At 41.3% G+C, this 54,016-nt stretch carries 43 protein-coding genes and 2 pseudogenes; 30 read left to right on the top strand and 15 right to left on the bottom strand.

Annotated elements, in window-relative coordinates:
- Positions 1-149: 149 nt before the first annotated feature.
- The 6 genes from RMZ41_RS27635 to RMZ41_RS27610 all read right to left on the bottom strand — a co-directional run bounded on the left by RMZ41_RS27635 (position 150) and on the right by RMZ41_RS27610 (position 5,761).
- The gene (locus tag RMZ41_RS27635; protein ID WP_322641750.1) at positions 150-659 is read right to left on the bottom strand and encodes a helix-turn-helix domain-containing protein; all 510 of its coding nucleotides are present in this window, start codon (positions 657-659) and stop codon (positions 150-152) included.
- A 73-nt stretch (positions 660-732) separates the two neighbouring features.
- On the bottom strand, positions 733-1,191 hold the full coding sequence (locus RMZ41_RS27630) for a cupin domain-containing protein (protein ID WP_322641751.1): 459 nt from the start codon (positions 1,189-1,191) through the stop codon (positions 733-735).
- Positions 1,192-1,247: 56 nt separating this feature from the next.
- A complete protein-coding gene (locus tag RMZ41_RS27625) occupies positions 1,248-3,644 on the bottom strand; it encodes a glycoside hydrolase family 15 protein (RefSeq protein ID WP_322641752.1) in 2,397 nt (798 codons plus the stop codon).
- Positions 3,645-3,694: 50 nt separating this feature from the next.
- Positions 3,695-4,633: a cation diffusion facilitator family transporter gene (locus tag RMZ41_RS27620; protein WP_322641753.1), complete on the bottom strand. Its 939-nt coding sequence runs from the start codon at positions 4,631-4,633 to the stop codon at positions 3,695-3,697.
- Between the two features lie 57 nt (positions 4,634-4,690).
- The gene (locus RMZ41_RS27615; protein ID WP_322641754.1) at positions 4,691-4,870 is read right to left on the bottom strand and encodes a hypothetical protein; all 180 of its coding nucleotides are present in this window, start codon (positions 4,868-4,870) and stop codon (positions 4,691-4,693) included.
- Between the two features lie 78 nt (positions 4,871-4,948).
- Complete coding sequence (locus RMZ41_RS27610; RefSeq protein WP_322641755.1) at positions 4,949-5,761, bottom strand: SDR family oxidoreductase; 813 nt, start codon at positions 5,759-5,761, stop codon at positions 4,949-4,951.
- Positions 5,762-6,285: 524 nt separating this feature from the next.
- Between RMZ41_RS27610 and RMZ41_RS27605 the strand changes: the two genes are divergently transcribed.
- From RMZ41_RS27605 to RMZ41_RS27570, 8 genes are all read left to right on the top strand, one after another.
- Positions 6,286-6,780: a DUF2231 domain-containing protein gene (locus tag RMZ41_RS27605; RefSeq protein ID WP_251957213.1), complete on the top strand. Its 495-nt coding sequence runs from the start codon at positions 6,286-6,288 to the stop codon at positions 6,778-6,780.
- A complete protein-coding gene (locus RMZ41_RS27600) occupies positions 6,777-7,370 on the top strand; it encodes a DUF2231 domain-containing protein (protein ID WP_322641756.1) in 594 nt (197 codons plus the stop codon). Before RMZ41_RS27605 ends, RMZ41_RS27600 begins: the two co-directional genes overlap by 4 nt.
- A gap of 24 nt (positions 7,371-7,394) precedes the next feature.
- Positions 7,395-8,378 (top strand): cytochrome c oxidase subunit II, encoded by a 984-nt coding sequence (locus RMZ41_RS27595; protein WP_322641757.1) that lies wholly within the window; start codon positions 7,395-7,397, stop codon positions 8,376-8,378.
- The gene (gene ctaD / locus RMZ41_RS27590; RefSeq protein WP_322641758.1) at positions 8,368-10,035 is read left to right on the top strand and encodes a cytochrome c oxidase subunit I; all 1,668 of its coding nucleotides are present in this window, start codon (positions 8,368-8,370) and stop codon (positions 10,033-10,035) included. The genes RMZ41_RS27595 and ctaD overlap by 11 nt, the downstream gene beginning before the upstream one ends.
- Positions 10,036-10,091: 56 nt before the next feature.
- Entirely contained in the window at positions 10,092-10,754 is a 663-nt protein-coding gene (locus RMZ41_RS27585; protein ID WP_322641759.1) for a heme-copper oxidase subunit III, read from the top strand.
- 38 nt (positions 10,755-10,792) lie between these two features.
- Positions 10,793-11,035, top strand: coding sequence for a hypothetical protein (locus RMZ41_RS27580; RefSeq protein ID WP_322641760.1), 243 nt, complete (start codon positions 10,793-10,795; stop codon positions 11,033-11,035).
- Positions 11,036-11,088: 53 nt separating this feature from the next.
- Positions 11,089-12,456, top strand: coding sequence for an NAD(P)/FAD-dependent oxidoreductase (locus RMZ41_RS27575; RefSeq protein ID WP_322641761.1), 1,368 nt, complete (start codon positions 11,089-11,091; stop codon positions 12,454-12,456).
- A gap of 84 nt (positions 12,457-12,540) precedes the next feature.
- Positions 12,541-13,524, top strand: coding sequence for a VOC family protein (locus RMZ41_RS27570; protein WP_322641762.1), 984 nt, complete (start codon positions 12,541-12,543; stop codon positions 13,522-13,524).
- A 70-nt stretch (positions 13,525-13,594) separates the two neighbouring features.
- Here RMZ41_RS27570 and RMZ41_RS27565 read toward each other — a convergent pair whose 3' ends face one another.
- Complete coding sequence (locus RMZ41_RS27565) at positions 13,595-14,137, bottom strand: DoxX family protein (RefSeq protein ID WP_322641763.1); 543 nt, start codon at positions 14,135-14,137, stop codon at positions 13,595-13,597.
- The gene (locus tag RMZ41_RS27560) at positions 14,134-15,063 is read right to left on the bottom strand and encodes an SMP-30/gluconolactonase/LRE family protein (protein ID WP_322641764.1); all 930 of its coding nucleotides are present in this window, start codon (positions 15,061-15,063) and stop codon (positions 14,134-14,136) included. The genes RMZ41_RS27565 and RMZ41_RS27560 overlap by 4 nt, the downstream gene beginning before the upstream one ends.
- A 605-nt stretch (positions 15,064-15,668) precedes the next feature.
- Between RMZ41_RS27560 and RMZ41_RS27555 the strand changes: the two genes are divergently transcribed.
- The 4 genes from RMZ41_RS27555 to rppB all read left to right on the top strand — a co-directional run bounded on the left by RMZ41_RS27555 (position 15,669) and on the right by rppB (position 20,151).
- Positions 15,669-17,273: a GMC family oxidoreductase gene (locus tag RMZ41_RS27555; RefSeq protein ID WP_322641765.1), complete on the top strand. Its 1,605-nt coding sequence runs from the start codon at positions 15,669-15,671 to the stop codon at positions 17,271-17,273.
- 98 nt (positions 17,274-17,371) lie between these two features.
- Positions 17,372-17,737 (top strand): hypothetical protein, encoded by a 366-nt coding sequence (locus RMZ41_RS27550; protein ID WP_322641766.1) that lies wholly within the window; start codon positions 17,372-17,374, stop codon positions 17,735-17,737.
- A 299-nt stretch (positions 17,738-18,036) separates the two neighbouring features.
- Positions 18,037-18,771 (top strand): two-component system response regulator RppA, encoded by a 735-nt coding sequence (gene rppA / locus RMZ41_RS27545; protein ID WP_322641767.1) that lies wholly within the window; start codon positions 18,037-18,039, stop codon positions 18,769-18,771.
- A gap of 45 nt (positions 18,772-18,816) precedes the next feature.
- Entirely contained in the window at positions 18,817-20,151 is a 1,335-nt protein-coding gene (gene rppB / locus RMZ41_RS27540) for a two-component system sensor histidine kinase RppB (protein WP_322641768.1), read from the top strand.
- Positions 20,152-20,697: 546 nt separating this feature from the next.
- On the opposite strand, the gene RMZ41_RS27535 is transcribed toward rppB, so the two are convergent.
- Positions 20,698-21,687 (bottom strand): adenosine kinase, encoded by a 990-nt coding sequence (locus RMZ41_RS27535; protein ID WP_322641769.1) that lies wholly within the window; start codon positions 21,685-21,687, stop codon positions 20,698-20,700.
- A 1,048-nt stretch (positions 21,688-22,735) separates the two neighbouring features.
- Between RMZ41_RS27535 and RMZ41_RS27530 the strand changes: the two genes are divergently transcribed.
- From RMZ41_RS27530 to RMZ41_RS27475, 12 genes and pseudogenes are all read left to right on the top strand, one after another.
- On the top strand, positions 22,736-24,592 hold the full coding sequence (locus RMZ41_RS27530; protein ID WP_322641770.1) for a glycoside hydrolase family 2 protein: 1,857 nt from the start codon (positions 22,736-22,738) through the stop codon (positions 24,590-24,592).
- Positions 24,571-25,671 carry a galactose-1-phosphate uridylyltransferase gene (galT, locus tag RMZ41_RS27525; RefSeq protein WP_322641771.1) on the top strand — a complete coding sequence of 367 codons (1,101 nt, stop codon included), beginning with the start codon at positions 24,571-24,573 and terminating at the stop codon, positions 25,669-25,671. The genes RMZ41_RS27530 and galT overlap by 22 nt, the downstream gene beginning before the upstream one ends.
- Before the next feature lie 535 nt (positions 25,672-26,206).
- Positions 26,207-29,413 carry a filamentous hemagglutinin N-terminal domain-containing protein gene (locus RMZ41_RS27520; RefSeq protein WP_322641772.1) on the top strand — a complete coding sequence of 1,069 codons (3,207 nt, stop codon included), beginning with the start codon at positions 26,207-26,209 and terminating at the stop codon, positions 29,411-29,413.
- Positions 29,410-31,260 (top strand): ShlB/FhaC/HecB family hemolysin secretion/activation protein, encoded by a 1,851-nt coding sequence (locus RMZ41_RS27515; RefSeq protein WP_322641773.1) that lies wholly within the window; start codon positions 29,410-29,412, stop codon positions 31,258-31,260. Before RMZ41_RS27520 ends, RMZ41_RS27515 begins: the two co-directional genes overlap by 4 nt.
- A gap of 11 nt (positions 31,261-31,271) precedes the next feature.
- On the top strand, positions 31,272-33,875 hold the full coding sequence (locus RMZ41_RS27510) for a CHAT domain-containing protein (protein WP_322641791.1): 2,604 nt from the start codon (positions 31,272-31,274) through the stop codon (positions 33,873-33,875).
- Positions 33,876-34,078: 203 nt separating this feature from the next.
- The gene (locus tag RMZ41_RS27505; protein ID WP_322641774.1) at positions 34,079-37,228 is read left to right on the top strand and encodes a TIR domain-containing protein; all 3,150 of its coding nucleotides are present in this window, start codon (positions 34,079-34,081) and stop codon (positions 37,226-37,228) included.
- Between the two features lie 35 nt (positions 37,229-37,263).
- On the top strand, positions 37,264-38,028 hold the full coding sequence (locus tag RMZ41_RS27500; RefSeq protein ID WP_322641775.1) for a DUF928 domain-containing protein: 765 nt from the start codon (positions 37,264-37,266) through the stop codon (positions 38,026-38,028).
- Between the two features lie 39 nt (positions 38,029-38,067).
- Positions 38,068-38,805 carry a hypothetical protein gene (locus RMZ41_RS27495; RefSeq protein ID WP_322641776.1) on the top strand — a complete coding sequence of 246 codons (738 nt, stop codon included), beginning with the start codon at positions 38,068-38,070 and terminating at the stop codon, positions 38,803-38,805.
- A 109-nt stretch (positions 38,806-38,914) separates the two neighbouring features.
- A pseudogene (locus RMZ41_RS27490) lies at positions 38,915-39,160 on the top strand (IS4 family transposase); the annotation flags it as partial.
- 145 nt (positions 39,161-39,305) lie between these two features.
- Positions 39,306-40,700, top strand: coding sequence for a DUF4231 domain-containing protein (locus RMZ41_RS27485; protein ID WP_322641777.1), 1,395 nt, complete (start codon positions 39,306-39,308; stop codon positions 40,698-40,700).
- Positions 40,701-40,866: 166 nt separating this feature from the next.
- Positions 40,867-41,118 carry a hypothetical protein gene (locus RMZ41_RS27480; protein ID WP_322734343.1) on the top strand — a complete coding sequence of 84 codons (252 nt, stop codon included), beginning with the start codon at positions 40,867-40,869 and terminating at the stop codon, positions 41,116-41,118.
- A gap of 145 nt (positions 41,119-41,263) precedes the next feature.
- Positions 41,264-42,610 carry a hypothetical protein gene (locus RMZ41_RS27475; RefSeq protein ID WP_322641779.1) on the top strand — a complete coding sequence of 449 codons (1,347 nt, stop codon included), beginning with the start codon at positions 41,264-41,266 and terminating at the stop codon, positions 42,608-42,610.
- A 305-nt stretch (positions 42,611-42,915) separates the two neighbouring features.
- On the opposite strand, the gene RMZ41_RS27470 is transcribed toward RMZ41_RS27475, so the two are convergent.
- Complete coding sequence (locus RMZ41_RS27470) at positions 42,916-43,149, bottom strand: EF-hand domain-containing protein (protein ID WP_322641780.1); 234 nt, start codon at positions 43,147-43,149, stop codon at positions 42,916-42,918.
- A gap of 152 nt (positions 43,150-43,301) precedes the next feature.
- Here RMZ41_RS27470 and RMZ41_RS27465 point away from each other — a divergent pair.
- Positions 43,302-43,415, top strand: a pseudogene (locus RMZ41_RS27465) (site-specific integrase); the annotation flags it as partial.
- Positions 43,416-43,603: 188 nt separating this feature from the next.
- Here the strand turns inward: RMZ41_RS27465 and RMZ41_RS27460 are convergent.
- Entirely contained in the window at positions 43,604-45,151 is a 1,548-nt protein-coding gene (locus tag RMZ41_RS27460) for an FAD-binding domain-containing protein (protein WP_322641781.1), read from the bottom strand.
- Positions 45,152-45,288: 137 nt separating this feature from the next.
- Here RMZ41_RS27460 and RMZ41_RS27455 point away from each other — a divergent pair, with 137 nt between their 5' ends.
- A complete protein-coding gene (locus tag RMZ41_RS27455) occupies positions 45,289-46,821 on the top strand; it encodes a cryptochrome/photolyase family protein (RefSeq protein ID WP_322641782.1) in 1,533 nt (510 codons plus the stop codon).
- 535 nt (positions 46,822-47,356) lie between these two features.
- Complete coding sequence (locus tag RMZ41_RS27450) at positions 47,357-48,526, top strand: NDP-sugar synthase (protein ID WP_322641783.1); 1,170 nt, start codon at positions 47,357-47,359, stop codon at positions 48,524-48,526.
- A 91-nt stretch (positions 48,527-48,617) separates the two neighbouring features.
- Here RMZ41_RS27450 and speA read toward each other — a convergent pair whose 3' ends face one another.
- A complete protein-coding gene (gene speA, locus RMZ41_RS27445; RefSeq protein WP_322641784.1) occupies positions 48,618-50,633 on the bottom strand; it encodes a biosynthetic arginine decarboxylase in 2,016 nt (671 codons plus the stop codon).
- Between the two features lie 216 nt (positions 50,634-50,849).
- Between speA and ndk the strand changes: the two genes are divergently transcribed.
- Entirely contained in the window at positions 50,850-51,299 is a 450-nt protein-coding gene (ndk, locus tag RMZ41_RS27440; RefSeq protein WP_322641785.1) for a nucleoside-diphosphate kinase, read from the top strand.
- A gap of 174 nt (positions 51,300-51,473) precedes the next feature.
- Here the strand turns inward: ndk and RMZ41_RS27435 are convergent, their stop codons facing one another.
- Positions 51,474-52,196 (bottom strand): TerC family protein, encoded by a 723-nt coding sequence (locus RMZ41_RS27435; protein ID WP_322641786.1) that lies wholly within the window; start codon positions 52,194-52,196, stop codon positions 51,474-51,476.
- Between the two features lie 272 nt (positions 52,197-52,468).
- Here RMZ41_RS27435 and RMZ41_RS27430 point away from each other — a divergent pair, with 272 nt between their 5' ends.
- Positions 52,469-52,705 (top strand): DUF433 domain-containing protein, encoded by a 237-nt coding sequence (locus RMZ41_RS27430; RefSeq protein WP_322641787.1) that lies wholly within the window; start codon positions 52,469-52,471, stop codon positions 52,703-52,705.
- Positions 52,702-53,055 (top strand): DUF5615 family PIN-like protein, encoded by a 354-nt coding sequence (locus RMZ41_RS27425; protein ID WP_322641788.1) that lies wholly within the window; start codon positions 52,702-52,704, stop codon positions 53,053-53,055. The genes RMZ41_RS27430 and RMZ41_RS27425 overlap by 4 nt, the downstream gene beginning before the upstream one ends.
- Positions 53,056-53,076: 21 nt before the next feature.
- On the opposite strand, the gene RMZ41_RS27420 is transcribed toward RMZ41_RS27425, so the two are convergent.
- Positions 53,077-53,310, bottom strand: a complete 234-nt coding sequence (locus tag RMZ41_RS27420) for a hypothetical protein (protein WP_322641789.1) — start codon at positions 53,308-53,310, stop codon at positions 53,077-53,079.
- 32 nt (positions 53,311-53,342) lie between these two features.
- Entirely contained in the window at positions 53,343-53,993 is a 651-nt protein-coding gene (locus RMZ41_RS27415; protein WP_322641790.1) for a MotA/TolQ/ExbB proton channel family protein, read from the bottom strand.
- Positions 53,994-54,016 lie beyond the last annotated feature (23 nt).

The raw sequence follows: 54,016 nt of genomic DNA, 5'->3' as shown, positions 1-54,016 counted from the left end.
AATCCAAAAGTTATCTCTTGGCCATATCACCTTAACAGTGGGCTTGACTCCGGAAGCTGTAATTACTTTTCCTGTAAGAGTTTTGAGTCCAACCCTCGTTTCATCCTGGCACAGGTAGCGAACACACTTGCCGGGCGCTAGATGTTCTTCTAGACAATTAAGAATGATTCCGAGTTTTTTTTAAATTCAGATACCAATTTCTCGTCTTGCTTATGGCTTTGAGGACGAGGCACTTTTAATTTTGCTCCTAATCGATATCGTACCCATGCATAAACCGTTGCATACTCGATATCTTGCCCATGTTCTTGTTTTAACCAATCAACTATTGCGCCATAGCTACTAAAGCCCTTTCCTGTTTTTAACTCCTCCTCAAGTGCTGCGATCGCAACATCATCGATTTTTCGTTTTGCCCCTGGCGCTTTCTTGATTTCTAATAACCCTGATAGCCCATCAGTTCTGTACTTCTGCAACCATCTCGTGACCGTTGAAGTATCTCTTGCCAAGCGTTTCCCGATTTCTTGCTGTTCCTTTACTTGTTCAGTTTTGATCCACCACAACATCTGTAGCTTTTCTTTCTGATTTCCCAAGTTGGCTGTTTGTAGACGTTTTTTTAGTTCCTCTTCGCTCTCTGTTATTTCAATCTTAAACGGGCGGCTCATGGCTATTTAAACTTAGGAGTTGGCCTCTTACCATTATATGTAGCTTCATATTAAACTGGTATAACTTATTTACTTACCTAAATCGACAAGATTGGTCTACAGTCGAAGTCTCTTCAAATTGCACCATTATTAGAACAGTTGGCGCATCACCTACTGTTCCAGATAAGTGACCTTTATGACCTTGTGCGTCTGTTTTCGTACCCTGATCTTCTCCAAAGGAAATTTCGCCTTCTCCCATCTCAACTCGCTGTCCGTCCATAGTCTCCACAAACCAACGTCCCGACAAAGGTATGATCCACTGGGGTTTCGGGTTCTCATGCCAGTTCCCAATCCACCCCACAGGTAGCACAGTAAAGCTGATTGTAGCACCGGACTGCTTCAAATTAGAAAGCCACTGCGGTGAGGTATCCGGGGCTATACCTTTTTCCATGAAGTCTTCAATTTGACAACGGGATTGGTGACTTATACCGTCGTTATCAGTCCAGACGTGCCAGTATTTAATTGTTGGTTTGGGTGATGAGTTATTCTGCATAATAATGGCTCTTTTTGCTCCGAAATAGTATTGAAAGGCGAATTATAAATTAGAAATTACGCAATTCTAACCGTATAATCGTGTCCTTCCCATTTGCTGCTTTCAATCCAGAAAAAGGTAAAGTTGATTGGTTGTTCTTGATTATCAAAAATAGAAATATCTACAAAATTCACTCCTAACTTTGTATAATTAGAAGGCGTATTTTTTACGGTTTGCCAATTATCATCTGACCAGTGCAATTTAAAAGACGCTAAAGCGTGAATTCGCAATATATAACCTTTTTCAACTTTGTCTATTTGACGGTTAAACTTCCACATTTCAAATGATTTACACTCTTTTCTTTCACCTAAATAGCGATTTGCTATCTGTGGAATTAAATCAAATACCTGACCATCATGATTTGACCGCAACATCTTGATATACTCTGAGTGCGCCCACATCAAAGGCATTGCCGAACCCGTTGGTTTTCCTAAATACAGATGTGTTTCAGGTATATCTGCTTCATCCCAAACCTGTTCGGGTAGTAAACAAGTATCTGAAGCAAATCCTTCCATCGCTTTGATATATGTTTTGACATCGCCGCCAATAGCTAATTCATAATGTCCTCGTTCTCCTGTTAAGAGAGGCCAAGCGCGTCCCTTACCATAACCAGTATAAGGACTGCCGTCTTCTTGCTGGCCGTAACCGTCGTGGTTGTAACGATGCCAACAAGGCCCAGCAGGTGTATCAACTTTTAAAACTGCATCAATTACTTTGACAGAATCAACAATAATCGGGTCATCAGGTTTGCGAATTCCATAGCGCACTAATTGTAAAAACCCACCATCAACAATTTCTTTCGCGGGAAATTCTGACGGTTCACCAGGAGGTTGACTGCTAATAACAAGAGTTCCTTGGTTAGGATTTTCGTTGGGTTGAGGATTATTTATATCTGTAGGAGTAATCCGAATGTAATGGCGTTTTATGCCAGATACTAAAGTTCCTTCAGTAGTAACTGTCCAAGCTTCGATATGAGATTCTAAAAAATCAGCGTATTCTTCTATAAACTTTGCTGTTGTTTCATCCCCACGTTCACGAACAAATTGAGCAGCACAAATTAAGGCGGCAATATTAGATGCTAATGTTGATGGTGAATAACCACTATTTTCTTCCCAGCGTTCTTGTTGGGTAGCTGGGCCGTGACGAATTAAATAACCAGCCGCCCGCAAAATCATCGGATAAATATCAAAGTTTAAACAAGTTTTTTGCTGGTGCAATAGCCATGCTAACAGAATGGGAAATGCCACCTCATCAAGCTGGATACCTGTCCAATAAGGTTTACCATCAACCCAGAAATTTTGGGGAAAACCGCCATCTTCCTGTTGACTCGTAGCAAGATAAATTAGCGATCGCACTGCTGTTTCTGTTTCCCCAGCAGCTACCAAACCTGTTACACTACTCACCAGATCCCGCGTCCAGACAAGGTGATATCCTCCTTGGTCTTGGTCATTTTTGGCTTCACCCCAAGGGATAGCCAGAGATGCAATTAATGCACCTGGATAGCTTTTATCTTCGTGTGCTAACAACAGACTAATGCTGTTGTGATACAACTTACCTTCGTCATAAGAACTATTTTCTAATGGTTTAAGACCCTGGCGCGATCGCTTCCACTGTTCGTTATATTGCTGCTTCTGCTTTTCAAAAGGAATATTGAGTGATTGAAACAGTGTAGAAATTGCATTATGCAGATTTGTCCCAAATGCCAGTCCTAAAGTAAACTCTTTAGTATTATCTAAATTTAGTTCTCCAGTTAATGCTATGTTGCCATCTACAACACTATCAAACTCCCAGTCCATCTGAAAATTATCAGCTAAATCTGTCCAACCATCACTTTCACCAACGTAGCCACAAGAAAGACGAGTAAAGGGAATTGTTGCACCTAGCGCTAACCATGTTCCTTGTTTCTCGGCTGTAAGAATTCTATGTCCAGCAACTTGTACAGCGTAACCATTATTACCTCTACCTTCAACTTCCAGATGTGGCGCACACAAAGCGTATAGCTGGAGTTGGGAAATAAAATCGCTATCTCCTGTTAACTTTGTGCGTTGTAAAATACAGGATAAATGCGGGTCAGCAATTACTTCTTTGATTACAGCATAACGCCCTTGTGGATCGGAATTAGTGATGCGATATCCTAAACCATGAGTCCACATCGGTTCAACTTTTGATTCGAGATGGCGTTTCTCTTCGTGAAAAAAGCTTTTTCCATCAGAAATTAAATACTGTAAATCCCGAACTTGTGGTTTATCTACTGTGGGATGATAGATTTCAGTCACAACACCATTCCAGATAGTAAACCAAATATTACTAGAGGTAGAGTAAGCTGTTCCGACTCCATCTTTATTGGCATGAGTCCATCGAGGTTCGATACCTGGTGAGCCAAAAGCCTGTCCTTGACCAAGAATTTTCACCATAATTTGTTGTGCAGATCAGCGCTGTAGTTGATTTTTATTTGATTAAACAATTATTGAGAACTTTGAGAATATTTGCGAGATGAAGTTAAGGATTTAGCTTCAATAAAAATTTGTTTGATTTCAGGATGCTTTTGACGAATATTTGCTTCTAAACTTTCTACAGTTAAGGCTATTTCTTCACCTGTAAGATTGTGAGAAAATTGAATTTCTAAGTTGAGTAATACTTCTTGGGGAGCAAGTTGCATTGTTAGCACCCGGATAACTTCTTTCACTCCTGGTTCTGTTTTAGACAAAGAACGGATATTGGCTATAGTTTGAGGATCGGCACTTTCACCAACTAATAATCCTTTACTTTCTCTCGCTAGTACTACTGCTACTATAGCTAAGATAATGCCAATAATAATTGAGGCGATACCGTCAAAATAAACATTATTAAATAGATGCCCTAAAAATATTCCGATTAAGGCAACGAATAAACCTAAAATTGCGGCAGTATCCTCAAATAATATTGTAATTACTGTGGGATCTTTACTGCTTTTGATAGCTTGCCAAAAATTTTGTTTACCCTTTGTTGGCAAAAACTCTTTTAAAGCTACAGTCCAAGAATAACCCTCTAATAGTATTGCTATACCTAACACAATATAATTCCACGTTGGGTCTTCTAAAGGGCTAGGGTTAATTAAATGAGTAATTCCCTCATAAATTGACATCCCGCCACCAATGGCAAAGATGAGGATGGCGACAATAAAAGTCCAGAAATAAAGTTCTAGACCGTAACCAAAAGGATGGCTATCATTTGCTGGTTTTTGGCTTCTGCTAATTCCCAGCAAAAGTAATAGTTGATCGCCAGTATCTACAACTGAATGAATACCTTCAGATATCATGGCGGAACTACCAGTAATAGAGGCGGCGATAAATTTAGTAATAGCGATCGCTAAATTAGCCCCCATCGCCGCATATATAGTTTTATTAGACGAATCAGTTGCCATAAAAGTAAATAATAATTATGTCGAAATTTCTAATTCACCATTGAGATGGGTAATTTCCTATTGAGTTTGTTCGCCATCGTGCCAGAATCGCAATCCCACCGTAGCGTCTCCCACGGACAAATTTGTGAGTTCTAGGAGGATGTCTGAAAAGTAGGCGAAAGGTATAATTTGTCCTTCTGAGCGGAATAAAATGGAGCGAAGAATCTCACGATCTCGCGGGTTGATGAGATGCTTCACTGTGCTATCGATCCCAGCATGAAATTTTTGACTACAAATTACGAATTACGAATTACGAATTACGAATTACGAATTACCTTAACCATTGTCTGTAAAACCTGGATACAGAGTCATTCCACCATCTACAAATAGTGTTGTACCGTTGACATAATCAGAGTCATCAGAAGCCAACCAAACTGCTGCTTTAGCGATGTCTTCTACATCTCCCACACGTTTCGCTGGAATTAGTTTTAGTAAATTTGCCTCTGCTTCTGGGGTATCCCAAGCTGATTTGTTAATTGGGGTTTTGATTGCACCAGGAGCAATACTATTAACCCGAATTTTATGAGGAGCGAGTTCTTGGGCAATACTTTTCATCATCATATTAATACCACCCTTGCTAGTAGCATAATTAACATGACCTGCCCAAGGAATTACCTCATGTACAGAACTCATACAAATAATCTTACCTGCCGCACATGAAATATCAGGCTTCACACCTCGACGCAAGAATTCCTTTGCGGCTTCTCTAGCACACAAGAATTGTCCCGTTAGATTTATCCCAATCACTGCATTCCATTGATCGAGGGTCATATCTATAAATGCTGAGTCTTTTTGAATGCCTGCATTACTTACTAAAATATCAATAGTGCCAAATTCTTGAAGTGTCTTGCTGAACATTGCCTTTACTTGGTCTTCTTTGCTGACATCGGCTTGAATCGCAAATGCTTCGCCATTATTAGCTTTGATATCATCAACAATTTTTTGGGCTGATTCACCTTCAGAATGATAGTTAATAGCTACTGCTGCACCTGATGCAGCCAAATAGCGAGCGATCGCTTCACCAATTCCAGAACTAGCACCTGTCACAAGTGCTTTTTGACCTTTAAGTAAGTAAGGGGAGTAGCTCATAATACTGTTTCAGAAATTTTGCTATGTATTTTCATTTTCAAAGTTTGAAGATAGCTGATATTGAAAACTTATGATTGAATCCAAATTGAAGCAAGCTATCCTACGTTGAAATTTTTATACCAATTATAGATTTTGCTTAGGTGTTTAATTTTTGACAGCTATTTTGGTGATTCTGGCATTACTTTAGAGGTTTACAAGAATTAACGCTTCTAGCCATTGGAATAATAAATATCTCTACCGAAAGAACTATAAAAATTTCATCACGATTTCATTATTGGATGAAATCTTTAAAGGATGAAGTCAGTTCCATGTCTTTCTTAAGCAGGAGATAAATTTTATAATAGTTTCAATTTTTTGAGATTAATTTATTTATACAGGAGTTTGATTAATGACGAGTAAGCATTTACTAAAGTTATTTATTAATATTGTAGAGATGCATATTTTCAGGTATGTATGATTATTGATGATAAAATTCAATGGATTTATTTAGTAATCACCGATCCTGATACCCCAAGGAAAAAGCGATGTCTGCTTTACCTCTCAATAGCCAGAATCTACCATACCCTGACCCTTTACACCCAATCGTTGTTCATTTTGTGATTGCGATGGTGTTTTTTTCTTTTTTCTGTGATGTGGTGGGCTATTTCACCCGTAACGTGCGTTTATTTGAGGTGAGTTTTTGGAATATGTTTGTGGCGGCGATCGCAATTTTCATCGCAATTATCTTCGGTCAATTTGAAGCAGGACTAGCCCAAGCCCAGGAAGCAGCCCAGTCAACACTGAATTATCATACCGTCTTGGGTTGGTCATTGGCGGCGATTGTTGCGGCGATCGCAGCTTGGCGTTTTGTGATTCGCAACCGCAGCCCCCGAAGAGTACCGCCCGCTTATTTGGGGGCTGCAACATTGTTAGTCTGCCTAGTATTTGTGCAAGTGTATTTGGGGAGTAAGCTGTTTTGGGTATATGGGTTGCACGTTGAACCTGTAGTTCAAGCCATGAAACAGGGAGTCTCACCATGAACCCACAACTGATTGAGCAGTTGAGATTGCGGTTGGGCGCTAACGGATTACCTTACGAGATTCCTATACATCCGCAGTTAGTACATCTAACCCTTGGTTTATTTATCGTTGCCATTCTTTTTGATATAGCAGGAGTGCTGTTTTCTTTAGAAAAACCAATTTTCAAATTTTTGGGATTGGCCACCATCCGTTCTAGCTTTTTTGATGTCGGCTGGTACAACCTGATAGCAGCAGCAGCTATTACATTTTTCACGGTTGCGGCTGGTTTTTTTGAGCTACTTTTGGCAAATCCACTAGTCGATCAAAAGAGTGCTTGGGGGTTGAGTCCTGGTTGGACGATGCTTTTACATGGTTTGGGTGGCGTTTTGCTGTTGGCGATAATTGTCGCCATGACTGTATGGAGAGGTTTACAACGCTATCGCTGGCGGAAGGATGCTTCTAGACAAGTGCAGTGGAGTTATTTGTTAGCAGGGATTGCGATGCTAGGCATATTATTCGTCCACGGAACATTGGGGGCGCATTTGGGAGAAGAGTTTGGGATTCATGTTACTGCTGCTAATACAATTTCCAAAAATTTTTACAACAAATAATTAAACGAGAATTTATTGAATTTTATGTTTAGTGTTTTTGAATATGTATTGATAGCGGTTTATGTAGCAGTTTTGCTCGTCATCAGTCGATGGATTGGACAGCAGGCGTTTTCTTGGATGCCTCCCCAAGCGACAACAGAAGCACAACGGGTAGATGATTTATTTAGCTTCTTAGTCTCAATTGGAGCATTTATCTTCCTTGGGCTAGTTGGCGTTATGGTGTATGCGATCGCATTCCATCGCGCCCCCCCAGGAGACTATAGTGAGGGACATCCTTCTAGAGGTGATGCAAGGCTAGAAATATTGTGGACAGCAACCCCAACTTTGTTAGTAGTGTGGATTGCTTTCCAAAGCTTCAATATTTATCAGCAGTTAGATATTTTAGGTTTAAAGCAAATCGTGCATTTGCATACACCCCAACAAGAAGCAGGGGGAAAAGGAGCAGGGGGCAGGGAGAATGCTCTTTTTCAGATGCCTCTCTTTGAATCTGCACCCGCCTATGGTACAACCGTTAGCGATGCCCCTAAACCTGCATCTGAAACTATTGATGTTTTCGTTAAGCAGTGGGATTGGTCTTTTCGTTATCCAAATAATGTTACTAGCAATCAACTGCATCTGCCGATCAATCGTAGCACTCGCTTAAATCTGCAAGCGCAAGATGTGATCCACGGTTTCTATGTCCCTGAGTTTCGCTTAAAGCAGGATATTGTTCCAGGGCGCGACATTGATATTGTGTTAACACCCATTCGTGCAGGCAAATATCGGCTGAAAGATTCTCAATTTAGCGGCACTTACTTTGCCTTAATGGAAACGGATGTATACGTTGAATCCCTCGATCAATATAATCAGTGGCTCACGCAAACTGCTAATAGCGAACAAACCCCTGTAAATCAAGCAGTTGCCGAAAATATCCAAGCACCAAAAACATTGTTTAATAGCGGCTGGTACACCGTCACACCTGCTCAACCTGGTATTGCCAATAGAAGGAAGCAAAATAATGACACATGACTTTAGTCAAGAGATTACCGGGGATCGAGAATCGCAGAACCAGCAGGATAATATTTGGCGGGAATACTTCAGCTTCAACACCGATCATAAGGTGATTGGAATTCAGTACATGGTGATGACCTTCATTTTCTTCCTGATTGGTGGGTTATTGGCGATGCTGATTCGGGCTGAGTTGCTCACCCCAGAATCGAATTTGGTCGATCGCCCGCTTTATAACGGTTTGTTCACCATGCACGGGACAATCATGATTTTCCTGTGGATTATTCCCTTTAATGCAGGGCTTTCTAACTACTTAGTGCCGCTAATGATTGGTGCGCGGGATATGGCTTTTCCCTTGCTCAACGCCATTTCCTTTTGGATTTTGCCACCAGCTGGCCTTTTACTACTGTCTAGCTTTTTCCTGCCAAACGGCACTGCACAAGCTGGGTGGTGGTCTTATCCGCCAATTAGTCTGCAAGTTCCAGGCGATCAGTTTATTAACGGTGAATTTATTTGGATAGTCAGCCTAGTTTTGATCGGCATCTCTTCCATCATGGGGGCTGTCAACTTTGTGACAACCATCTTTTGGATGCGCGCCCCAGGGATGACATTTTTTCGGATGCCTGTGTTTGTTTGGTCGGTTTTCAGCGCTCAGTTATTGCAACTGATTAATTTACCTGCCTTGACAGCTGCATTGATCCTGCTGTTGCTTGACCTATCCGTTGGTACACAATTTTTTAAACCGGATGGGAATGGCGATCCGATCATTTACCAGCATCTATTTTGGTTCTACTCTCACCCAGCAGTTTATATCATGGCACTACCAGCCTTCGGTATATTTGCTGAGGTTTTGCCTGCATTTTCTCGCAATCCCCTATTTGGTTATCGGTCAGTTGCGATCGCCACATTAGGTATTGCTGCGATCAGCATCTTCGTTTGGGCACATCACATGTTCACCAGTGCTACCCCCGGTTGGATGCGGATGACCTTCATGGCTACCTCAATGTTAGTTGCAATACCCACTGGGATAAAAGCCTTCGCTTGGACAGCCACCATTTGGAGAAGCAAGCTACATCTAGAGACACCAATGCTGTTTGCAATGGGAGGTGCAGCCATGTTTATTTTTGGCGGTGTTACTGGTGTAATGCTTGCTGCCACGCCCTTTGATATCCACGTTAATAATACTTACTTTGTTGTGGGACACTTCCACTACATCGTTTTTAACACGATCACAATGGCAATTTTCGCGGCAATTTACTACTGGTTTCCCAAAATAACTGGAAGAATGTATGCTGAAGGTTGGGGCAAGTTACATTTTTGGCTGACCTTTATACCTGCCAATATTACCTTCTTCTCCATGCATCCATTAGGTTTACAAGGGATGCTCCGCCGAGTTTCTTCCTACGATCCACAGTATCAGGGATGGAACGTCATCGCTAGCCTAGCATCATTCATATTAGGAGCATCCACCCTGCCTTTTATTGCTAACATCGTAGGCTCTTGGCTCTACGGGCCGAGGGCAGTTGATAATCCCTGGCACGCTACTGGATTGGAATGGACAACCTCTTCACCACCTCCACGAGATAACTTTGAGGAGATTCCAACTGTAACCAGACCCCCTTATGACTACGGCAATCCAAAGTACTCAGTAATCGAAAATTCTAACAACATTGAGTAAGGAGTTAGACAAATTTTAATTACGAATTACGAATTACGAATTACGAATTACGAATTATGCAACGTCGTACTCATATAGATGAAAGTCCAATCCGTTTTGATTTGTGGCGGCGACGCTTGCCCAATTGGTTACAGCGCTTCCTACCAACTGGTGGCGGTACTCATGAAGATCATCATGGTAAAGGAATGTTCGGATTTACCGTGTTCCTACTGTCAGAAAGCATCATTTTTTTGAGTTTTATCTTTACTTATGTTGCTCTACGACTGATTACTAAAAATTGGCTGCCACCCGGTGTATCGGGGCCAGAATTGTCTACAATTGTAGTTATTAATACGGTAGTATTACTCTCTAGTAGCTTTGTCATTCAACCAGCAGAAAATGCCCTCAAGCGTAATGAACTCACGAAATTTCGTTGGCTATGGTTAATAACGATCGCAATGGGAAGTTACTTCTTAATTGGTCTGTTAATTGAGTGGAAAAATCTCGATTTCAAGATTACTACAGGGTTAGTTGGTTCGACATTTTACTTACTAACAGGTTTTCACGGTCTACACGTCCTGGCTGGTGTCGTACTTCAGATAATTATGCTGATTCGCTCATTCATTCCAGGCAATTATAATAAGACTCACTTCGGGACAAGTGCGACTACTTTATTTTGGCACTTTGTTGATGTAATTTGGGTCTTTCTTTTCTCGCTTCTCTACCTCTGGCGGGCATAAAAACATTTAGAAACCACAGTTCTTTAAGGAGTAATTTGATGAATTTATACTTGCAAGATATACCAGCTTCAGAACTCGCACCAAAAGCAATTCAAGAAACTCCAGCACCAGGTCAAGACCTACTAATTGCACGCGGATTACAAAAAGAGCAATACGCTGGCATTATTGGGTTAGCGATCGCTCTAATCGCCGCTGTAGGATTTTTTAGCCGGAGAGTTGAATATGCTATTGCATTGGCTGTATTTCTCAGCGCTATTGTGATAGCTTTGTTTTTCATCTAGCAAAACTTCCATTAATTAATTATTCTAATTAAACAAGATTTACGAGGGATTTTATGAACAGCCAAGTTTATCAAACTGTGATTGTCGGCGGTGGTTTTACCGGACTATTTACAGCCTTACATCTAGCTCACGAACATTATCCGCGTTCTGTTATTTTGATTGATAAAGATGAACGATTTTGTTTTAAACCATTACTATATGAATACTTTGATGGCGAGATGGAAAACTTTCAGGTTGTCCCGCGTTTTTCGGAACTACTCAAAGGTAGTGGTGTCATCTTTGTTCAAGATGCAGTGGAATCGATAGACTTGCATCAACGGGAAGTCAAATTAGCTTCGGGAAACTCTTATAATTACAGCAACTTAGTATTAGCTTTGGGTAGTGTTACTGGCTATCATCAAGTTGAAGGTGCGAATGTTAATGCCTTTCCTTTCTGGACACAAGCAGATGCGATCGCTCTTGACCGTCATTTACGTGACTGTTTGCACAAAGCCGTCCAAACTGAAGATTCAGAACAACGCCGAAAACTATTAACAGTAGTCATTGTTGGTGGTGGTGCTTCTGGTGTAGAAATGGCAGCTACTCTAGCGGATTTTCTACCACATTGGTATAGCGCTTTAGGAGGCAATCCGAGTGAAATTCACGTGGTACTGCTCAATCATGGTCAAAAAATTCTTGATGGCGATATTAACGATCCACTACGCCCAATTGCTGAGAGAGAATTACAAAAACGCACTATACCAATTGAAATCCTTATGGGAGCAGAAGCCACTGCTGTTCACCCTAATACAATTGAATATAAGAGCAATAATCAAGTTAACATACTGCCAACACATACCACAATTTGGACAGCAGGTACTTCCATTCATCCACTGATTCAAGACTTACCAATTCCCAAAGAGCATCGGGATCATCATAACCGTCCTCTAGTCACTCCCACCATGCAATTACTCGACTTTCCAGAAGTTTTTGCAGGCGGTGATTGTGCAGCAGTTCAGGATAGTTCATTACCACCTACAGCCCAAGTTGCTTATCAACAAGGAGCTAATATTGCTCACAATTTGAAAGCGATCGCTCTAGGAGAAGAACTCAAACCTGTTAAAGTAAACATTCGAGGAACTCTCTTAAAATTGGGGTTAAATGATGCTGCCGCTAACCTTTTCAATGTTTTTGAAGTTGCAGGAGAACCTGGGCATTTAATCCGTCAAGGCACTTATTTAACGCTATTACCAACACCAATTCATGACTTTAAAGCAACAACTGAATGGGTGGATGAAGAGATTTTTCATCACCACCTCGACCCTCACGATGTAGGTAAAAAAGTCGTGCAAGCAGTAGAAGTAGTTGGTGCAGGATTTTTAAGTGTTTTAGCTGCCAGAAAATTATTAAAAATGTTGGGAGACGAGGAAAAAAGCAAATAAGGAGTGAGGAGTGCTAAAAAGCTTTTTTCCTTGACATAATCTCCTTTAACAGAACGTCAATTATAAGTACAAAGGCTGTTGAATATGTCTAGTCAAACCGATGTACAAGTACAAAGAATTAGAGCTATTGGCTTAACGGTAACAAACTGCGTAGGCGTAGCCCGTCGTAGACATCGCTCTTTGGAATTCTATACACAAGCACTCTTGTTTGAACTCGTTTCTGACATTACTGTTGAAGGACAAGATTATAGCGACTTAGAAGGCGTACCTGGGGCAAAAATTCGCATTGTCACTTTGCGATTAGGTGACGAACTTATCGAGTTGATGGAGTATCTTAATATTCAGGGTGAACCCATCCCCAGGGATTCACAAAGTAACGATCTGTGGTTTCAACATCTGGCAATTGTAGTGAGTGATATGGATCGTGCTTATGCTCACTTGCGTTCATTTCCCATTGAACCAATTTCAGTTTCGCCGCAGACAATACCACCTGAAAATGAAGCATCTGGTGGTGTCCGCGCTTTCAAGTTTAAAGACCCTGATGGTCATAATTTAGAGTTAATTTGGTTTCCGCCTGATAAAGGACAAGAGAAATGGCATCAGAAAAACCATCGCTTGTTTTTGGGAATTGATCATAGTGCGATCGCTATTTCCAATACCGAGCAAAGTCTACACTTTTACCGCGACCTCCTGGGAATGCAAATTGATAGCCGCAGTCTCAACTGGCGTGCAACCCAATCTCGCTTGGATAATTTACCAGGAGCCGAAGTCAAAATTACAGCATTGCGACCTGTTCAAGATGGTATGGGAATTGAACTGTTAGACTACATTTTGCCTGGAAAAGGTCGCCCAATACCGAGTGACTGGAAAAGCTGCGATATTGCACATATCCAAATTGAGCTTGTTGTAAATAATCTTGAGCAGTTAGTAGATAAGCTACGGCGTAATGGGGTTCAATTTGTATCGTCGCGGATTGTACAATTTAGCGATCGCTCTTTTCCTTATCGGCAAGGTTGTCTAGTTAAAGATCCTGACGGACACGCAATCTTGCTAATTGCGGAATTTTGATGTGGGAAGCTGTGGGTAGTTGATTTTTATGATGTGGCGTTGTTAATAACTGAATCATAAATATGATGATTCACCGCCCAAAAATCAAAGCATCGAGCGAATAAGCACCAGGGCCTAAAACCGCGATCGCAATCAGCATAACGCAATACATAAAAGCCTTTTCCCAACTTGGCGGTTCACCTTGTCCTAAAGCACCCTGATACTGTTCTTGAGGAATTAAGTATGGATCTTGAGCTACAAAAGGCTTACTTCCAGTGATGTGCAAATATATCGCAAAAATCATTGAGCAGAGAATGGGCAAAGTTGCTAAAAGTGTGAGGAATCCAATAATCAGAAAAATTCCGCCACCTAACATAGATGCAGCTGATAAAAAGCAAAGAAAGACAGGCGTTTTTAGAGACTCAGCCCACTGTCGAAGATGCGTTATCTTGGGATAGCCGTGTAGTATAAACAACCAGCCAAGGCTAACTCTGAGCAGTAAAAGTGCCAATCCTGGAAATCCGTCAGGATATATAGGAGAAAGTGAACTTAACAAGTGTGGACTTAGCTGTGAGAAATTAAATGCAGCTAGGAAAAAAGCGATCGCTACACCCAACCCAAATTGATAAATCATAGTTGTACACCACGGGTATTAAGATCGATAACATATAACGAATGACCGGCTGTAATAAATAGGCGTTCACGAAGTGTCCCTGAAAGGGAATCGCGTTTCTTACCACCAAAAGTCAGGTTAGCTGATGTCTCCGGTACAAAAATTTTTCCTAAGCAAGTTCCGTCGGGGGCATATATCTGCACGCTATCTTGAGAACTAGTAAAAACATTGCCATATTCGTCAACCCGCAGTCCATCCGGTTGTCCTGGCTCAATGACTGCAAATACACGCCCATTCTTTACATAGCCATCGTCCACAACCTCATAGACACGAATATGATGAGGCCCCCCAGGAATATTGAACGCAGCTGTATCTGAAACATACACCATACTTTCGTCTGGACTGAAAGCCAACCCATTAGGGCGCACCATGTCTGTTACTACAGGATAAATCTCACCTGTTGCCGGGTCAAAGCGATAGACGTAACTTCCGGGTTGTTCCTGTTCGCCGCCGTAACCTTGGTTTGGCTCAGTGATACCATAAGGCGGATCGGTGAACCAAATTGTGCCGTCACTTTTGACTACCAAATCATTTGGACTGTTCAGGCGTTTGTTTTGGTAGCGATCGACTAAAACCTTCCATTCACCATCATGTTCGCGTCGGATAATAGCACGCAAACCAGATGAACACGCAACCAAACGACCTTCTAAGTCTCGGTAATTACCGCTTTGATAATCAGATGGATCTCGCAGGACAGTTACATTGTCAGTAGGACTCCACCGCAACAGGCGGTTGCCGTGAGCATCGCTCCACACAACACTGTCATCTTCATGGAAGTAAACAGGCCCCTCGCTATGGACTGCACTGTTGGCAAGCTTTTGAAGTAAGGCTCCTGGGCGTACAATAGCATGCAGGCGATCGTCATAAATTTCAATAGCTTCAGGCATAGAAATCTCCTGTTATTTAACTTGGCTACTGACGATAAATAGCAGGTCTAAATTAATACTAAAATACTGTAGATGTATGTTTAATATCGTGTAACAAAATGAGTGTAAAATTTTTAGCTATTTTCATCAGTTACTAAATACAACATTGAAGTTAGTTATTACAAAATTAATTCTATTTTTTTACTCTCAAATAACATTGCACCATAGATATAGATTGCACCAAAACAGACTATTTTTGTTAAAAGCAAAAGTATTTGTGTTAAAAACTAAATATTTTTTCAGACAATCAAATTGCTGGCTTGGCAAAAAATGTCAAGTTAAATTTATTTGTTAATTTTCTCAAGAGATTATATGGATAATTCACATAATAGAAATAAAAAATGAAATTAAAATGAAATCCTAACCTGCCTTTAGGTATAAATAAATATTAACCCATTAGAGAGAAGCAAGATTGTAGTTAAAGTTTTAGTCTAAGCATAAGAATCTGTCTTTAGAGCTATTTAAATTTTGATAAAACTTATAAAGTAACTTAAGCTATTGCCAAATTAATGCGTGGCATCAAAGAAATTCAACCGTAATTAATATGAAATTACTAATTATCAATTATGACTAGCATCACAGAACATTACGACATCATTATTATCGGTACAGGAGCCGGTGGAGGTACATTAGCCCACCGCCTTGCACCCACAGGTAAAAAAATTCTAGTACTCGAAAGAGGCAACTTTTTACCGAGAGAGAAAGCTAACTGGAATCCAGAAGAAGTTTATCAAAAACACCGCTACCATACAGATGAGCAATGGTATAACAAGGAAGGCAAAGCCTTTAATCCTCAGACAGGCTATTGGGTTGGTGGCAATACCAAACTCTACGGTGCAGCCTTAATTCGATTCCGGGAGCGAGATTTTGAAAGGGTAATTCATAAAGGAGGAATTTCTCCAGAATGGCCTTTGAAGTATCAAGACTTTGAGCCATACTACACCCAAGCAGAAAAGCTATATGACGTGCATGGACAGGAAGGAGAAGACCCCACCGAACCACCTCGCAGCGAACCATATCCCTATCCGCCAGTGAGTCATGAGCCAGATATGCAGTCTCTTGCTGATGGCATTCGGGAATTGGGTTATTATCCATTTCACCTACCACTAGGATTAAAGCTCAATGAAAGCGATCGCCTAAATAGCCTCTGCATTCGCTGTGATACCTTTGACGGATACCCCTGTTTAGTACAAGCAAAAGCCGATGCTGATGTCAACGCCATTCGTCCGGCTCGTGAAAAGTATGCCAATGTTACTCTCTTAACTAATGCCAAAGTCTTGCGGCTGCATACCAGTGAGTCGGGGCGAGAAGTGACGAAGATAGAAACTGAAATTGCAGGAGAGCAACATTGGTTTGCAGGCGATATTGTGGTTGTTGCCTGTGGTTCTGTCAACTCAGCTGCTTTGCTGTTACGCTCTGCTAATGACAAACATCCCAATGGATTAGCAAATAGTTCCGATCAGGTGGGGCGGAATTTTATGAAACAGTTGGAAACAGCCATAGTTTCCATACATCTAGAGGTGAATCACGCTAACTTTCAAAAAACGATCGCCGTCAATGATTTTTACTGGGGAGAGCCGGATTTTCCTTATCCAATGGGCATGGTACAGAATACAGGTAATGTCCTTGCCGATATGATTCCCGGAGAAGCACCTCCGCTAATGGCTCCATTTGTCAAGCTGATTCCTCATTTTGAGCGCCATTTGCTGGCCGAGCGATCGGTTGGCTGGTGGTTGCAAACAGAGGATTTACCAGACCCCAATAATCGGATTCGGGTTGTGGGCGACAAGATTCATGTTGACTATACACTGAATAATATTGAAGCAAGCGATCGCTTAATTCACCGATGGACATCTGTACTCAAGTCAATCCCTCATTCTGCTAAACACGTCCTGCCATTTAGCATTTATCCCCGCACTCATATACCAGAACAAGCAGTTGCCCATCAATGCGGTAGTTGTCGATTTGGCACAGATCCCAAAACCTCAGTCCTGGATCTCAACTGCCGTACCCATGATGTCGAGAATCTTTATGTTGTAGATAGTAGTTTCTTTCCGTCAAATTCGGGAGTTAACCCTACACTGACGATTATGGCGAATGCATTGCGTGTTGGCGATTTACTTGCAGCAGCCCTGGGTGCAAAGCACACGCTTCGCGTAGCAAGATCCTAGAGGGTACGCTAACGCATAGCTGAAGGATTGAAGTAGAAAGCTATGAAAAAAGAAGCATCACAAGATTCATTAATTAATTTGATATGGAGAAACAGATTATGAACGAAGAACACTCTACTTCTAACCAAGAAAAAGAAAATCAAACGCCCCCAAATACTCATCCTATTGCAACAGGATTGGGAGTAGCCGGAGGCGGAATTGCAGGAGCCGCACTAGGCCGCTCAATTGGTGGTAAGGTTGGTGCTGCAATTGGTGGGGTTGCAGGTGCGATCGCACTTGGAGTTGCAGCCAATGAACTGGTAGGATACACCGAGCAATTTATTGAAGAACTCCAGCCGACAGTAGGCTTAGGATTAGGAGCAGATCGCAAACCAATTGAATTACCTACTCACTATAGTTGGGAAGAACTACAAGCACTATCAAAACCTCAAGGTGAAAAAATGCAAGCTAAAGAAGGCTTTTAGCACTATGTTGACCAATTTTAATTAAAAATTAAAGATTAAAAATTGAAAGAAATAATAATTTTTAATTAATTTTGGGTACAAGCCCCCACTCTGCGGGAATTAAAAATGCAAAATTAAGATTTGATTCTTCAATTTTTAATTAATAATTTTTAATTTTTAATTGATTGTGGTGGGTTCAGAGCAAGCACTGATAGCGCTGGCGGCAAGCGAGTCCGCGTTCGCGTAGCGTCTCGTAGAGAGCGTCTTGCAATTTTTAATTAATAATTTTTAATTTTTAATTGGAGCGAAGCGACTTGACTATGCGGCTGATATTAGTTGAGGATGAAGCAGATTTAGGTGCAGCAATCAAACAAGTCCTGAGCCATGAGGCGTATATAGTTGATTGGTTTCTAGATGGTACTCAGGCATGGCAATATTTAGAAACTGGTTGGACTGAGTACACACTTGCGATTTTTGATTGGATGCTGCCTGGAGTATCGGGGATAGAGTTGTGTAAATGGTTGCGATCGCGCCAATTAACTCTGCCTGTATTAATGCTAACGGCTAAAGATCGAATGGAGGAAAAAATTATTGGTCTAGATAGCGGTGCAGATGATTATTTAGTTAAACCCTTTGATATGGCAGAACTGCTGGCAAGATTGCGAGCATTACAACGGCGATCCTCTTACGTAGGAACAATGCTGACACCTCAAGTCCAACCCCGACGTTTACAAGTAGGTTGCCTGACGCTCAATTACAGCACTCATCAACTTACTCGTCAGTATGGTCGCGGAGAAAATCAAGTATTCTCTTTAACTGTCAAGGAATTTCAATTGCTGGAATATTTCATGAGACATCCTAACCAAATTGTCAGCCGCGACCAAATTATTAATCAGCTTTGGGAAATTGGTGCAGAACCAGTTAGTAATGTCGTAGCAGCACAAATTCGCTTATTGAGACGTAAATTAGGAGAAGAAGAGAACGAATCTTTAATTGAAACTGTTTATGGTGTAGGCTATCGTCTCAATATTCCGACTGCGGAAATAAGCAGTTGATTTCTGTAAACTCAACAGCGACACTTTCAGCAAGATTATAGAAATATGGAACGCAATCCCATCTTTCACCAGACTCGGTTGCGCCTAGCAGCTTGGTATACCCTCGTCATGGGCGGTATTTTAGGGCTATCTAGTTTGGGGGTTTATAGTGTGGTTGCCCATGCCTACTATGAAACCATAGACCAGGGATTGCAATCAGTCGCAAACGCACTCCATAAAAGCATTGAACCAGCTTGGCAACAACCTGGAGAATTACAACGCCTGAATCAAGAATTTTCTTTAGAATTATGTGTGGGTCAAACAAATTGTTTGCCTAAAACAACATCCATTAAAAAATCAATCACAGAGGCGGCGAATCCAGTTAATTACTATATACACTTATTGGATCGTTCAGGAAAAATTTTTGCCAGTGGAGGCATGAAAGTTGACAATTTCTCTGTTACCCCAGCATTAGAGCATTGGCGGATATTAACAGATTCCTCTGGTACTCGATACCGCGAAATAACTTTACCTTTGTATACTCAAAAACAGGTTTCGGGTTATCTACAAGTGGCGCGTAGTATCACTGATTTAGACCAACATCTGGCTTATTTAAGATTAGCTTTGGTGTTGGGATTACCAATTTCCATGATTTTCGTTGGTTTGTCTAGTTGGTGGTTGGCAGGAAGGGCAATGCAACCTGTATATCTTTCATACCAACAAATGCAACAATTTACTGCTGATGCTGCCCATGAGTTTCGCACACCTTTAGCAGCAATGTACTCTACTATTGAAGCTGCTATCAAGTTACAGCAAGAACCAAAATCCAATGGGGGAATTTTAGATGTACTCAAACGCCAAAATCGGCGCTTATCACAATTAGTAGGAGATTTATTACTATTAACTAGGATAGACCAAAAACAACTAACAGAAAAATATCAGCCTTGCTGTTTGAATGATTTAATTAGCGACTTAATTGAGGAATTAGCATTTTTGGCAGTAGAAACTAAAGTAAATCTCTCTAAACAGGTGCAAGTCTCAGAAAAACTATATGTGATGGGAAATGAAGAACAGCTTTATCGCTTAATTTCCAACTTAATTGCTAATGCAATTCAAGCCACATCTAGCGGTGGAAAAGTCACGGTTTTTTTGGAAGAAAGTGAGCTTTACGCCATGATTAAAGTTGAAGATACAGGAATTGGTATTGCCCCAGAACATCAACAGCGAATTTTCGATCGCTTCTACCGAGTAGATCGCGATCGCTCTCGCACCTCTGGCGGTTCGGGTTTGGGATTAGCGATCGCAATCGCGATCGCTAGAGCGCATAAAGGCAATATTCACGTTCAAAGTCAACCTGGGCTAGGTAGTATATTTACAGTTCGACTTCCTCTTTCATCGTGAGTTCTGGTCAAAAATCAGCAGTTAATCCTGATAAAATTGGAACAAAAGCATCTGCTGATTGTGTGTTAACAGTTGGAGCAGGGAGCAGGGGAGCAGGGGAGAAAAACCACGCCACTTGCGATTGTTGCTCTCAACCAAGTCAGAATTGGAGCAAGGGGGCTTTTGCCCACAATTCGGCTTGGTTTCAATACTTGTCGGGTTTTGGGGAAAAGGGAAAGAAAAAACTTTTAACCTTTCCCCTTTAACCTTTTCCCCAAACCCAATTTTAAGTTCAAAATCCAAAACCCGAGTAGTATTGGGCTTGGTTTATACCTTTTCCCCTACCTCTTATCAAGGAATGCGATAATAACGAGTAATTCCTAATCTTACTACTCTCAATTTAATACATAAAATATGCGGTAAATGCTTAGAATCTTAACAGCTAAGTTGAGCCGCCGTTGATAACTTCTGCGTCTAACCGATAACCTTGATGCGATCGATTGGAACAGGATCGTTATAATGCTGGCAAAAAATTTATTTGATTCCTCAAAACTTTTAAAACATCCTCTAAGCAGTAACTAATGCCTTTAATTCCTCAGTTTTTAATCTTGGCCCATAGGATGTAACAATTTTAGAAGCTGCGGCCGATGCTAATTTTCCGGCTTCTTCATAGCTCATACCTTGAGTAATTCCATAAAGGAAAGCTCCTGCATACATATCTCCTGCTCCTACTGTATCTACAGCTTTTACTTGAGGTGCAGCGATTTCGATTAATTTCTGACCGTCAAATACTACTGAACCTTTGGGGCCGCGAGTAATGGCAAATTTCTTACTCAGGGTTTTTAGGTTGTCTACAGCTACTTGAAAATCCTGTGTATCTGCTAGTTGTAATGCTTCACTTTCATTAGCAAAAATAAAGTCTAAACCAGGCCCAATGATGTCTAATAAACCATCTTTAAAAAATTTCACCATGTTATAATCAGATAAGGACATGCTAGTTTTTACCCCCGCTTTTTCAGCGATTTCTCTAGCCTTTATTGCTGCTTCTTTTCCTGTGGGAGAAGTCACTAAATATCCTTCGATATATACATATTCTGAATCAGCGAGTGCCTCTAATACTAATTCTTGTGTAGAAAATTTTTCAGTAATTCCCAAAAATGTATTCATAGTGCGATCTGCATCGGGAGTTACTAACACCAAACATTTTCCTGTAATTCCTGATTGGCGATCGCCGTTTTTTAAGTTGGTATCTACCTGAGAGTTGAGTAAATCTTCGATGTAAAAGTCTCCAAATTCATCATTAGCCACTTTACAGGAATAAAAAGCTTTTCCTCCTAGTTGACTAATTGCCACTATTGTGTTCGCGGCTGAACCTCCACAACTTTTATGACAATGAAGATTTTTGAGATTTTCTAAAATATGATTTTGACTATCTTCATCTAGGAGTGTCATTACACCTTTATCAATCTTTAACTCTTGTAGTAACTCTGGAGATACTTCGTATTCTATATCTACTAAAGCATTACCTACACCATAAACATCATATTTTTTGCCCATTGTTTATCTCCTAGAATAATTTATGTCTGACTTGAACAGAACTGATGATAACAGATATTCGTTGAAAAATGAAGGTGAAGTGTTGAATACTGATCGTGAGGGCGATTGTTCTGCGCTGCTCGTGCAAATGCTGAAAAATGGTCGCACGAGGCGATTTAAGCAAGGGCAAATACGCGACTGAAGTGATGGAATCCAGCTTCTCAGTTTAGCTTTTTTCCAAAGTAAGAGATCTCTGTTGATGGTAAGATATGCGCCTATTGCTGAAAATTAATTTTCTTCAACTGGAGCGATCGCACAAAAATATAACCGATTCGTTTCTCTGTTGAGTTAAAGGCTGAAAACTCGGTTTAGAAGGAATTTGCTATTTTTTTAGACTGACTTATTTAATATCTTGTAGTACATTAATCAGCAGGTTTAAAAAAAATAATTGGGACTTTGATAGTTGATTTTCTAAGTTGGTTTGATACAATGGAGGTAAGGTTTTCAATAGCTAGACTTTGCTTAACAGTGATTGACCTTCTACCAGAATTCGGTTAAATTTCTTGCACCACTTGGATATAAGCCGTGTGTCGCCCCAGAATCGGCGCGGTTGCGTCAAAAACGCTATTTATCTAGCAATATTTAATGAATTCTTCTGTTATTCTCTTATATAACCTGGTTTTAGTTATTTTCCTTCTGTTTGCTAATGCTTATTTACTTAGATGTGTATAAATAAAATTTTCATGACAACCACTTTATTATGTGGCAGATTTATGATAGTTATTAGCCACCTAAATTTAATGCTTTTTTTTAGATGACCTGGCAAAGATTAGTAATGTATATGCCATAATGTCACGAACTAGGGCTATATAAACTTATTGCTTGCTATACTTCAACACCTAAGTGGGGAAGGTATTAGTATGGGCTACAAAAAAATATAATGCTGCTAGATCGAACCGATCGATGAACGATGGGGTCAAAACTCATGCTATATACCGGAATCCAATATTTTGGTCTGGATTTAATCTATAGCAGGGGTTGATTAAGTTATAAATAAGGAGAAAATTTGATGAAATTGTTAAACTTGGAGAATCCCGAGGTTAAATTAGCCTCTAAAACTGACAGTAATTTTGTGGACTTAACAGCAACACACCCCCGACCTTTGTTAAAGCGCTCACACTGGCAGACTTTAAATGGACTGTGGAAATTCGCATACGATGACGAGGGGAAATGTGTCGAACCTAGCGATTTTGCCCAATGGGATAATTATATAGAAGTTCCTTATGCGCCCGAATCTACCAAAAGTGGGATTAGCGATCGCGGTTTTCATCCAAATTGCTGGTACGAGCGGGAATTTGAAACGCCATCAGGGGACGGTAGATTAGTCCTACACTTTGGCGCTGTGGACTATCGCGCTCGTGTGTGGGTAAACGATAAATACATAGCGGAGCATGAAGGCGGGCATACCTCTTTCAGTCTTGATATTACCCATGCCTTAAATAACAGCGGTACAACCAAGGTAACAGTATGGGCGCAAGACGATCCGCACGACCTCGCCAAACCTCGTGGTAAACAAGATTGGCAGTTGAAACCCCATAGTATTTGGTATCCTCGCACGAGTGGTATTTGGCAGACAGTTTGGCTAGAACGCGTCGGTGAGACTTATATTGGTAATCTTCGTTGGATTCCCGATTGCGAACGGTGGGAAATTGGGTTTGAAATTGGGCTGGCTGGTAATTTACCTACTTCGGGTGTACAAATTAAAATTAAACTCAACGCTGGCGATCGCATCTTAGCAAACGATACCTATGAAGTATTCAATGGGGAAATTTGCCGCCGCATTGTTCTGAGCGATCCGGGTATTGACGACTGTCGCAATGAATTGCTGTGGAGTCCAGAAAAGCCCACGCTGATAGATGCCCAAATTCAGCTATGGGATAAAGATCGTCTTTTAGATGAAGTAGAATCTTATACAGCGATGCGGACTGTCAGCGTCCAGCGCGATCGCTTTATGCTCAACGGTCGTCCCTACTATCTGAGGCTAGTTCTCGACCAAGGTTATTGGCCTGAAACATTAATGACTCCACCCAGTGACGAAGCCTTACGACGTGATGTAGAACTCGTCAAAGCTATGGGTTTTAACGGAGTACGCAAACACCAAAAAATTGAAGATCCCCGCTTTTTATATTGGGCAGACGTTTTAGGGTTGTTAGTATGGGAGGAGATGCCCAGTGCTTACCGTTTCACGCCAAAAGCTGTGGAACGCATGACCCGTGAATGGACAGAAATTATCAAGCGAGATGTTAGCCATCCTTGTATTGTGGCATGGGTACCATTTAATGAATCTTGGGGAGTGCCAAATTTGACTGAAACGGCGGCTCATCGTAACTACGTGTTAGCAATGTATCATCTGACTAAGACTCTCGATCCGACTCGCCCAGTAATTGGTAACGATGGTTGGGAAAGTACAGATACCGACATCCTCGCTATTCACGACTATGAACGCCAGCCTCAACGATTAGCCCACCGCTACAGACCGGATATTCAAGCATCGGATCTATTTGAGCGTAGCCGCCCTGGAGGACGCATCCTCACCTTGGATAACTATCCTCATCAAGGACAACCAGTGATGTTGACGGAGTTTGGTGGTATCGCTTATGCCCCTCTTGACGAACCTAATGCCGATCAAACTTGGGGATATGAAAACTGCTCGAATATCTCCGAATTAGAAATGAAATACGCTGCTCTCTTGGAAACCGTCAATAACATTGAGCTATTTAGCGGATTCTGTTACACACAATTAACTGATACCTTTCAAGAAGCTAACGGTTTATTGTACGGCGATCGCACCCCGAAATTTCCTATTGAGGCGATCCGTGCTGCAACCCTCTCAGGACAAGGATTATGTACTCCCACAAGCTGTTAAAGCCCGACGGACGCAAACTCAAGTTATACAGTCGCTACCCAATTTCTAGCCAGTTAGAAGCCCCTAGCCCTAGTAATGAGCCAGTGCAAGCTAATCCCCACCTGCGCTGGCACCCCTTGCGGGGGGAATGGGTAGCTTATGCTAGTCACCGTCAAGGGCGGACATTCATGCCGCCCCCAGAATATAACCCCCTCGCACCTACCACCAACCCTGAGTTTCCAACGGAACTACCCCAAGGTAAGTATGACGTAGCAGTGTTTGATAACCGCTTTCCCTCAATGAGTCCTACAGCCAACAATCCACCCGCTACCATCGTGGAAACGTTACCAGCTAATGGAGCTTGTGAGGTAGTGGTTTTTACTCAAGATGCCAGCGCCTCCTTGAGTTCCTTAGAGTTAGAACATCTAGATTTGCTGTTAGAAGTGTGGGGCGATCGCACCCGCGAACTAGGGCTAAATCCCCAAATTCAGTACGTGTTGCCCTTTGAAAATAAAGGTGTAGAGGTGGGTGTAACATTGCACCATCCTCACGGTCAAATTTACGCCTATCCTTTTATACCGCCCGTTCCGGCGCGAATGCTGTCAATGCAGCAGGAGCATTATGAAAAACATCGGCGGGGTTTACTACAAGACTTGATTCAGCAGGAGATTGCAGACGAGCGACGGATTATTTATCAAGATGAGTATGCGATCGCATTTGTCCCAGTCTGCGCTCGTTACCCTTATGAAGTCTGGATTGCACCAAAAGAGCCAGTTAGCACTTTTATGGAACTTACCCCAAAGCAACGTTGGGGACTTGCCAAAGCTTTAAAAACCGTCACTCTCAAGTATGACGGTCTGTGGAATCGTCCATTTCCTTACTTAATGGCTTGGTTCCAAGCACCAACTGATGGTTTAGTGCATCCAGAAGCGCATTTACACGCCGAGTTTTTTCCACCATATCGGACAAGCGAAAGGTTGAAGTATCTGGCGGGCACTGAACTTGCAGCCGGGATGTTTGCTAATGATGCTTTACCAGAGGAGAAAGCGAAGGAACTACAAGCTGTGGTGGTAAATATTGAAAAACCGATTTCGGTGTGACAGTTATTGACTCAGTACTTCCGCACTATGGTAAAAGCCCCGCCCCTTGTGGGCGGAATCTTTTTGTATGGAGTTGCTTGATACCCCGCTCCTCGTGGACGGTTTTTTAACTCAGCACTCTTAACTCTAAGCCGAGGCACTTTTCATCATTTATTCAAAGTATAAGTTACCTTAATTTAAGTATCTTACGTAAAAAATTCTCAGTTTTATGTCCATTTTCCAATCCAAAACCTTTATAACAAAATGTATTTAAATTGACCCTAAATTCAAGTTACATAGTATAAATAACTAACTTTTTAGAGAATGAGTAAAGCTATAGCAAAAATCCGTCAAACTATTTCTGTTAATAGGTTTATCTCTGTTAATCAACACTTGTTTAGTGCCAGTTCAGAACCGCTTCTAACTGAATAAATGCTAAAGAACTATACATTAATCTAAAAAATCAGTATGTAAATTCTTGACAAAGTATAGTGTATCGCTTTTAATTGGTAACAACTTATGCTTAGTCTTTAAGTAAAATAACCTTAAATCCACCGTGAATAACAGCAGGAACTTTACTAAGTCCCAGGCTGGATTGTTCCTTTTGCTAGGAACCACAATCCCAGTAGCCGTAGTATCGATATTGACTAGTAACCCTTGTTTAGCACAGATTATACCTGATACTATGTTGGGAAATGAAAGCTCCCGTATTACGACTGGTGTCAACATTAAGGAACATGGGGCTGACTTAATTGAAGGTGGTGTCCAACGGGGAAGCAACCTGTTTCACAGTTTTGCAGAATTTAATGTCAACAACGGACAGCGAGTATATTTTGCCAACCCTACGGGCATTGCTGATATTTTTAGTCGAGTCACTGGCGGTAACGCCTCTAACATTTTGGGAACTCTGGGCGTAAATGGTGCAGCTAATCTATTTTTGCTCAATCCCAAAGGTATTATTTTTGGGCCAAATGCCCAGTTAGATATTCAAGGTTCATTCCTGGCTACGACAGCCAACAGTTTTCAGTTTCCTGATGGTAGTAAATTTAGTGCTACTAATCCCCAAGCGCCGCCACTGTTAACAATGAGTGTACCTGTGGGTGTGCAATATGGTTTACAGCAAACGGCAAGTATTACTAATCAAGGAAATTTGGTAGCAGGAAAAGATTTGACGCTGAACGCAGGAAATTTGGATTTACAAGGACAACTCCAGGCTGGTGGTAATTTAACGTTACAGGCGCAGGAAACTTTAAAAGTTAGAGATAGCGCAACTAATCCTTTCATTGCGGCTGCGGGTGGGAATTTGCTGGCGCAAGGTAATCAGAAAGTAGATATTTCTGCCTTAAATCACCCAGATAGTGGCTTTTACTCTGGTGGCGATATGGTGTTGCAGTCTGAAAATACCATTGGTGGCGATGCACATTTTTGGGCTGGGGGTAATTTTAGGATAGAAAAGTTAAACGGCAATTTAGGTAATCTATTTAGTCCTGACGATCCGGTAATTCGGGCTACTGGGAATGTGAGTTTTGGTAGTTACACAGGGGCATCTTTGCACATTCTGGCGGGTGGGAGTGTCAATATTTCGGGTAACGTTGATATCACTGGCGTAGATAGCACAAGCAATTCTCTTCAAGAAACCGTCACGCTGTCGGATGGAACAACAATAGATATTGATGGTAGTAATAAACCAACATTAGACATTAGAGCAGGGGTTGATTCCAATTATATTGGTACTCCGCAATTTACACCCAATCCGCTCATTGGATTCAATGTACAAAATCCTAATACGAGCAACGAACCAACAAATGCAAATATTAACATTCAAGGTAAGATTTATAATCTTTCAGGCAGTCAATCTAACAGTGGAGACATACTTATAACTAATCAGTATCATCCCAATGGATTAGCGGGTGATATTACAACTGGAGTGATTAGCACTTATGGTAATGTCGCTGTTGATTCGCAGGGTGATATTACAAATAATGGGACAATTTTAACTGATATTTATGATTTTGTAGAAAAAAACAGAACAGGCGGTAGTATTAAGCTGCTAGCAAATCAAAATATCTTGATTCAAGGTTCTCTGTTATCTAATGTAAATGGTAGTTTGAATGGCAATGGTGGCAATATTTACCTCAATAGTCGTAACGGAACAATTGATATTAAGGCGGATATTATATCTAAATCTCCCAACAATGGAATTGCTGGAAGTGTCACGATTCAAGCGTTAGGAAATATATCTCTTTCTAATAGTAAAATAGAAGCCATTAGTAATAATGATATCGAAGAATATAAGAATAACATCACCATTAATTCTACGAAAGGTTCACTTAATTTAAATGATTCTCAATTAAATACCACTAACAATAATGATGAGGGCTATGCAGGATATATCATAATTAATGCTAGTGACAAAATATCTCTTCTCAACGGCAGCAAGATATCTAGTCAGGGAAATAATGGATTACTATTAATTGGTATTAATCTAACAATACCGACTGATGATAATAGTGAAACAATAAAGCTTGCTGTTGATCCTAATAATACATATACACCTAAAAATGTTTTTATTGATAATAAATCAGAAATAAATACGAATGGTAATGATTCAGATGAGGCAGGAGGTATTATTATTAATGCTAGTGATAAAATATCCCTTCTTAATGGCAGCAAGATATTGAGTCAGGGAAATAATGGATTACTATTGATTGGTACTCCTATTATTAATCAAAAAGTATTGGATAATAATGGATTACAATTTAGTGGTATTAATGATATAGATAAGCCTAATAGCATTATTATTGATAATTCGGAAATAAATACTAATAGTCATGGTTCAAGTAAGGCAGGAAATATCAGTATTAATGCTAGTAATAAAATATCGATTCTCAACGAAAGCAAGATATTTAGTCAGGGAAATTTTGGCAGTATTGATATCACCGCAGGTAGCTTATATCTGAATCACAATTCGGAAGTTAATACTAATAATGATTCTGGCAGTGCAGGAGATATCAACATCACAACAAATAATTTGCTGCTTCGTCGCCACAGTAAGATTTCCACTACAGCCGGTCAAGAAGGAATTGGTGGTAATGGCGGTAGCATAAAGATTAATGCCAACGATGGATTTGTTATCGCAAAACCATCAGAAGACAGTGATATCATTGCCAATGCCTTTGGCGGACAAGGAGGCAAGATTAAGATTACTGCCAGCCGCATTCTAGGATTTCAGAACCGGGGAAAGTTGAATTCAGCAGAACTGAGGAAGATTAAAAACAACGGCACTAGCGATATTAGCGCCAGTTCTGATGTGGATTCAGGGGAGGTAGTCATTGAAAGCCTCAGCATTGATCCTAGCCAGGGGCTTGTGGCACTGCCGACAAATCTAGTAGACCCCTCTAGATTAATTGCCCAAGGCTGTACCTCTAGCAACAGTAACGTTGCTAAAGGACAAAGTGAGTTTGTGATTACTGGACGTGGCGGACTACCACCCAGCCCTGATGATACTCTCAAGCCTGCGGCTACTTTACCAGAGTGGGTAGTAAATAATACGGTTAATAATAGTAATAATTCTATAAATATGACTGAGAATAATTTAAGGCAATTATCATCAAATATTTCTACTCCCTTAGTAGAAGCAGTAGGTATGGTACGCAGTGCAAATGGAGATATTGTTTTGACTGCTCAATCAACAACAGCTACTTTGTTGCAGTCGGGGTTATCTACTCAAGCCTGTAATGTTACTCAAGGGAATGTTCGATGATGAACGACTGGCTGGGTAGGCGATCGCCCTATCTATATCAATACTATTCAGATCGGGTCACAAACCAACCACAAAACCTGTTCCAGACTGGCAATGCATCCATCATCTCTAAGAAAACAAAATCTATCAGTCAGATTCTTTTGACAAATTGGGGTTATGTATTCCTCCTATGCACAGGGTTAAATATCAGCATTTATCCACAACGGTTAGCGGCTCAAGAGGCTCCTATTGAGGTAAAACCGCCTTCCATACAACCACTACCCCAGCCACAACCTCTACCAGAACTACCGCCTCCAGAACAACTATTACCCACTGCACCCCAGTCACCAACTCAACCAGATGTTAATCCGCAGACATTAGCAGAAACGTTGGTTGTAGAACGGTTTGAGTTTGTGGGGAACACAGTTTTTAGCACCCAAGAACTGGCGAAATTGACGGCTCCTTACCTCAAACACCCAATTACTTTTAATGATTTACTCAAGCTACGTTTAGAACTGACGAAATTATATATAGATAGAGGCTATATTACCTCTGGAGTAATTATTCCTCCCCAAACTGTGAAAGCAGGGGTAGTGGTAATGCAGGCGGTAGAAGGAAGTATAGAAAAGATAAATGTTACAGGTACGCGCCGCCTCAACCCCAGCTATATCCGCGATCGCCTAGCCATTGCTACTGGTAAACCATTATCCCGCGAGCGCCTACTCGCAGGATTGCAACTATTACAACTCGATCCTTTAATTAAAAGTATATCTACTGACTTACAAGCCGGCATAAGTCCGGGTACGAATATTTTAGAAGTTAAAGTGACTGAAGCCAATTCTTTTAGTACTCAGCTAGTGCTAGATAACCAACGCAGTCCAAGTGTGGGAAGTTTTCGCAGGCGCATCAATCTTACCGAAGCCAATTTATTAGGGCTAGGAGACGGTTTAAGTGTTGGTTACACCAATACTGATGGTAGTAATGGCTTTGATGTTAGCTATAACCTACCAGTCAACCCACGCAACGGTAAGCTGATTTTTACCTATGGCAATACTAATAGTGATGTTATAGAACGTCCTTTTAACTCCTTGGATATTAATTCTCAGTCAAGTTACTACGAATTAACCTTCCGTCAACCCCTTTTACAAACTCCCAGCCAAGAGTTTACTTTAGGAATTACCGCTAGCCACCAAGCAAGTCAAACATTTCTAGGTTTTAACGACATCGGAGCGTTTCCTCTTGCAATTGGTGCTGATGACCAAGGAAGGACGAGGGTTTCTGCGATCCGATTTTTTCAAGAATGGACTCAACGTAGTAGCCAACAAGTAATAGCAGCGCGATCGCAATTTAGTTTAGGCTTGGGTATTTTAGATTCCACAATCAATCAGGATGAACCCGATAGCCGTTTTTTAAGTTGGCGAGGACAAGCACAATGGCTGCGCCAACTAGCGCCTGATACCTTAGTGCTGCTGCAAGCTGATATGCAATTAGCAGATAGAAAACTGTTAGGACTGGAACAATTTGGTATCGGTGGACAAACAACTGTGCGCGGATACCGTCAGGATCAACTCTTGACAGATAATGGTGTGCAAGCAACCGCAGAAATTCGCTTACCGATTCTGCGAGTTCCTCAAGGAGTCTTGCAACTCACGCCTTTTGCAGATATAGGTACTGGCTGGAATAATGGCGGCTCAAATCCTCGTACTAACACTTTAATCGGTACTGGAATAGGCTTGCTGTGGCGACAGGGTAATAATTTTACTGCACGTTTTGATTGGGGTATCCCACTAATATCTGTTGATTCTCAGAGTGATAAAACATGGCAAGAAAACGGTTTGTATTTCTCTGTTATCTATACACCTTTTTAAATCGGGGATTGATGCTAAGAGTGAAAAATTTTTCTGAGAAACAACGCCAAAAATTCTGGTATGGACTTTTGGCTTGTCTGACAACTTTACTGTGTATATTTGGTTCGCCTGTGGTGGCTCGTGATGTGGTAAGTCAAGGGTTGACTGCATCTGTGGTTGCTTCTTCTTCTCAAGAGGAAGTAGCTAAAAATCTCTATATGTCAGGGCGATTTGCAGAAGCAGTAAAGCTATTACAGCAAGCCTATCAAACAAGTGGGAATCAAGTAGAAAAGGCGGTGATTCTGAGTAATTTGGCTCTCAACTTGCACCAATTAGGCCGCATTGATGAAGCAAGTGGGGCAATTGAAGAAGCGATCGCTATTTTACAAAATACTGCCAATTCACCACCTGTTTGGGCGCAAGTTTGGGATATCAAAGGTAATCTGGAACTAGCACAGGGTAAAGCTCAAGCAGCTTTGTCATCCTGGGAAACAGCCGCATCGCTCTACGAAAAATTAAAAGATAGCAATAGAGCTATCCTCGCCCAAATTAACCAAGCACAAGCATTGCAGACTTTAGGACTCTATCGGCAAGAGATTTCTCTACTCCAGAGTTTGACAACGGATCTGCAAAAACAACCAGACTCTCTGGCTAAGGCGGCTAGTTTTCGCAACTTGGGTGAGGCGCTGGCGTTGGCTGGCGATATCGATCGGGCAAAAAAACATTTACAACAAAGTCTGGAGATTGCCGGAAAACTACAATCACCAGAAAATATTGCTACAGCTTACCTGAGTTTGGGTAATCTTGCTTATATTCCTGGTAGCAGTATAGAACAAAAACATACTGCTCTGACTTATTACGAAAAAGCAGCTGTTTCATCAACTACTGCGACTAGCAAAATCCCATCTCAACTTAACTGTTTACGCCTGTTGATTGAGTTGGAACAATGGCCAGCAGCACAAGCATTATATCCCGAAATTCAAAGTCAAATTGCTAACCTGCCGCTTGGTCGTTCGGCGATTTACGCTCAGGTAAATTTGGCTCAACGCCTTTTAGAAATGAGGCAGAAATTCCCTGAACCCAACCCAGAAAAAATTGCTAAAATCCTGGCTGTGGCACGTCAGCAGGCGCAACAATTGCAAGATGTACGCTCAGAGTCTTTTGTATTAGGTAATCTTGGACACCTATATGAATTATCTCAACAATGGTCTATAGCCCAGGATTTGACTACACAGGCGCTAAATTTGTCACAATCAATTCAAGCGTCAGATATTGCCTATCGTTGGCAGTGGCAACTGGGACGTATTCTTTGCCAAGGTAAAACCCAGTGCGATCGCACAGAAGCGATCGCTGCCTATCAACAAGCATTTAATACTCTCCAAAATATCCGTAGCGATTTGATTGCCACGAATAAAAATGTGCAGTTTTCTTTTCGGGAAACGGTAGAACCTGTGTATCGCCGTTTAGTAGATTTATTACTTCAATCATCAGCACCAAGTCAAGAGAATTTAACACAGGCTCGTAATGTTATTGAAGCCCTGCAAGTGGCGAAATTACAAAACTATTTGCGGCAAGCTTGTGAAGATACAAAATTAGCACTCGACAAGGTGATTGACTCCAAAGATAAAACATCTGCTGTTATTTATGCAATTATTTTGGATAACCGTTTAGAAGTTATTCTCAAGCGACCGAATAAAAAACTTAGCCATTATGCTACCCCGCCTCAACAGAAAATTGAGGAAGTTGTCAGCCGACTATATGAAAATCTGCAAGAAGATGGTAGTTATGAAGAAGTACAACAGGATGGTAAAAAAGTTTATAACTGGCTGATTCAACCAATAGAAAAACAGTTAAAGGATAGCAAAATTAAAAATTTGATTTTTGTTTTGGATGGCCCTTTAAGAAAAATCCCGATGGCTAGTCTCTATGATGGACAACAGTATCTAGTAGAAAAATATGCTGTCTCCTTAGCTTTGGGGTTACAAGTACGCGAACCCATTGCTTTAGATAGATCGAAAATCAAAATTTTGGCTGCTAGCTTAACTCAACCACCAAATAACACAGAACTTTCTGGCTTTTCTCGATTAGCAAATGTTGAGCAAGAAATCAAGGAGATTAAAAAGACAGGATTAGCCGTTAACTGGATCGCCGATGGAGAATTTACCACGAACAATTTTAACAAAAAACTAAATGCTGCTAATTTTGACATAGTACATTTAGCAACCCACGGTCTATTTAGTGCAAATCGAGAAAATACTTTTGTGGTGACAGCCGATGGAAAGTTAAAAATAGATGAATTCGATCGATTGTTTCTTACCCAAAAACAAAACCGTACTCACAGAATTGAGTTACTGGTTCTTAGTGCTTGCCAGACAGCTACAGGTAACGACCAAGAAGTGATGGGTATTGCTGGAACTACAGTTCAAGCTGGGGCTAGTAGTGCGATCGCCAGTTTGTGGGATCTAGACGATGAAGCCAGCGTTCCATTCATTAAAGAATTTTATACGCATCTAGGGCAACCCAACATCAGTAGAGCCGAAGCACTGCGTCTCGCACAGCAAGCTTTACTCAAAAACCCTAAATATGACCACCCCCGTTATTGGGCCCCCTATGTTTTAGTTGGTAGTTGGCTTTGATGTCCATCTCAAGAATTTGTGTATGAACTTCATATTTTCTCCGTTTTTCTTAAGTACTATTACTATACTGAAAGCTACTTTGTTCTCTTATACTGTATCAATTAAATGTAAGTGACACAGGCGATCGCCATTGATTAAAATCAGTGGTTTTCATTTTGAGCGTGATGTCAAACAATTTCTAAAAACGAGCATTAATACTCAATATGAATAGCTTTAAAGATGCATTTATTTCTTATGGAAGAGCAGATAGCAAAGATTTTGCAACTAAGCTGCATCAGCGACTTGTAGAAGCAGACTTGAAAATTTGGTTTGACCAAAATGATATTCCTTTGGGTGTTGATTTCCAAAATCAAATAGATGATGGGATTGATAAATCAGACAATTTTCTCTTTATCATTGCGCCTCATTCAATCAACTCCGTTTATTGTGGTAAAGAAATAGATTTAGCACTCCGCCGGAATAAACGCATTATTCCCTTACTCCATGTAGAGCAAATTACTCAAGAAATTTGGCAGCAACGCAATCCTAGAGGTGAAGCGAGTCACTGGGAAGAATATAAAGCCAAGGGGTTGCATTCCAGTTTTCCCAATATGCACCCAGCTATTGGCAAGATTAACTGGGTATACTTCCGTGAAGGTATAGATGACTTTGAGAAATCCTTTGCCGGACTCCTAGAGCTATTTTCCCGTCATCGAGAGTATGTGCGTCAACACACCTACTTTTTAGCCAGAGCCATAGAGTGGGAACAAAAACAACAAAAGTCAGAATACCTGTTAGTTGGTGAAGAACGGATACAGGCTGAAGACTGGCTGAAAATTCGGTTTAAACACGAGCAACCGCCCTGTGAACCAACGGATTTACACTGTGCTTTGATTTGTCAGAGTATCAAAAATGCTAACAACCTGATGACTCAGGTGTTCCTCTCCTACTCAGAAAAAGAGAGGGCATTTATGGAGAAAATTGCTAAAATCTTGATGCGAGAAAGTTTCACGGTTTGGACAAACAAAACAGATATTCAGTCTGGGTCGGATTTTGTCGAGTCGATTTATCGAGGTATTGAGGAAGTAGATAATCTGGTTTTTCTGATGTCTGCGGCCTCTTTGCAATCAGAATACTGTCAAATGGAACTGTCTCATGCTTTCTCTCTGAAAAAGCGGGTCATTCCTTTGTTGATTGAACAAGTAGACCTAGAGCTAATTCCTATCGAATTACGTACCCTGCACTTCATTGACTTTACAGAGCAACAACCGCAGGCAAAAGACTCTGCCAATATTGACCAGCTAATTAATGTGCTGTTTCAAGATACAGCTTACTACGAACAGCATAAAATTTTATTAGTCAAAGCTCTGAAGTGGGAACGACAAAAACGCAATTCTAGTATTTTGTTGCGGGGTCACAATCTTCGTAATGCTGAGGCTTGGTTAAAGGTAGCTAAACAAAAAACGCAACATCTGCCCATACCTTTGCAAGTAGAGTTCATCACTGAAAGCCTCAAGCAGCCCCCAGAGGCAGCGCTGGACGTATTTATTTCTTACTCTCGTGCTGATTCTGACTTTGCACGCAAGCTCAACGATACATTGCAAATTCAAAACAAGACTACTTGGTTCGATCAGGAAAGTATTGCCTCCGGTAGTGACTTTGAGCAAGAGATTTACCGAGGAATAGAAAGCGCCAACAACTTCTTATTTATTATTTCACCCAACTCTATCAGTTCACCCTACTGCAAGGCTGAGGTAGAGTACGCGATGAATTTGCATAAGCGAATCGTTACTGTTTTGTATCGGGAAATTAACATTGCAGATATTCACCCAGGGTTAGCAAAAGTACAATGGATTGATTTTTGCAAGTATGGAGCAGATTTTCTAACCAAATTTGGGGAATTAACTAGAACACTAGATGCAGATCCAGATTACGTGCGATCGCACACGCGTCTTTTCTTGAAAGCGAAGGAGTGGGACGATCGCAAACGTGATGATAGTTTCTTGTTGCGGGGTAAAGATTTAGTCGCTTCTGAGGAATGGTTGAAGCAGTCTGTTGACAAACAACCAGCCCCCACCAATCTCCAACTAGAATATCTTGCTGCTAGTCGCGCTCTTCCCTATCGGAAAATCAAGCTCCGTACTGTGCTGCTGAGTAGCTTGGTTGTGACAATGGTAATGTTCATTGCTAGATTTCTCGGATTCACTCAGCCTTTAGAGCTAGCAGCTTATGACCAGATGATGTCCTTACGTCCTGATGAACCCAAGGACGAAAGATTTTTAATGGTCGATGTCGATCCCGAAAGTCTTGAAAAGTTGAATGAATCCGGGAGATATCCGGGTGGTAAAGGTTCTATTCCTGATGCGGCTCTAGACGATTTACTCAAAAATCTTTCCCAACATCAACCTAGTATGATTGGGCTGGATTTTATCCGTGATTTTCCGGCTGAAGGTAGCCTAAAACAACGTTTACAGCAAACAAAAAACTTCATTTCGGTCTGTAAAAACAGTTATGAAAATAGGCGGGGTGAAAAAATTCTTGGCTTTAAACACGCACCAGAAGTCCCGTTAGAGCAAGTTGGCTTTAGTGACTTAGTTGATGACGATGCTAAAGGTGGTCGTTTTGTGCGCCGACAATACTTGATGCAAAAGCCAGACCCTAAATATTGCAATACACCGGAAGCTTTGAGTCTAGTAATTGCTCGTCGCTATCTAGAAGCCAAGGGTCAGCCTTTCACCTCTCCTCTAAATCCCGAAACCAAAGCTTATGACCAACCGATGCAGTTTGGTAAAACAGTGATTCCCCAACTACTGGGACTGGGAGGTGGCTATCAAGACATGGATAATCAGCTTCAAGGTTATCAAACGATGCTCAAATATCGTACTTTTGGCGGCGACCCCAATAATTTCGCGCCTAGAGTCAATATTTGGGAAGTTTTGGACAATAAAGTTTCTGCTGAACAAATTAGAAATCGGATTGTACTGATTGGCTTTACTGACAGGCAAAACAGACAAGCTGATTACTGGAGTACACCCTATAGTGACGTTGCCGGAGTAACGTTGCATGGGCAAACCATCAGCCAAATCTTGAGTGCGACCTTAGATAATCGCTCGCTTATCTGGTGGTGGCCTCTTGGTTATGAAACAGTGTGGATGTTTAGTTGGGCTTTGGTAGGTGCTGTTGTCTGTTGGCGATTTAACCGCAATCTTTACACAGGTATAGCTGTAGGACTTTCTACTGGAACTTTATACATAATATGTTCCGTAATTTTAGTTACTCAAAGCGGTTGGATACCTTTTATTCCAGCATTTTTGACATTAATATTTACTGGAGGAGCAGTATTATACTTAACTAATCGACTCCGTAAAACTTAAGTCAACAAATCAGCAGACTAAGAGGAAATTGCAAAATGCTTCGTCCACAATTATCGATTCGGCGGTCAACTATTTTGATCTGCACTCTGACAAGTGTTTTTTATTTTAATTTTTTGTCTCCTATTTTTGTTCGCAAAGCCCAAGCACAGAATTTGTTTGAGCGTATTGGCCAGATGTTTAGTGGTTCTAGAGCCGAGGGAAATGCATCTGGGCGATCGCGAGGAGGAGCAACGCGATCGCAATGTTCTCAAATAAATAGCAACAACCTCATTGCCTTAGTTTCTAATAACAATGGAGGCTTGACTACTCAGGATTATCCCCAGTTCTGGTTTTACTTACCCTTTGGAGGAAATTCCCAGTCACCTCCAGCTAAATTTAGATTATTAGATGAACAGAAAAAGTCTGTTTTAACAAAGCCTCTGCTGTTCTCTTTATCAGAAAAAAAAGGTATTGTCAGCATTAGTCTTCCCCCTACCGAAAAACCATTATTGATTGGAAAAAAATATCATTGGTACTTCAAAATTGCTTGTGTCAATACTCAGGGATCTAACACAAATATTAGTGTTAATGGTTGGGTTCAACGAGTGCGAGCGAGTCCTAAGCTAGTAGCACAAATCAAGCACACAGCATATCAACATCAGTACATTCCTTATGCAGAAAATAACATTTGGTATGAAACTGTTAGCCAACTTGCTCAGAACCGAGTTGCTAATCAACAGGACTGGGGTAATTTACTATCATTTTTTAAACTTGAAGAATTTGTTAATTCCCCTATTTCTGAACTCAAACTACAAAAGTAGTAAATAAAATCATCTGATTAATTAATAAAATTACCGGACATGGAAAAATTTTTTAACTTGAGTTTCAATGAAGGACAAACAGCAAAAGCCGCTACAGTATCCGAAGCAGGAGAATTGTCTGATGCGCTTGAGCAAATGGGGCTGGTTGGTTCCCATCCGATTTTAGTCATCGTTGGTGGTGCAAGTCAGATGAGCGAAGCAGACTTTGTGCGTATCCAAAACTTGTTTGTGGAAGTATTAGCCCCAATAGCGCAACGTTTAGGAGCATATATTGTCGATGGTGGTACAGATGCCGGAGTCATGCAATTGATAGGTAATGCTCGTCATCAAATCAATGCTCAATTTCCGTTGATTGGTGTAGCGCCTACAGGAAAAGTCATTCTACCCAATCAGACTGAATCTAGTGATGATGCTGCACTTTTAGAACCACATCATACTCATTTTATCCTAGTCCCTGGCAATAATTGGGGTGATGAATCTCCTTGGATAGTACAAGTAGCAACCATGCTAGCTAGCGGCGCACCTTCGGTAACAGTGCTGATAAATGGTGGAGAAATTACCTTTCTTGACGCTGCTAATAGCGTCATCGCCGGACGCTTGGTGATGGTAATAGCAGGTAGTGGTAGAACAGCCGATAAACTTGTTTGTGCATTAAATGGAGAAGCTACAGATGAACGTGCTGAAAAATTAGCTGCTTCTGGTAAGTTGCAAACCATTGATTTAGAAGCGGATTGGGAAAAGTTAACTCACACAATTACACATTTACTTTCTACTTAACAATATCGCTGCCAAAAAAGAGTACGAAGAGGTAGGGCTGTCGTAGTAGAGTTATTGTCTTCCCAAACGATAACTCAGAAACTACGATTTAGCCCATGCTCGACATCCTGATGTTTATAAAGATACTCTGCTCCATCAAGAATTGGCACAGGCTCTTAATATAGTAATTTTAGTAATTTAGGTCAAAACCAATCTTGAAATTCATGCTCGTAGCCATGTAATTTCATTTTCTAGCGACCTAAATTTGAAGTCTAATAAAATCATTGATTATTACAAACTTCTCTTTCAAATCGAGTTTAACTTCTGTGATGCCAAGCAATTTTTGAGGCTGGAAGATTTTATGAATCTGAACCAAATTATCTACCTTGAGGAGCCAACAATGGCAAAAAAAGATCCATATCGGGAATTTTTAAAGCAAAAGTGCTAATTGGGGAAACTACTGATGATGAAGCAATATTTTTATGTAAGTATATCTAGAAGCTTTTGAGAAATTTAAAACTATGGGTAAGAAAGAAGACTATAGTCAATACCTTAGACAGGTATTCTGTGGACTGATTGACCGACTCGACTTGTCAGACTTGCGAAAAGACTTTCTGAAAAATCGCTGGCTTGACCAACTCATGTGGCTGGAGGGACGAGCCACCAAAGAACGCAATGCTCATCACAACCTCAGAATGATTACTATCATTGGTGGGGTAATTGTCCCAGCACTAATTGGTTTTCAGAAGGGGAACCAGAAGTGGCAAGAAATTGTTGGCTGGTCGGCTTTCGGTTTAAGTCAGGTAGTAGCCGTTTCTGCTGCGGTTGAAGAGTTTTTTGGTCATGGTGAGAAGTACCGCAACTATCGTAATACTGCTGAAGGCTTGAAAATTGAGGGGTGGCAGTTTTTCCAAATGGCTGGCCCCTATCGTCAATTTAATACCCACTCCGAGGCCTATACCATTTTTGCTGAACGTGTCGAACAGTATATTCAGCAAGACTTACAGGGCTTTATTTCCCAGTTAACAGAACGACAAGAGGCAGGCACTAAGCAGACACAAGAAACAGTCACAAAGAATGCTGAACTTGCTCTAGAAAAGCTCAACGAGCAGTTGCAGTTACGGGCACAGTATGAAGCCCAACTTAAGGAACTAGAAGCCGAGAAGCAGCGTGTCCAAGCCGAAAGGCAGCAGTTGGAACAAGAGCGCGATGACGCAAAACCAGCACTTCTGACAGCCCAAGAGGACTCAGATAAGCAACCTGACTTAAGTCCTGTTGGTAATTTATTGCAAGAGGATGAGGAAGACCGGGACAGTACCAGCCTAAACCCTAATTCAGTACAGTATCTCAGTGCTAACGAGATTCTGGTTAAGATTAAGAGCAATCCTATAAGCAAGAACGGTACAGCAACTAACCAGCCCACCGAAACCAAACAAGTCTCCACAAGTCTACCTATGTGTGGAGTTGAGCTAATTAAAAAGTTTGAAGGTTGCTATCTTAATGCATACAAAGATCCTTTAAGTGGAGGGCTACCAATCACAATTGGCTGGGGTACGACCAGGAAACGTGACGGTAGTCCGTGGTACATGGGAGATAGTATTTCCCAACAACAAGCTGATGAACTGTTGATTTATCAGTTGGAAACAAGCTATTTACCCGATTTAATGAAAATACCTTACTGGAGCGAACTCAACCCTAACCAACAAGGTGCTTTACTCAGCTTTGGCTACAACTTGGGGAGTAAATTTTACGGTCTCTCTAATTTTGAGTCAATGACCAGAGTCTTAAAGAATCGTGATTGGGCTAATATCCGCGAAACTTTCATCAAGTATCGTAATCCTGGATCAAATGTTGAGCAAGGACTTAGGAGACGAAGAGAAGCTGAAGCTGACCTATTCCTGAAACCCTACGCTTAATGGTTTAGCATTTAAAGTTTGAGAAATTAAGTTAGCGGAAACATTAGACAGAAAATGAAGGCACTCACCGCAGGACACAATTATGATTCGTAACAGCAAAAAGTATTCGATCAACGTAGACAAAATGGGGCAAGATGTTGCGATTAACATTTCTTTGGAAATAGAAATGAGTCCTGAGCTAATTGATCTGGTGTTGCGTGACTTAAGAAGCGATGCCAGAGACTTGAATGAAGCCCGCATACTGACTGAAATTATCCGTGACCCGACAATCATCTATAGCCTCTGCCAACGCATAGAACAGATTAAAAATCAAGACATTAGATATAAAGAAACGGAGCATCAAGACCTGAGTAATCAACAGCCAAGAAGTCCAGACTGGAACTTGTATACAGCAAGTGATACTTCAAACAACTCCTAGCTGGACTTTTTAAAAGCGGATGCAAGTGTTGCGCGTTCAAGCTTTTGGCGATTATTGAAAAGTAAAGCTTTAAGGCGTTTTTAATATAAAAAAATTTTGCCGTTCCTTACTTATCTATGAACAGTTACAAGCAGACATCATAAAAATGGCTAATATTATGTCTAATCAGGAAAAATATACAGAACTATGGCAAGTCTGCAAGGTGCAATCAAATCTCTTGCCAGAGTTAGAAAAAATTGCTGAGAAGCTGTATTACGATCGCGGCTTTTACGAGAAAATCGAGTGGTACTATCCCAACTTACCTTGGTATTGGGCAGGAATCTTACACGCTAAGACGGATTTCCAAGGTTCTACCCAATTCTTCGATCAAGTCAAGCACAAGCTGAGTAAGATTCAGGGCGAACAGATACCAGCAAAGCTCCCAGCTCGTTTATTGGCCTTTGATGCGTGCAATGACTTCCAGGGCAAAGATAGCCAGGGAATTACGCCGTTTGTTTGGGCTGGGACTAATCACACTAAGAGTATTGATTCGGCTGCTGGTTGTGCGGCAATTTTATACTTTCTGCAAGCAATAGGACTCAAAGAGAACCAGAGCGAGCAGGGGCAGTTTAATCTCAAAGTGACTTCTGACTCGGTATTTAAAAGCTGCTCATTGCCCTCCAACAAGCTTGAGGCATCAGAAAAAGCCTCTGTCAAAGCGGGGACACAGTTGGAAATTAGCGAGGTGGCGATCGCAGACGCTCACCATCTCCGAGTCATGCTCAAAGCTCCAGTTCAGGATCGGCGCATTTGGTTTATCTATGGTGGACATGTCCAGATTGACGGCTCCAAAATCGCAACAGTCCCGACCAAGCCTAAAACTCTAGAAGAGAAAATCGTTGCCTATTGCCAGAAGAAGGGCTACAAAATTGACAAAGAACCTGGATATAAGAATATTATCTACATCGAAGGGATGAATCCGGACGGAACACTCAATGACAACGCCCTCAATGTCTGGAACGACCTCCGCATCGTGATTGAGTTTAAAGACGGCAAACCTAAGATGATTGGCTGTTGGGAAGCCACAACTAATCCAGGTAAGTACTATACATACAATCCCTTGAACGCCAAGGGTGCGGCAATTATCGCCTTCGGGCAATACACCGCATGGCAGGTAGGAACTCACGGACAGGCTTCTCCTCATGAAGCTCTTGTCCAAACTGGTGGTTCAGTCACTGTCCATCGTGATGCAAATCGTTCAGGCACCCGCGATAAAGGCGACTCTATAGACTCAGGTCATTTTGGCATTAACCAACATTGGGGAGGTGATAACCCTAAGTCCGATGTAGGAAGATGGAGCGCTGGCTGTCAAGTAGGTAGGACAAAACAGGGACATCGTGACTTCATGGTTATCGTTAAGTCAGACCCACGCTACCAAGCTAACCATAGTTTCACCTTTACTAGTACCATTATTGATGGTAAAGACCTCCTAGCACAGTTCCCTGCAAGTTGAATTTGTACAGGGAGGGCAGGAGTTTAAGGCGATCGCTGTAGATTCTGCAATTTTTTCCGCCGTCATATAGCTAGGGACTGGGGACTGGGGACTGGGTGAAAAGTCTTTTTGTGTCTGAGTTTCATCATCTGTTGATGTCCTAACCACCAAGGCTTTTGCTATAGTAAAGTTATCTCGCCACTGCCCACAAAGACATTTCCCGCAGACTCCTGAGTTCTGAATTCTTCTTATAAAATTTAGCGATAGATTGCAAATCCCTCAAAGCGTGGGCTAGAGAGGGATTTTAGTATTAGGTTTTTCGAGTGCTATGTTAAATTATTTGCTTTCTCAACTGCTTCCTTTAACTCTTCAAAGGTAATACTACCGTCTTTGTCTGAATCATAATTTACTAGTAATTCTTGGGGACTAGTGGTATTTGTTTCTGATGAAATGATTGCACTTAAGCCAGGGCTTAAAAAAAGATCATTAATGGATACTTTGCCGTCTCGATCGCTATCTAAGGTATTAAAAAGAGATTGAAGCTCTTGCACGGTTGTCATAAGTTTCTATCTGAATTAGGTTTTCAACTTAATATCTCATTAATCTCTGAGTAATCTCTCAAAATTAAATAAACTTGTATCAAAAGACGTAGAAACGGCTATCGCTGGGGCTTAGATTGGGTGTACGTTGTGAGTTACAGGGTTTACGCGCAGACCCAGCCTCTAAGATTTTGAGAGAAGCTTGTGAGGCTGGGATAATTGGCGTGAGTACCCACAACTTCAGGCGTACTGCACTCACCCAGATGAGTAATGCAGGCATACCGTTGAGTAACAAAAGGTTTAATGTCTGCCAAACACGGCAATCAACAGATGATTCACCTCATCCACTCCACCCAATCGAGCGCATCTCACACAGACCGATGCGACTGGGTAGATGGCGATCGCTCTTAACTGACTTTCCTCTAGAACTAGCTGCGATGCCTGCGGCGGTAAACTACGCTATCCTTTATCTTAACTACTCTAGTTCTGCCTCTAATTCCTTGAATTCTTTGTACTGTCTATCTTTGTGCTGCCAGTATTTATTGACTGTTTCTTTAGCTGCAACTGCACTTTCATATTCATCTCCATCCTCAAGAGTTAACCTTTCTCTTACTTTTTTCCGAAGGTCAGAGATAATTTTACCGTTAATTTTGCGGGTTTTAGCCCAATCTAAAATAGTTTGTGGATAAGAACTAGTGCCAAGATATTTACCTTGAATAATTTCTGGTAGATTGTACCCTTTTAGTTCGCTTATCCAATAGTAAATAAATTTGAGGTCTGGGTCTTTTTCCTGAATATTTTTATTTGGGTTATATATGCGAAAAGTATCACTTAAGGGATTAGTAACACCTGATTGCATCTGCCACTGCCAATTATCAATTGCTAAATCTCCATCTACTAAATAGTTCATATAATGTCTAGCACCGTGATGCCAGGAAATACCACAGTTGATAGTTAAAAATGTGGCACACATTGCCCTCATCCGAAAGTTCATCCAACCCATAGTTTTTAGTTGTCGCATACTGGCATCTACTAAGGGAAAGCCTGTTAACCCTTCAAGCCATGCCTGAAATAATTCTTGCTTTTCTGATGTTAGCTCTAAGGGTGTATACCATTCATCAAATTCAGGATAGCGATTTTGATAAGCTATTTCTGGATAAAAATAAAGACGTTGTGTAAAACTATCATGCCAGCGTAAGCGGTCACGAAATGCTTTTAAGGATAAGTCTGATTTTGGCTGATTTTTCAGTTCTTTTGCTCTGGCTTTAGTTTTTTGATAAATACTACGAACAGAAATAGTTCCGAAAGTTAGATGGGGAGACAAATGTGATGTTGCACCCATTTGTGACAACATTGGACGTGACAGCTTCCAGTGATATCCTTGATATCTACTCTTCAAAAATGAGTCTAATGTTGAGATTGCTTGCGTTTCTCCTCCTGGAAAATAAACTTTATCTACTGCCCAGAAACTATAATATTTCTTTTGAAGTTCTTTAAACATTAGCTGTGGTAATTTAAGAGTTAATTGAGGTGTCTTAAAAGTTTGAGGTGTTTGATGTTGGGGTTGTCTTTGGTAAGTATAGTATTGCTTAAACCACTCATCACGCTGATCTGATAATTGTAAAAAGTTATTTAGCCCAATGTGGTAATCCAAATTCAACTGTTTGTAGAAATCGACTATAGATTTATCTCGACTGATACCATACTCTACCTGTACGTCGCGGTTAAAGCAAAGTTTGGGTCGATATCCAAGGTGTAATAATTGTCGAGTCAACTCTTGTAAAATATCTGTAGAATTACCTTCAAATAAATACAGACGGCTACCTAACTTTTGCAGGTTGGAGTCCAGGTTTTCTAGTGATTCAAACAAAAACCTGACTCTCGCCTTTCCAACATCGACCCACTGATAAAACCAAGGATCAATAATGAAGAATGGTAAAACGGCTGCATCATTGGCAGTCGCTAACGTGACAATTTCGTTATCAGTTAGCCGCAAATCTCGACGAAACCACAGAAGATGCATAGTTCAACTTTCCCAGTCTACAATACATTTGTACCACTTATTTCATTGAGAAAGTTTTTGTGACTTGAGCGTTACACTTGATTGAGTAGCATTTTTTCGTCACATTGCCAATGCACGGCAACAGAGGGAGCAAGAGCATGACCATTGGCGTTTGGGTTCTCGGAGATCAACTTTGGTTACAGCAGTCAGCGCTACAAAGTTGCTTGCAACAAAAGCAACAGACTCCTGTAATTTTTATTGAATCCCTAACTCACGCTCAAGAACTTCCTTACCATTTGCAAAAATTGGTACTAGTCTGGTCAGCTATGCGTCACTTCGCTGATGAACTAGTCAATGAAGGTTGGGCAGTGACATACACTCAAAGCCAAGACTTCAAAACACCCTTACTTGAATGGATTGAACAGCACCAAATTAACGAATTGCGGGTGATGACTCCAACAGATCGCCCTTTTGCTGCGTTGATTCAAAAACTAAAACTTCCAATTCAAGTCACTTTTACACCCAATAATCGCTTTATCTGGAGTGATCAAGAGTTCCAACAATGGGCTAATGGTCGCAAACGCTTAATCATGGAAGACTTTTATCGTCAGGGACGACAGCGCTTCAACATTCTCATGGAGGGGAATCAACCTGTTGGCGGACGATGGAACTTTGATAAAGAGAATCGTAAACCACCCAAAGGCAAGATGACCTTACCTGAAGCCTTGTGGTTTGAACCAGACTCGATTACCCAAGATGTGATTAACTTCCTTAAGCAATCTGAGGCATTCGAGGACAATCATTCTTACTGGCAACTAGAGCCATTTCGTTGGGGAGTGACGCGACAGCAAGCATTACTTGTACTTGAATTTTTTGTGGAAACTTGTCTATCTGGTTTTGGCCCTTATCAAGATGCGATGGTGACAGGAGAACAAACAATGTGGCACTCAATGCTTTCTCCTTACCTTAACATTGGGTTGCTTCATCCATTGGAAGTTGTTCAAAAAGCAGAACTTGCATATTTAGACAACCAACAGCAATGGGAACTAAATAGTATTGAGGGCTTTATCCGTCAGGTGTTGGGTTGGCGAGAGTATATGCACGGGGTTTATGTTTACCTAAAACAAAATTATTCAGAAAGTAATTGGTTTAATCACACTCATCCACTGCCTGCTTTTTATTGGAGTGGTGATACAAAGATGAATTGTCTGCACCAGATTTTAAATCAGGTTAAACAAATAGGTTATGCTCACCATATTCAGCGCTTGATGGTACTGAACAACTTTGCTTTGATTGCCGGAATTTCGCCTCAAGAACTTGAGAACTGGTTTCATGCCGCTTTTATTGATGGCTACGATTGGGTGATGCAAACCAATGTAATTGGTATGGGGCAGTTTGCTGATGGTGGAATGATTGCATCTAAACCTTATGCTGCTTCTGCTAACTACATCAACAATATGAGCGACTATTGTAAAAAGTGTGCTTATAATCATCGTGAGCGCACTGCTAATAATGCTTGTCCTTTCAACTTCTTTTACTGGGACTTCCTGGCTCGTCATTACGATAAGCTTAAAAAACAGCCACGTATGACTCAAATTTTGCGTAACCTGGAACGTATTTCACCATCAGAACTTCAGACAATTCGCACTCTAGCTGATAATTGGCATACCACGCAAGCAACAACCGTTTAGCCATTCGTCGTCTAAGGGATCTCCAGAAAATAAAATGTTCCGACAAGAGCGTTTTCTCTATGGGCGCAACGCCCACCAGTCCTTGAGTTTACCCAAAATATATTTGAGGCAAGACATTTTATTACGAGTATTGGCTGCAACAGAATAACTGCGCGATTCCCTACCCAGATTTTGCCTAACTAAAAATTCACCCGACTTGAATCGTCACCGAACAAGGCGAGAAGTCGCTAGGTGGTAAACACATTCAAGGTAAGCTCATGAGTAAAGTAGTAAACTTGCCATTTGCTGAATTGTCTAAAATGACCTGAATGTAGCATTAACCCTTGATACAAATGAGGGGTTTTAAAATGTTGAAACTTTCAGTTACCCTGAAAAGATAAGCGATCGCTTGTCATCTAAGTATATAGATGGTTGCAATAACCACTAAATTCCTGTTATCCCTGTTTAAGGGATGACTTAGAGCAGAAATAAAAACTGATGATTAAGTATCACTCGATGAAAGTAAACATGGCTTGTGGTTGAGGAATAAATTTTTATGAAAGCGATGATTCTCGCGGCTGGCAAGGGTACTCGCGTGCGTCCGATTACCTATACAATTCCTAAACCAATGATTCCTATCCTGCAAAAGCCAGTGATGGAGTTCTTGCTGGAACTGTTACGCCAACATGGGTTTGACCAGATTATGGTCAACGTCAGTCATTTGGCTGAAGAAATAGAAAACTATTTCCGTGATGGTCAGCGGTTTGGGGTGCAGATTGCCTATTCCTTTGAAGGCAAAATTGATGATGAGGGTAAACTAGAGGGAGAAGCAATCGGCTCTGCTGGAGGGATGCGCCGCATCCAGGATTTCTCACCATTTTTTGATGATACCTTTGTGGTATTGTGCGGTGATGCGTTGATTGATTTAGATTTAACTGCGGCAGTTAAATGGCATAGAGCTAAAGGGTCGATCGCTACTATTATTACAAAATCTGTCCCCAAAGAAGAAGTTTCTAGCTACGGTGTGGTAGTCACGGACGAAGAGGGGCGTGTTAAAGCTTTCCAAGAAAAACCTTCAACTGAAGAAGCCCTTAGCACTAACATCAACACAGGTATTTACATCTTTGAACCAGAGGTGTTTAATTACATTCCTTCTGGTGTCGAATATGACATTGGTGGCCAATTATTTCCGAAATTGGTAGAAATAAAAGCCCCTTTCTATGCCATTCCTATGGATTTTGAATGGGTAGATATTGGTAAAGTTCCAGACTATTGGCGGGCAATTCGCGGTGTACTACTGGGTGAAATCAAAAATGTGCAAATCCCCGGTCATGAAGTCGCCCCTGGTATTTATACTGGCTTAAATGTCGCCGTGAATTGGGACAAAGTGGATATCACAGGCCCAGTTTATATCGGCGGGATGACAAGAATAGAAGACGGAGCAAAAATTGTCGGCCCAGCGATGATTGGCCCCAATTGTTGGATATGTAGTGGCGCAACAGTAGAAAATAGCGTGATTTTTGAATGGTCGCGCTTGGGGCCAGGAGTCCGCTTAGTTGATAAGCTGGTGTTTGGGCGTTATTGCGTAGATAAAACTGGAGCAGCTATAGATGTCCAAGCTGCTGCTTTAGACTGGCTGATTACCGATGCTCGTCAAGCACCACCATCCCATACCCCTCTTGAGCGACAAGCGATAGAGGAATTGCTGGGGACAAACGCCAATTAGAGTTAGGAGTTTGGAGTTAGGAGTTTGGAGTTTGTGTTTCACTCTTCACTTCTAACTCTTAACTTTATTCCTAACTCTTCACTCCTAACTCCTAACTATTTAAGTACGTATACCTTCTGAGACTCTGCTCATAGGTTTGCAGTAATCGCTGAGATTCTGCTAGGGTAATGCGTTTTTCTTCTAATGCTTTCTCGCAACGCTGGCGAATGTTTTCCACCATATCTTCAGAGTCATACTGAACGTAGCTTACTACTTCGCTCATGGTGTCACCTTTGACAACGTGTTCAATCTGGTAGCCTTTCGGCGTTAATTGGATGTGAACGGCGTTAGTATCGCCAAATAGGTTGTGCAAATTGCCCATGATTTCTTGGTAAGCTCCATTTAAGAACATCCCTAAATAATAGGGTTCTCCGGGCTTGTAGGTGTGCAACTCTAAAACAGATTTGACATCGCGTAGGTCAATAAAGCGGTCGATTTTACCATCGCTATCACAGGTGAGGTCTGCTAAAATCCCTCGCCGGATTGGTTCTTCATCCAAGCGGTGGATTGGCATGATGGGGAATAGCTGGTCAATCGCCCAGCAATCTGGTGCTGATTGAAACACTGACATATTAACGTAGTAGATGGAAGCCATGATTTTCTCAAGGTCTTCTAGTTCATCGGGTACGTATTCTTGCTGTCTAGTAATGTTAAGAATTTTCTGGCAACAAGCCCAGTAGAGTCGTTCGGCCTTGGCTCGCTCTCTAAGACGTAAAATTCCTAAGTTAAATCGGCTGATGGCTTCTTCTTTGAATTGGGCCGCGTCGTGGTAAAACTCTTGATAGTTCTCTTGGTTGATAGATTGGTAAGTTTCCCAAAGGTAATTAATTATTGGGGATTCTCCCTCTTGTGGAGGTTCTGGTGAATCGAGAGGGACATCGCTAGTACTAAGAACATCAAAAATCAGCACTGACTGATGGGAAGCGATCGCCCGTCCACTTTCACTAATCAGTGTTGGTACGGAAATTTGGCGCTCTGCACAGGTATCTTTTAACTCTGCTACGATATCGTTAGCATAGTTCTGCATGTTGTAATTTTTCGATGCATAGAAGTTGGTTTGAGAGCCATCGTAATCTACACCCAACCCGCCACCGACATCAAGGTATTTCATATCCGCCCCCAGCATGGCCAATTCCACATAAATGCGACTGGCTTCTTGGATGGCATCTTTAATTACATTGATGGCAGAGATTTGTGAGCCGATGTGGAAGTGCATCAACTGCAAAGAATCGAGCAAGTTAGCTTCCCGCAACTTGTCAACAGCCTCGATTACTTCCGGCATTGTCAAACCAAATTTAGCGCGATCGCCACTAGAGGCTCCCCAACGTCCCATACCTTGGGTACTGAGTTTAGCGCGGACACCTAATATCGGTTTAATACCTAACTGGCGATTGGCATCAATTACCAAATCAACCTCTTCAATCTGTTCTAAGACGATGATTGGTGTTTGCCCTAATCTTTGGGCTAACATTGCCGTTTCAATGTATTCTCGGTCTTTGTAGCCATTGCAAACTAATAATGCTCCTGGGGTATCGAGGACAGCCAGAGCAATCATTAGTTCTGGTTTGGAGCCAGCTTCTAAACCAAATTGATGGGGTTTGCCAAACTTGACTAAATCTTCAATCAAATGCCGCTCTTGGTTGCATTTGACAGGAAACACACCCCGGTATACGCCAGGGTAGTTGTAGCGGGCGATCGCTTTGGCAAAACAAGCATTCAACCGTTCAATCCGGTCTTCCAAAATATCCGAAAAGCGAATCAACATGGGAAGTCCCAAGTTGCGCTGTTTCATGGAGTTGACCAATTCAAACAAGTCGAGAGATCCACCGCGATCGCCCTTTGGTGACACGGTGACGTGACCAGCAGCGCTAATCGAAAAATAGGGTTGTCCCCAACCTTCAATGCGGTACAACGCTTCACTATCCTCAATTTTCCAGGAGCGAGGTAAATTTCCTGCGGTAGTAGTAGGTGGTAAAAGTTTCTTTTGTTTAGGATTTTTCACTTCAGATTTTTGTCCATTGGACGGTACTGGTACCACCTCATCAGATGTAGCAGTTGACTCACCCATTTCTTCCTAACCTCTGTTTTTCGCCCACGACTTAACAATTTAACGCATTCATTTGGGAACGTATATGCACCCAGGGATAATTTCTGAGATAAACTCTGATTGGTCGTTGGTCATTGGTCATTGGTCAAGAGTGCAAAACCCTTACCCTTGGACAAATGACAAAAGACTAATGACTAATGACAAGATAAAAACTTTATTAAGCTTTGGGAGATCGCAATGGAACGTACATTCTTAGCAATTAAGCCTGACGGAGTACAACGGGGATTAGTGGGGGAAATTATTCGTCGCTTTGAAACTAAAGGTTTTACCCTAGTTGGTTTAAAGTTCTTGAAAGTCAGTAAGGAACTAGCTGAACAACACTATGGTGTTCATCGGCAACGTCCCTTTTTTGGTAGTCTAGTAGAATTTATTACTTCTAGCCCAGTGGTGGCGATGGTATGGGAAGGTGATGGCGTTGTTGCGTCTGCGAGAAAGATTATTGGTGCCACGAACCCCTTAACATCTGAGCCAGGAACAATTCGCGGTGATTTCGGCATAAATATTGGTCGCAACTTGATCCACGGTTCTGATGCTCCAGAAACAGCGAAACATGAAATCGCCCTATGGTTTAAAGATGAAGAATTAGTCAATTGGCAACCACACTCAACCCCTTGGTTGCACGAGTAAGACGTTAGGGACTGGGGACTGGGGATTGGGGATTGGGAATTTGGAATTGATAAGAGATAGGGGGGACAAGGAAGAGGGGAGAGACAAGGAAGAGACTTGTTGAATAATTCTCCCCTGTCCTCCTTGTCCTCCTTGTCCTCCTGCCCTCCTTGCTCTCCTTGTCCCCTTGCCTTTTTATTTAGATGCTTCGCTCTTTTCTGGTTCTAATTGGGGCACTTCAGTGTTAACACGCTTGGAAAATCCCCAGCCTAGAATCAGGAAGATGGCTGTAATCATGATCCATTCTGGTGGAACTAAATTATCGTTCACTACTTTCAATAATAGGCGCAAGCCTACAAAAGCTACAGTTACATAGCCTGCATCTTCTAGGTTTTCGTATTCGTCTAGCCAACGGATAAACAATCCTGCCATGAATCGTAGCGTAATAATCCCAATTGTTGCACCCGTTAGTACTAGCCATTTTTCTTGAGAAACTGCGATCGCAGTTGTCACGCTATCCAAAGAAAATGCCAAATCTGTAAATGCAATCACAGGTATCGCTTGCAACAATGAATTAAAACGTGGCCCGTGATGGTGTTCGTCTTTGGTTTCTTCTGAGGTAAAGTGTTGAAATACCAACCACAGCAGATAAGCAGCACCTAATAATTCAAATTGCCAGAATTGTTGTACCCAAGTGGCAGTAAGAATCAGGCTGATTCGCAGCACATAAGCAACGACTAAACCAAAGTTCAAAGCTCTACGCTCCAGTTCCTTGTCTTCCAACCCCTTTGCGATCGCAGCGAGAGCGATCGCATTGTCGGCAGATAACAGCGCCTCTAAAAGCACCAGGATCACCAGAACTATAAGGGCTTCAAGGCTGAAATGAAAGTCGAGGTAATCAAAAATTTGGTCTAGCATTCCGGGTTTCTCAAGCAGAAAAAATTAAAATTTGACAAGAACAGAGATTTATATATTGAAAAGCGCAATAAATTGTCACTTTAATCCAGCTTAACGTGCTTGTGGTGCATTTTGAAGAGGGTTGGATCGATGCGATCGCAGTGGAAGTGGGGAAATTTGCGTATAAGTCAATACATCAAAAGTTTTAACATCTTGCTGAATGCGATCGCAATAAGCTACTGTCAGTTCGCATCTAAAATTAAAAGATGACAACAAAAATATGGTAAGAGTTTATGAATGACACACTTCTACAACGCATCACTCATAATCCAAATATCTGCCACGGTAAACCCTGCATTCGAGGACTTCGTTATCCAGTTGAGTTTATTTTGGAACTGCTCAGTTCTGGCATGACTACTGAGGAAATCTTGGCAGATTATGAAGATTTAGAATCTAAAGATATTTTAGCTGTCTTGTTATTTGCCGCTCGACTCAGCCAAGTCAAAAGCATTCATCGAATCGCCTCATGAAATTTATTGTCGATGCTCAGTTACCAGTTCGTCTTGCCCGTTTTCTCAAAACTTCAGGTTATGACACGATCCACACCAGAGACTTACCACGGGAAAATGCTACGCCAGATAATGAGATTAATACCGTATCAATTCAACAAAATCGAATTTTAATTACTAAAGATGTGGATTTTGTCAACTCTTTTTTAACAGTTCAGCAACCTTATAAACTCCTTTTAATCACGACAGGCAATATCAATAACTCAGAATTGGAATCTCTATTTATAGCTAACTTCCAATCTATAGTTGAATTGTTTAAGCAGCATTCCTATATTGAAATAAGTCGAGACACCATTATTGTCCATCAGTAGTCTCTATAAAAATTCCTAATATCACACGTAGGCTCTAGCTTCCCGTTCTAGATATTCAATTTCTCCTTTCCACCGCTCAAGCCTGTGTTCTCGCTTTCGTATACCTGCTTGTTTACTGCAAAGCGCCCGAATAATTTGAACTGGTAGGAGGTGACTAACTAAGTCAGAATTAGCAAAGATATTAAAAGATTCAGCTAGAGACTTTGCTAACCCCTGTTCTTGATGACCACTATAATAAAGAGCTAAACGCCACAATAACTGATGTTGTAACCATGAGTTATAAATTGCTACCTTCCAAATAGCTGCTGACGCACGGCTAGTCCAATAGCTTGGGCTGACAACTGATTTAAACCTGCAAATTGTTCTGCAATACTGCTACCTACAGCTTGTCCTATAGCTTCTGCATTTAGCTGCTTTAGTCCGGTTAAATTTTTTGCTACAAGGCTAAGTGCTTCAACCACTTCGCGGTTGGCACTTTGTTCTGCAATACTCCTACCTACAGCTTGACCGATGGCTTCAGCACTGGGTTGGTTTAACGCTGACAACTTATTTCCTACACGGATAAATGCTTCAACTAGATCGCCATTGCTATTATCTGTTGTTTTCAAAGTTGCGAGCGCATTGAGTTTATGGCGTAAGCTATCACGCCTTGTCTGCCGTCCCGAATCATATATAAACAAAACTAAAGTGAATACACTACCAGAACCAAGCCCCATCATGGAAGTGGAAAAAGCTGTTTTCATTCCCACCAGTAGATCTTTAGTGGCAGTTATCAGTTCGTTGGTATCTTTTGTAGATAAATTAATTCCTTGGAGTCCCTGTTGTATACCATAAAATGTTCCTAAAAGACCAATGGCAGTACACAAAGTTATTACGAAGCGTAGCTCATATCTTGCACCTAACCGAATAAACCCGTAAAAGGTAGATAAAGAGCGCAAAATCTAACAGTAAAAGAAGAATG

The organism is Nostoc sp. DedVER02, assembly GCF_034530675.2.
GTDB lineage: Bacteria > Cyanobacteriota > Cyanobacteriia > Cyanobacteriales > Nostocaceae > Nostoc.
This window is presented reverse-complemented; position numbering and strand designations above follow the sequence as displayed.

Bases quoted from the DNA above. Each gene is read 5' to 3' on its own strand.
- RMZ41_RS27635 (WP_322641750.1), bottom strand. From the start codon at position 659: ATGAGCCGCCCGTTTAAGATTGAAATAACAGAGAGCGAAGAGGAACTA.
- RMZ41_RS27630 (WP_322641751.1), bottom strand. From the start codon at position 1,191: ATGCAGAATAACTCATCACCCAAACCAACAATTAAATACTGGCACGTC.
- RMZ41_RS27625 (WP_322641752.1), bottom strand. From the start codon at position 3,644: ATGGTGAAAATTCTTGGTCAAGGACAGGCTTTTGGCTCACCAGGTATC.
- RMZ41_RS27620 (WP_322641753.1), bottom strand. From the start codon at position 4,633: ATGGCAACTGATTCGTCTAATAAAACTATATATGCGGCGATGGGGGCT.
- RMZ41_RS27610 (WP_322641755.1), bottom strand. From the start codon at position 5,761: ATGAGCTACTCCCCTTACTTACTTAAAGGTCAAAAAGCACTTGTGACA.
- RMZ41_RS27605 (WP_251957213.1), top strand. From the start codon at position 6,286: ATGTCTGCTTTACCTCTCAATAGCCAGAATCTACCATACCCTGACCCT.
- RMZ41_RS27600 (WP_322641756.1), top strand. From the start codon at position 6,777: ATGAACCCACAACTGATTGAGCAGTTGAGATTGCGGTTGGGCGCTAAC.
- RMZ41_RS27595 (WP_322641757.1), top strand. From the start codon at position 7,395: ATGTTTAGTGTTTTTGAATATGTATTGATAGCGGTTTATGTAGCAGTT.
- ctaD (WP_322641758.1), top strand. From the start codon at position 8,368: ATGACACATGACTTTAGTCAAGAGATTACCGGGGATCGAGAATCGCAG.
- RMZ41_RS27585 (WP_322641759.1), top strand. From the start codon at position 10,092: ATGCAACGTCGTACTCATATAGATGAAAGTCCAATCCGTTTTGATTTG.
- RMZ41_RS27580 (WP_322641760.1), top strand. From the start codon at position 10,793: ATGAATTTATACTTGCAAGATATACCAGCTTCAGAACTCGCACCAAAA.
- RMZ41_RS27575 (WP_322641761.1), top strand. From the start codon at position 11,089: ATGAACAGCCAAGTTTATCAAACTGTGATTGTCGGCGGTGGTTTTACC.
- RMZ41_RS27570 (WP_322641762.1), top strand. From the start codon at position 12,541: ATGTCTAGTCAAACCGATGTACAAGTACAAAGAATTAGAGCTATTGGC.
- RMZ41_RS27565 (WP_322641763.1), bottom strand. From the start codon at position 14,137: ATGATTTATCAATTTGGGTTGGGTGTAGCGATCGCTTTTTTCCTAGCT.
- RMZ41_RS27560 (WP_322641764.1), bottom strand. From the start codon at position 15,063: ATGCCTGAAGCTATTGAAATTTATGACGATCGCCTGCATGCTATTGTA.
- RMZ41_RS27555 (WP_322641765.1), top strand. From the start codon at position 15,669: ATGACTAGCATCACAGAACATTACGACATCATTATTATCGGTACAGGA.
- RMZ41_RS27550 (WP_322641766.1), top strand. From the start codon at position 17,372: ATGAACGAAGAACACTCTACTTCTAACCAAGAAAAAGAAAATCAAACG.
- rppA (WP_322641767.1), top strand. From the start codon at position 18,037: ATGCGGCTGATATTAGTTGAGGATGAAGCAGATTTAGGTGCAGCAATC.
- rppB (WP_322641768.1), top strand. From the start codon at position 18,817: ATGGAACGCAATCCCATCTTTCACCAGACTCGGTTGCGCCTAGCAGCT.
- RMZ41_RS27535 (WP_322641769.1), bottom strand. From the start codon at position 21,687: ATGGGCAAAAAATATGATGTTTATGGTGTAGGTAATGCTTTAGTAGAT.
- RMZ41_RS27530 (WP_322641770.1), top strand. From the start codon at position 22,736: ATGAAATTGTTAAACTTGGAGAATCCCGAGGTTAAATTAGCCTCTAAA.
- galT (WP_322641771.1), top strand. From the start codon at position 24,571: ATGTACTCCCACAAGCTGTTAAAGCCCGACGGACGCAAACTCAAGTTA.
- RMZ41_RS27515 (WP_322641773.1), top strand. From the start codon at position 29,410: ATGATGAACGACTGGCTGGGTAGGCGATCGCCCTATCTATATCAATAC.
- RMZ41_RS27510 (WP_322641791.1), top strand. From the start codon at position 31,272: ATGCTAAGAGTGAAAAATTTTTCTGAGAAACAACGCCAAAAATTCTGG.
- RMZ41_RS27505 (WP_322641774.1), top strand. From the start codon at position 34,079: ATGAATAGCTTTAAAGATGCATTTATTTCTTATGGAAGAGCAGATAGC.
- RMZ41_RS27500 (WP_322641775.1), top strand. From the start codon at position 37,264: ATGCTTCGTCCACAATTATCGATTCGGCGGTCAACTATTTTGATCTGC.
- RMZ41_RS27495 (WP_322641776.1), top strand. From the start codon at position 38,068: ATGGAAAAATTTTTTAACTTGAGTTTCAATGAAGGACAAACAGCAAAA.
- RMZ41_RS27485 (WP_322641777.1), top strand. From the start codon at position 39,306: ATGGGTAAGAAAGAAGACTATAGTCAATACCTTAGACAGGTATTCTGT.
- RMZ41_RS27480 (WP_322734343.1), top strand. From the start codon at position 40,867: ATGAGTCCTGAGCTAATTGATCTGGTGTTGCGTGACTTAAGAAGCGAT.
- RMZ41_RS27475 (WP_322641779.1), top strand. From the start codon at position 41,264: ATGGCTAATATTATGTCTAATCAGGAAAAATATACAGAACTATGGCAA.
- RMZ41_RS27470 (WP_322641780.1), bottom strand. From the start codon at position 43,149: ATGACAACCGTGCAAGAGCTTCAATCTCTTTTTAATACCTTAGATAGC.
- RMZ41_RS27460 (WP_322641781.1), bottom strand. From the start codon at position 45,151: ATGCATCTTCTGTGGTTTCGTCGAGATTTGCGGCTAACTGATAACGAA.
- RMZ41_RS27455 (WP_322641782.1), top strand. From the start codon at position 45,289: ATGACCATTGGCGTTTGGGTTCTCGGAGATCAACTTTGGTTACAGCAG.
- RMZ41_RS27450 (WP_322641783.1), top strand. From the start codon at position 47,357: ATGAAAGCGATGATTCTCGCGGCTGGCAAGGGTACTCGCGTGCGTCCG.
- speA (WP_322641784.1), bottom strand. From the start codon at position 50,633: ATGGGTGAGTCAACTGCTACATCTGATGAGGTGGTACCAGTACCGTCC.
- ndk (WP_322641785.1), top strand. From the start codon at position 50,850: ATGGAACGTACATTCTTAGCAATTAAGCCTGACGGAGTACAACGGGGA.
- RMZ41_RS27435 (WP_322641786.1), bottom strand. From the start codon at position 52,196: ATGCTAGACCAAATTTTTGATTACCTCGACTTTCATTTCAGCCTTGAA.
- RMZ41_RS27430 (WP_322641787.1), top strand. From the start codon at position 52,469: ATGAATGACACACTTCTACAACGCATCACTCATAATCCAAATATCTGC.
- RMZ41_RS27425 (WP_322641788.1), top strand. From the start codon at position 52,702: ATGAAATTTATTGTCGATGCTCAGTTACCAGTTCGTCTTGCCCGTTTT.